Origin of the sequence: Aliirhizobium wenxiniae (assembly GCF_019511445.1) — a bacterium.
Taxonomy (GTDB): domain Bacteria; phylum Pseudomonadota; class Alphaproteobacteria; order Rhizobiales; family Rhizobiaceae; genus Neorhizobium; species Neorhizobium wenxiniae_A.
Genome location: NZ_JAEUAN010000001.1, coordinates 335,638 through 392,089, shown reverse-complemented (window position 1 = coordinate 392,089; position 56,452 = coordinate 335,638). Strand labels below are relative to the sequence as shown.

59 protein-coding genes (2 of these 59 running past the window's edge) are annotated in these 56,452 nt (G+C 58.0%); 35 read left to right on the top strand and 24 right to left on the bottom strand.

Translation table 11 applies throughout. The features are described from left to right. Together greA and JNB91_RS02005 are read left to right on the top strand one after the other, a co-directional pair. A protein-coding gene (gene greA / locus JNB91_RS02010; protein WP_220323829.1) for a transcription elongation factor GreA crosses the window boundary here: on the top strand, positions 1-328 show its 3' portion. Its footprint begins 149 nt before the window's first position; the window shows 328 of its 477 coding nt (coding positions 150-477); its start codon lies off the left edge, out of view; the stop codon is at positions 326-328. 5 nt (positions 329-333) lie between these two features. Beyond that, the gene (locus JNB91_RS02005) at positions 334-1,440 is read left to right on the top strand and encodes a glycosyltransferase family 4 protein (RefSeq protein WP_346269243.1); all 1,107 of its coding nucleotides are present in this window, start codon (positions 334-336) and stop codon (positions 1,438-1,440) included. A gap of 34 nt (positions 1,441-1,474) precedes the next feature. Here JNB91_RS02005 and JNB91_RS02000 read toward each other — a convergent pair whose 3' ends face one another. Together JNB91_RS02000 and JNB91_RS01995 are read right to left on the bottom strand one after the other, a co-directional pair. After that, on the bottom strand, positions 1,475-2,395 hold the full coding sequence (locus JNB91_RS02000) for a glycosyl transferase (protein ID WP_222857418.1): 921 nt from the start codon (positions 2,393-2,395) through the stop codon (positions 1,475-1,477). A 3-nt stretch (positions 2,396-2,398) separates the two neighbouring features. Beyond that, entirely contained in the window at positions 2,399-2,617 is a 219-nt protein-coding gene (locus JNB91_RS01995; protein WP_220323828.1) for a hypothetical protein, read from the bottom strand. An 18-nt stretch (positions 2,618-2,635) separates the two neighbouring features. Between JNB91_RS01995 and JNB91_RS01990 the strand changes: the two genes are divergently transcribed. Further along, complete coding sequence (locus tag JNB91_RS01990; RefSeq protein WP_220323827.1) at positions 2,636-3,595, top strand: polysaccharide pyruvyl transferase family protein; 960 nt, start codon at positions 2,636-2,638, stop codon at positions 3,593-3,595. A 57-nt stretch (positions 3,596-3,652) separates the two neighbouring features. On the opposite strand, the gene JNB91_RS01985 is transcribed toward JNB91_RS01990, so the two are convergent. From JNB91_RS01985 to JNB91_RS01970, 4 genes are all read right to left on the bottom strand, one after another. Beyond that, entirely contained in the window at positions 3,653-3,946 is a 294-nt protein-coding gene (locus tag JNB91_RS01985) for an FkbM family methyltransferase (protein WP_220323826.1), read from the bottom strand. Positions 3,947-4,316: 370 nt separating this feature from the next. Continuing rightward, on the bottom strand, positions 4,317-4,982 hold the full coding sequence (locus JNB91_RS01980) for a glycosyltransferase family 29 protein (RefSeq protein WP_220323825.1): 666 nt from the start codon (positions 4,980-4,982) through the stop codon (positions 4,317-4,319). 20 nt (positions 4,983-5,002) lie between these two features. After that, positions 5,003-5,854 carry a hypothetical protein gene (locus JNB91_RS01975; protein ID WP_220323824.1) on the bottom strand — a complete coding sequence of 284 codons (852 nt, stop codon included), beginning with the start codon at positions 5,852-5,854 and terminating at the stop codon, positions 5,003-5,005. A gap of 53 nt (positions 5,855-5,907) precedes the next feature. Then, entirely contained in the window at positions 5,908-6,375 is a 468-nt protein-coding gene (locus JNB91_RS01970; protein ID WP_220323823.1) for an Lrp/AsnC family transcriptional regulator, read from the bottom strand. A gap of 317 nt (positions 6,376-6,692) precedes the next feature. Between JNB91_RS01970 and trxB the strand changes: the two genes are divergently transcribed. The 4 genes from trxB to JNB91_RS01950 all read left to right on the top strand — a co-directional run bounded on the left by trxB (position 6,693) and on the right by JNB91_RS01950 (position 10,594). Beyond that, the gene (gene trxB, locus JNB91_RS01965; protein ID WP_220323822.1) at positions 6,693-7,667 is read left to right on the top strand and encodes a thioredoxin-disulfide reductase; all 975 of its coding nucleotides are present in this window, start codon (positions 6,693-6,695) and stop codon (positions 7,665-7,667) included. 2 nt (positions 7,668-7,669) lie between these two features. Next, positions 7,670-8,572, top strand: a complete 903-nt coding sequence (locus JNB91_RS01960) for a LysR family transcriptional regulator VtlR (protein WP_220323821.1) — start codon at positions 7,670-7,672, stop codon at positions 8,570-8,572. A 556-nt stretch (positions 8,573-9,128) separates the two neighbouring features. Then, complete coding sequence (locus tag JNB91_RS01955) at positions 9,129-9,425, top strand: ArsR/SmtB family transcription factor (RefSeq protein WP_346269247.1); 297 nt, start codon at positions 9,129-9,131, stop codon at positions 9,423-9,425. Positions 9,426-9,472: 47 nt separating this feature from the next. Beyond that, entirely contained in the window at positions 9,473-10,594 is a 1,122-nt protein-coding gene (locus JNB91_RS01950) for an alkene reductase (RefSeq protein WP_220323819.1), read from the top strand. Between the two features lie 79 nt (positions 10,595-10,673). On the opposite strand, the gene JNB91_RS01945 is transcribed toward JNB91_RS01950, so the two are convergent. Next, positions 10,674-10,943 carry a DUF2188 domain-containing protein gene (locus tag JNB91_RS01945; RefSeq protein ID WP_220323818.1) on the bottom strand — a complete coding sequence of 90 codons (270 nt, stop codon included), beginning with the start codon at positions 10,941-10,943 and terminating at the stop codon, positions 10,674-10,676. 224 nt (positions 10,944-11,167) lie between these two features. Here JNB91_RS01945 and JNB91_RS01940 point away from each other — a divergent pair, with 224 nt between their 5' ends. The 5 genes from JNB91_RS01940 (at position 11,168) to JNB91_RS01920 (ending at position 17,971) form a co-directional block, all read left to right on the top strand. Continuing rightward, complete coding sequence (locus JNB91_RS01940) at positions 11,168-12,319, top strand: calcium:cation antiporter (RefSeq protein ID WP_220323817.1); 1,152 nt, start codon at positions 11,168-11,170, stop codon at positions 12,317-12,319. Positions 12,320-12,485: 166 nt separating this feature from the next. Beyond that, positions 12,486-13,715, top strand: coding sequence for a PQQ-dependent sugar dehydrogenase (locus JNB91_RS01935; RefSeq protein ID WP_220323816.1), 1,230 nt, complete (start codon positions 12,486-12,488; stop codon positions 13,713-13,715). Positions 13,716-13,882: 167 nt separating this feature from the next. After that, positions 13,883-14,443: an RNA polymerase sigma factor gene (locus JNB91_RS01930; protein WP_220323815.1), complete on the top strand. Its 561-nt coding sequence runs from the start codon at positions 13,883-13,885 to the stop codon at positions 14,441-14,443. A gap of 2 nt (positions 14,444-14,445) precedes the next feature. After that, positions 14,446-15,399 carry a FecR family protein gene (locus JNB91_RS01925; protein WP_220323814.1) on the top strand — a complete coding sequence of 318 codons (954 nt, stop codon included), beginning with the start codon at positions 14,446-14,448 and terminating at the stop codon, positions 15,397-15,399. A gap of 109 nt (positions 15,400-15,508) precedes the next feature. Beyond that, positions 15,509-17,971 (top strand): TonB-dependent receptor, encoded by a 2,463-nt coding sequence (locus JNB91_RS01920; protein WP_223218007.1) that lies wholly within the window; start codon positions 15,509-15,511, stop codon positions 17,969-17,971. A 73-nt stretch (positions 17,972-18,044) separates the two neighbouring features. Here the strand turns inward: JNB91_RS01920 and JNB91_RS01915 are convergent, their stop codons facing one another. Then, complete coding sequence (locus JNB91_RS01915) at positions 18,045-19,247, bottom strand: pyridoxal phosphate-dependent aminotransferase (RefSeq protein ID WP_220323812.1); 1,203 nt, start codon at positions 19,245-19,247, stop codon at positions 18,045-18,047. A gap of 733 nt (positions 19,248-19,980) precedes the next feature. On the opposite strand from JNB91_RS01915, the gene JNB91_RS01910 reads away from it, so the two are divergent. Next, on the top strand, positions 19,981-20,196 hold the full coding sequence (locus JNB91_RS01910; protein ID WP_112456660.1) for a cold-shock protein: 216 nt from the start codon (positions 19,981-19,983) through the stop codon (positions 20,194-20,196). Between the two features lie 125 nt (positions 20,197-20,321). Here JNB91_RS01910 and JNB91_RS01905 read toward each other — a convergent pair whose 3' ends face one another. Beyond that, on the bottom strand, positions 20,322-21,014 hold the full coding sequence (locus JNB91_RS01905; protein ID WP_220323811.1) for an MBL fold metallo-hydrolase: 693 nt from the start codon (positions 21,012-21,014) through the stop codon (positions 20,322-20,324). A gap of 66 nt (positions 21,015-21,080) precedes the next feature. Further along, complete coding sequence (locus JNB91_RS01900) at positions 21,081-21,263, bottom strand: hypothetical protein (protein WP_220323810.1); 183 nt, start codon at positions 21,261-21,263, stop codon at positions 21,081-21,083. Between the two features lie 355 nt (positions 21,264-21,618). Between JNB91_RS01900 and JNB91_RS01895 the strand changes: the two genes are divergently transcribed. From JNB91_RS01895 to JNB91_RS01880, 4 genes are all read left to right on the top strand, one after another. Continuing rightward, entirely contained in the window at positions 21,619-22,083 is a 465-nt protein-coding gene (locus JNB91_RS01895; protein WP_220323809.1) for a MarR family winged helix-turn-helix transcriptional regulator, read from the top strand. 9 nt (positions 22,084-22,092) lie between these two features. Further along, positions 22,093-22,788 carry a response regulator gene (locus JNB91_RS01890; protein WP_220323808.1) on the top strand — a complete coding sequence of 232 codons (696 nt, stop codon included), beginning with the start codon at positions 22,093-22,095 and terminating at the stop codon, positions 22,786-22,788. Between the two features lie 131 nt (positions 22,789-22,919). Next, complete coding sequence (locus tag JNB91_RS01885) at positions 22,920-24,299, top strand: ATP-binding protein (protein WP_220323807.1); 1,380 nt, start codon at positions 22,920-22,922, stop codon at positions 24,297-24,299. 69 nt (positions 24,300-24,368) lie between these two features. Then, positions 24,369-24,734, top strand: coding sequence for a hypothetical protein (locus JNB91_RS01880; RefSeq protein ID WP_220323806.1), 366 nt, complete (start codon positions 24,369-24,371; stop codon positions 24,732-24,734). Positions 24,735-24,797: 63 nt separating this feature from the next. Here JNB91_RS01880 and JNB91_RS01875 read toward each other — a convergent pair whose 3' ends face one another. From JNB91_RS01875 to JNB91_RS01860, 4 genes are all read right to left on the bottom strand, one after another. After that, complete coding sequence (locus tag JNB91_RS01875) at positions 24,798-25,139, bottom strand: tRNA-binding protein (protein WP_220323805.1); 342 nt, start codon at positions 25,137-25,139, stop codon at positions 24,798-24,800. Positions 25,140-25,159: 20 nt separating this feature from the next. Next, entirely contained in the window at positions 25,160-25,975 is an 816-nt protein-coding gene (proC, locus tag JNB91_RS01870) for a pyrroline-5-carboxylate reductase (RefSeq protein WP_220323908.1), read from the bottom strand. 2 nt (positions 25,976-25,977) lie between these two features. After that, positions 25,978-26,478, bottom strand: coding sequence for a type III secretion system chaperone family protein (locus tag JNB91_RS01865; protein WP_220323804.1), 501 nt, complete (start codon positions 26,476-26,478; stop codon positions 25,978-25,980). Positions 26,479-26,922: 444 nt separating this feature from the next. Beyond that, the gene (locus tag JNB91_RS01860; protein WP_220323803.1) at positions 26,923-27,183 is read right to left on the bottom strand and encodes an accessory factor UbiK family protein; all 261 of its coding nucleotides are present in this window, start codon (positions 27,181-27,183) and stop codon (positions 26,923-26,925) included. A 188-nt stretch (positions 27,184-27,371) separates the two neighbouring features. Here JNB91_RS01860 and lgt point away from each other — a divergent pair, with 188 nt between their 5' ends. The 8 genes from lgt to JNB91_RS01820 all read left to right on the top strand — a co-directional run bounded on the left by lgt (position 27,372) and on the right by JNB91_RS01820 (position 34,279). Continuing rightward, positions 27,372-28,223, top strand: a complete 852-nt coding sequence (gene lgt / locus JNB91_RS01855; RefSeq protein WP_220323802.1) for a prolipoprotein diacylglyceryl transferase — start codon at positions 27,372-27,374, stop codon at positions 28,221-28,223. Between the two features lie 21 nt (positions 28,224-28,244). Further along, entirely contained in the window at positions 28,245-29,351 is a 1,107-nt protein-coding gene (locus JNB91_RS01850; RefSeq protein WP_220323907.1) for a class I SAM-dependent methyltransferase, read from the top strand. A gap of 108 nt (positions 29,352-29,459) precedes the next feature. Further along, a complete protein-coding gene (gene pgeF, locus JNB91_RS01845; RefSeq protein WP_220323801.1) occupies positions 29,460-30,257 on the top strand; it encodes a peptidoglycan editing factor PgeF in 798 nt (265 codons plus the stop codon). Position 30,258: 1 nt separating this feature from the next. Further along, positions 30,259-31,410 (top strand): M24 family metallopeptidase, encoded by a 1,152-nt coding sequence (locus JNB91_RS01840; RefSeq protein ID WP_220323800.1) that lies wholly within the window; start codon positions 30,259-30,261, stop codon positions 31,408-31,410. 79 nt (positions 31,411-31,489) lie between these two features. Next, positions 31,490-32,227: a hypothetical protein gene (locus JNB91_RS01835; protein WP_223218006.1), complete on the top strand. Its 738-nt coding sequence runs from the start codon at positions 31,490-31,492 to the stop codon at positions 32,225-32,227. A gap of 129 nt (positions 32,228-32,356) precedes the next feature. Beyond that, entirely contained in the window at positions 32,357-33,289 is a 933-nt protein-coding gene (locus tag JNB91_RS01830) for a ribose-phosphate pyrophosphokinase (RefSeq protein ID WP_112505055.1), read from the top strand. Positions 33,290-33,400: 111 nt separating this feature from the next. Continuing rightward, on the top strand, positions 33,401-33,922 hold the full coding sequence (locus JNB91_RS01825) for a Kazal-type serine protease inhibitor family protein (protein ID WP_220323799.1): 522 nt from the start codon (positions 33,401-33,403) through the stop codon (positions 33,920-33,922). A gap of 99 nt (positions 33,923-34,021) precedes the next feature. After that, positions 34,022-34,279, top strand: coding sequence for a hypothetical protein (locus JNB91_RS01820; protein WP_220323798.1), 258 nt, complete (start codon positions 34,022-34,024; stop codon positions 34,277-34,279). A gap of 75 nt (positions 34,280-34,354) precedes the next feature. On the opposite strand, the gene JNB91_RS01815 is transcribed toward JNB91_RS01820, so the two are convergent. After that, positions 34,355-37,132, bottom strand: coding sequence for a bifunctional diguanylate cyclase/phosphodiesterase (locus JNB91_RS01815; protein WP_220323797.1), 2,778 nt, complete (start codon positions 37,130-37,132; stop codon positions 34,355-34,357). A gap of 350 nt (positions 37,133-37,482) precedes the next feature. Here JNB91_RS01815 and JNB91_RS01810 point away from each other — a divergent pair, with 350 nt between their 5' ends. From JNB91_RS01810 to pth, 4 genes are all read left to right on the top strand, one after another. Beyond that, the gene (locus JNB91_RS01810; RefSeq protein WP_220323796.1) at positions 37,483-38,091 is read left to right on the top strand and encodes a 50S ribosomal protein L25/general stress protein Ctc; all 609 of its coding nucleotides are present in this window, start codon (positions 37,483-37,485) and stop codon (positions 38,089-38,091) included. A gap of 191 nt (positions 38,092-38,282) precedes the next feature. Further along, entirely contained in the window at positions 38,283-40,658 is a 2,376-nt protein-coding gene (locus JNB91_RS01805; protein WP_220323795.1) for a putative bifunctional diguanylate cyclase/phosphodiesterase, read from the top strand. Positions 40,659-40,714: 56 nt separating this feature from the next. Continuing rightward, positions 40,715-41,452 (top strand): substrate-binding periplasmic protein, encoded by a 738-nt coding sequence (locus JNB91_RS01800; protein WP_223218005.1) that lies wholly within the window; start codon positions 40,715-40,717, stop codon positions 41,450-41,452. Positions 41,453-41,519: 67 nt separating this feature from the next. Next, on the top strand, positions 41,520-42,245 hold the full coding sequence (gene pth, locus JNB91_RS01795; protein ID WP_220323794.1) for an aminoacyl-tRNA hydrolase: 726 nt from the start codon (positions 41,520-41,522) through the stop codon (positions 42,243-42,245). 8 nt (positions 42,246-42,253) lie between these two features. On the opposite strand, the gene clpS is transcribed toward pth, so the two are convergent. Beyond that, positions 42,254-42,577 (bottom strand): ATP-dependent Clp protease adapter ClpS, encoded by a 324-nt coding sequence (gene clpS / locus JNB91_RS01790; RefSeq protein ID WP_430736230.1) that lies wholly within the window; start codon positions 42,575-42,577, stop codon positions 42,254-42,256. A gap of 166 nt (positions 42,578-42,743) precedes the next feature. On the opposite strand from clpS, the gene ychF reads away from it, so the two are divergent. The 3 genes from ychF (at position 42,744) to JNB91_RS01775 (ending at position 44,954) form a co-directional block, all read left to right on the top strand. Then, positions 42,744-43,847, top strand: a complete 1,104-nt coding sequence (gene ychF / locus JNB91_RS01785) for a redox-regulated ATPase YchF (protein ID WP_220323793.1) — start codon at positions 42,744-42,746, stop codon at positions 43,845-43,847. Between the two features lie 169 nt (positions 43,848-44,016). Next, positions 44,017-44,490: a MaoC family dehydratase gene (locus JNB91_RS01780; protein WP_220323792.1), complete on the top strand. Its 474-nt coding sequence runs from the start codon at positions 44,017-44,019 to the stop codon at positions 44,488-44,490. Further along, complete coding sequence (locus JNB91_RS01775; protein ID WP_220323791.1) at positions 44,487-44,954, top strand: MaoC family dehydratase; 468 nt, start codon at positions 44,487-44,489, stop codon at positions 44,952-44,954. Before JNB91_RS01780 ends, JNB91_RS01775 begins: the two co-directional genes overlap by 4 nt. Positions 44,955-44,961: 7 nt before the next feature. Here JNB91_RS01775 and JNB91_RS01770 read toward each other — a convergent pair whose 3' ends face one another. Continuing rightward, complete coding sequence (locus tag JNB91_RS01770) at positions 44,962-45,573, bottom strand: LysE family translocator (RefSeq protein WP_220323790.1); 612 nt, start codon at positions 45,571-45,573, stop codon at positions 44,962-44,964. Between the two features lie 207 nt (positions 45,574-45,780). On the opposite strand from JNB91_RS01770, the gene JNB91_RS01765 reads away from it, so the two are divergent. Further along, the gene (locus JNB91_RS01765) at positions 45,781-46,602 is read left to right on the top strand and encodes an arginase family protein (protein ID WP_220323789.1); all 822 of its coding nucleotides are present in this window, start codon (positions 45,781-45,783) and stop codon (positions 46,600-46,602) included. Beyond that, positions 46,599-47,012, top strand: coding sequence for an NUDIX hydrolase (locus tag JNB91_RS01760; protein WP_220323788.1), 414 nt, complete (start codon positions 46,599-46,601; stop codon positions 47,010-47,012). Before JNB91_RS01765 ends, JNB91_RS01760 begins: the two co-directional genes overlap by 4 nt. Positions 47,013-47,068: 56 nt before the next feature. Here JNB91_RS01760 and JNB91_RS01755 read toward each other — a convergent pair whose 3' ends face one another. From JNB91_RS01755 to petA, 4 genes are all read right to left on the bottom strand, one after another. Next, a complete protein-coding gene (locus tag JNB91_RS01755; RefSeq protein ID WP_220323787.1) occupies positions 47,069-47,614 on the bottom strand; it encodes an adenine phosphoribosyltransferase in 546 nt (181 codons plus the stop codon). Positions 47,615-47,737: 123 nt separating this feature from the next. Beyond that, positions 47,738-48,619 carry a cytochrome c1 gene (locus tag JNB91_RS01750; RefSeq protein ID WP_220323786.1) on the bottom strand — a complete coding sequence of 294 codons (882 nt, stop codon included), beginning with the start codon at positions 48,617-48,619 and terminating at the stop codon, positions 47,738-47,740. A 22-nt stretch (positions 48,620-48,641) separates the two neighbouring features. Then, a complete protein-coding gene (locus tag JNB91_RS01745; RefSeq protein WP_220323785.1) occupies positions 48,642-49,976 on the bottom strand; it encodes a cytochrome b in 1,335 nt (444 codons plus the stop codon). Between the two features lie 11 nt (positions 49,977-49,987). Further along, positions 49,988-50,566 (bottom strand): ubiquinol-cytochrome c reductase iron-sulfur subunit, encoded by a 579-nt coding sequence (gene petA, locus JNB91_RS01740; RefSeq protein ID WP_220323784.1) that lies wholly within the window; start codon positions 50,564-50,566, stop codon positions 49,988-49,990. 378 nt (positions 50,567-50,944) lie between these two features. On the opposite strand from petA, the gene JNB91_RS01735 reads away from it, so the two are divergent. Next, on the top strand, positions 50,945-51,889 hold the full coding sequence (locus JNB91_RS01735; RefSeq protein WP_220323783.1) for an endonuclease/exonuclease/phosphatase family protein: 945 nt from the start codon (positions 50,945-50,947) through the stop codon (positions 51,887-51,889). 5 nt (positions 51,890-51,894) lie between these two features. Here JNB91_RS01735 and JNB91_RS01730 read toward each other — a convergent pair whose 3' ends face one another. The 3 genes from JNB91_RS01730 to JNB91_RS01720 all read right to left on the bottom strand — a co-directional run. After that, the gene (locus tag JNB91_RS01730; RefSeq protein WP_220323782.1) at positions 51,895-53,760 is read right to left on the bottom strand and encodes an ABC transporter ATP-binding protein; all 1,866 of its coding nucleotides are present in this window, start codon (positions 53,758-53,760) and stop codon (positions 51,895-51,897) included. A gap of 132 nt (positions 53,761-53,892) precedes the next feature. Continuing rightward, positions 53,893-55,821, bottom strand: a complete 1,929-nt coding sequence (locus JNB91_RS01725; RefSeq protein WP_220323781.1) for a methyl-accepting chemotaxis protein — start codon at positions 55,819-55,821, stop codon at positions 53,893-53,895. A 204-nt stretch (positions 55,822-56,025) separates the two neighbouring features. Next, positions 56,026-56,452 carry the end of an ABC transporter ATP-binding protein gene (locus tag JNB91_RS01720; protein ID WP_220323780.1) on the bottom strand. 1,427 nt of this gene lie beyond the right edge of the window, so only the last 427 of its 1,854 coding nucleotides appear in the window; its start codon lies off the right edge, out of view; the stop codon is at positions 56,026-56,028.

The following is a 56,452-nucleotide window of genomic DNA, read 5'->3' as shown; positions in this document are numbered from 1 at the left end:
TGCTGCCAAGGAAGCACAGAGCCATAACGAAGGCCGCATCACCGAACTGGAAGATCTGACCGCCCGCGCGGAAGTCATCGACCTTTCCAAGATGTCCGGTTCCAAGGTCAAATTCGGCGCCACGGTGAAGCTGGTCGACGAAGATACCGACGAGGAAAAGACCTACCAGATCGTCGGCGACCAGGAAGCCGATGTGAAGGCCGGCCGTATCTCGATCTCTTCCCCGATCGCCCGCGCGATGATCGGCAAGGAAGCCGGCGAATCGATCGAAGTCGTCGCTCCAGGCGGCTCCAAGGCCTACGAAATCCTTTCCGTTTCCTGGGGCTGATAGCCGTGGCCGAGGGCCAAGAGAATAGCATTCACATTCCGGCAGTCGTCGACATCAGCGAAGTGGAGGTCATCGCACCGAACTTCAAACGGCGGCTGTCCGGCGTGACGAGCACGATCATCCAGCTGGTTCCAGTCCAACGCGCCCTTGGATACAAGGTCGCAGCACTTGGGCCTGGCCTGCCGGAAACCATCGCGCATATCCGCTTTCGCGATCTGATTTGCCTGTGGCGCCGCCCGCGCAGTGGAAAAACACGTGTCTGGCACGCCCGCCGCAATGTCGAAATGCTGCCGGCAATTTTCATGCGCGATATTCTGCGCATGCCGTTGAAGATCGTCTTCACCTCGGCCTCACAACGCCGCCATACCGGCTGGACGAAATGGCTGGTCTCCAGGATGGATGCAGTCGTCGCCACCAGCGGACGCACGGCGACCTATCTCAACGTGCCAAACACCGTCGTCATGCACGGCATCGACACGAAGCGCTTTTCGCCACCACAGGACAAGGCCGCCGCCCGCGCGGCGCTAGGCCTCGATCCCGCCCAAAAATTCGTCGGCTGTTTCGGCCGGGTGCGCCATCAGAAAGGCACGGACCTCTTCGTCGACACGATGTTGGCGCTTCTGCCCACGCGTCCGGACTGGACCGCCATTATCGCCGGTCGCGCCACCGGTCCGCATGTCGACTATGAAAAGCAGTTGATCGAGAAAATCGCCAAGGCCGGCCTTGCCGACCGCATCCTGTTTGTCGGCGAACACACCAATATCAACGACTGGTACCGCACGCTCGATCTCTTCGTTGCCCCGCAACGCTGGGAAGGTTTTGGCCTCACCCCACTCGAAGCCATGGCAACCGCCGTTCCCGTCGTCGCCACCGATGTCGGCGCTTTTCCGGAACTGATCATCACAGGTGAAGCAGAAACCGGCACAGTCATCACGGCAACCCTCGACGCCATGGTATCGGCAACGGCGGCATTCATGGACGATGACGCACGCCGCGAGGCGGCCAGCGCCCACGCTCTGGATCACGTGGCGGCGAACTTCAGTATCGAGGGCGAAGTGCGGCGGCTGGGAGAGGTTTATGAGAGTGCCTCCCGCCCACCAGCCATCAGATAAGTAATGGCCGCCCACATTGAATGCGGTCGCAACATCAGTCGCGGCGCGCAAAGCGGTCGTCATAGACAAGCCCACACTGTCGGAGAGCCGATATTTTCGAGAAATTCGAAAGCCTGATGTTTTCCTCTCGGCAAACTGTCTTGGCGAGCACGATATGATCGAGGATACGTTTTTGCCCCTCGACAAGGCCGCTCTTCGCCATGTCTCCAGCCTTTTCGTAAAATCTAGGATCCCCAGCATTCGAAATATCAATGCCGAAAAAGCCGATTTCTTCCGGCCTGCAATATATTGCGAACTGAAGCGCACTGATCACGACTGAGCCTCCCTGGAACACGCCTCGTAGCGGATCCATAGAAATACCCACTGAACTGGCCTCGTCCAGACGGACAAAATCAAAACCGGCGATCTCTACTTCATCTCGGCGCCTTGCGCGGTAGGGTTTACGAATATCGTCGATCAGGATGACTCGCCGCTCGATTAGCCAGCTTTTATCGATTTCGCAAATCGCCCGGATTACACTGGTCGAAAAAAGACATATGTTTTCTTGGGCGATCTTCTCACGCATCAAATCAAAGTGGCGCCATACAAATCGCTCATCTTCGATTGCCACAGCCAAAGGCCGCGATATGGGGCCACCAATCAGTTTGATGGCACCGTTTAGAAGAACGCAGGTCTTTGGCTCAGCAAGACTTAAATCGTTCTCTCCTATGGAGGGGCCTGAGCCGACAACATAAATTATTGAGCTCAAATCCGCCTTCAGCACCGAGGGATGTAGCAATTGTGTAACGACCTTGCCGCGGTAGTGAATTTCACCGGCATCATCCGTCCTTTTGGGAATTTCAATCGATAACCCTGGCAACCAGTCCTGGGCATGCCGCCATGTTTTTCCGCCAAAGACGGCTATGACCAGCTTCGCTATGGATCGCCACAGTGGTCGTTCAGACACGCGTCTCATGCGTCACGCCTTCGTATTTTCATGCTGCCCTTCCGAACAATCCAAAAAATCCAAACGAATTGCCGTGAGAATAAACAGCGCCTTGAGGTGGTCATCGCTTGATACGGCGATAGCACCCGACCTAAATGTCGCCCTGATGAGTCTCGTTAAAACCGTATCGCGAAAGGTATCGTCCATATGCTTAGAGCCGTCATATTGAACGACACTCGCGGTGACAACCATTTTGGCTGCTTCCGGGTGATGCGGATCATTGAGGAAAATCTTGCAAGCCGAGGCATCTCCGTTTGTGCACGTAGCTTGGTCCGCAACGAATGGGAAAAAGACAGAAACTTTCTTTCAACGATGGCAACAAGTGACTTGGTTGTCATCAATGGCGAAGGCACTCTGCATCACGGCGCAAAAGCCGGAGAGAGGCTCCTTAAGGTCGTTAACCACCCGGCTCGTGGCCATAAGCCGGTAGTACTAATCAATGCGCTTTACCAAGAAAATCCGGCGACCTGGAACGAATATCTGGAAAAAATGGCTTTGATTGCAACCCGAGATTCCTGGAGTGCAGAATCCGTTCGTCAGCAAATCGGTGGCCAGGTTGATTTCGTTCCAGACCTGTCGCTTGCGGAGGGCTTGCTTATTGGGCGGCCCGACAAAAGAGATCTGCTGATGATCGGGGATTCCGTTTCTAGAGAAATCTCGAAGGAACTCTTGGCGATTGCCATGAGTCGCCCAGATGCACGCCTTTTACCCATCACAAGGACGATCAAGGCAAGCAAGCCGCACCTTCCTGAGCCGCTAAAGGCAATGCGCGAAGCCTATATTCAAATTCACTCCAGGGGTTTTGCCAGACGTTACAGAAATGTCCTGTTTAACAAGACTGAAAGCGAGTTCATCGAAGATCTGAAGCGGGCTTATCTTCATGTGACCGGCCGCTTTCACTCCATCTGTTTTTGCCTGTTTACACAGACACCATTCGTGGCACTCGACTCGAACTCATGGAAGATCGAAGCGTTATTGAATGATCTCGAGTTGGGAAGAAGCAGGCTTGTAAACTTGTCCGCTCTACGCGAACGACTGTTGGACACCGGTAATCAAGCCTACTCGGATGAAGAAATCCGGAAAATCGAAAAGGGCCTCGCCGATTGCAAGATCAGGGCAAGCCAACTCTTCGACAAGGTTCGGGATATTGCCGAAAAAACGAAGGGATAGTTCGTGGCAACGCCGGTTCAGACCGGCGGACGAAACAAACAGTCGATCTGCTTGGCGTCATTTTTTTTCGACCAATTCATAGCCAACCTTTTTGAGGAACTTCTCTGCTTTTGTTCCTCCAAGAAGCTTTTCGAGATTGGTCTGCTTGTTCTCGATAAGTATCCAGGGCTTACTGCGACGGACGGTCTCTGTCGCACCGACCAGTGCACGATGCCCATAGCTTTCCAGATCAAGCTTCAGGAAGGAGCAGTCACCAAGGTTTAGACTGTCGATGGCGACGCATTCGATTTCCCCCTTGCCTACGACTCGTCCGGTGACCGTCCGAGCACCTTCTTTGGTACCGATAGACACGAACTCATGCTGATCGGACAAGCCTTTGGGATAAGCGATCGCAACATCGCCCCCCGAATTCCTCGACGTTGCGCGCCAGGCAAGCAAAGATATCAGGGTTGGGCTCGAAGCTATGTACAGCTTTGAAAGATTGCGCCATCTTTTTGGTCCAAGAGCCAATATTTGCGCCGCCGTCTACGGCCACCATCCGGCCCGGAACGAATTCCAGCGCGCGCTCTAGATGAGCAATCTGGATCCCGGCTCTCTGCTCGAAACCGCGACGGCTCTTCTCCTAGGTGCTGCGTCGATATCCGGCACCCAAAATTCGCCAATCTTCTGCATGTTTTCCTTCGGACAAGGCGCCTGGGCAATTTGCCTGCTAGCTTAACCATCAGTTCAGAAGGAATCTCGTATCCCTGACGATGAGAGACCGAACGAATTCTTCCTCGGCACCGCCATCATGAGGTATCATGGTCTTAGCCTGTACATTTGAAATCGATGCTGTCTTGAAGAAATCGAAACCAAATAGAAGCACAGAACGGCAGGACGATGCGCTGAGCAAATCGATGACCATCAAACCTGTTGTGGGGCGTACAACTTCGCGAGACAATTTCTGATGACGTTCCTTGGGATAGAGAAAGAAACCTTGGGAACGAACAATCCAATTTTGCAAAGCGTAACGCGGAGGAGACATCCACAGGATATGGCTCGCTCCCTTTTCCACCATTATACCTTCATCGAGTTCGGTGCTTGTCGCAATGAAATCGGTCCGCGTACCATGGGAAACTCCGCTGGGCATCGGCGCACGGTTACAACGAATAACCACATCGCACGCATCGATCATGTGTCCGTAAGATTTCTCGGACAAACTCAGAGCATTGCCCACAAGTGCGACCGATTTTCCGTCTAACAGCGCAAAGAGTTGCGTTTCGTCCACCGGAGAACGATACGTTATACCGAACAACCGCCGTATCCGGCCAACCATCCTTCCGCTTTTTTTGGCGATTTTGCTTTTCACATAACCGCAGATTTCGTTCCAGGAGCTTTTACCGTCCATAGCCGTCTTCTTAATAGCGCTCAGCGTAATGCAGATCCATCTGTTACCAGAGCGTAGACCAAGCGGGCGAACACCATATTCTTGGGCCGCAGATATTTGCGGAAATAAGGTATAGCCTGAACGGGTCGGCTATCCATGGACCTCTGCTCCTCAGATGTCATTTCGTGGAACGAGTATTTTCCACGGTGAAAGAGAAATTTCGCCGGCCTCTTTCTGCCGTTTCTAAAGGTAACCGGAAACGGGACATGGGTTATAACCGGCGAATATGGGAAAAGCCGAACGTAGCCCATTTCGGCGAGCGCCCGTTTGTTTTCCCCTTCGCTCGCGCGGAACGTCCAAGCCAGAGATTTCAAAATCGATAGACGCAATATGCCCACATCGGCATAAGAGCGCCGCAGATCGCCTTCAGCAAATTGGTAGGCCTTCAACTTGTCGAGGATTTCGTATTGTTCGCTTCTGCGCAGAAAACGTGGATCGACTTGCAATACATTTTCACTCGCCTCGAACAACGAGGTGTACTGTTGACAAATGCCCTCATTCATCGGCCGAACGAATTGCATGTCGTCTTGGACAAGAAAGATATATTCATATCCTTCTCTAATCGCCAGATCGCACATAGCCTGGATATTCTCGTAGAGATTGCCGTGCTTTTTCCCTTCTTTCTTTCCTTGCGAAAGGGAAAAAAAGCGGAAGGCGCCTTTATGGCGTTCGAGAACCGATTGTGTTTCGGGATCTTCGCTCTGATCATCGATGATCGCCAGATCGAAGCCTTCACACATTTTCTGCGTCGATTGTATGCACCGCTCGAGCGAGGCGCCCATATTATACGAGAATATACAAATCAGAGTGTTCTTGGGCGTCAGCATTTCCATACCCGCGGACTTTGAACCGCATATCTTTGCGTGATTAGAGAGGCGATGCCGTCTTAAACTTCAACCAGTCCCAGCTGCTTCACCTGCCGGATCGTCAGCATGGTCCTCACGGTATCGACATGCTCATCGGCGGTCAGAACCTCGATGACGAAGTCCTGGAACTGCGTCAGGTTTTCGGCCGAACAGCGCAGTAGGAAGTCGCTGTCTCCGTTGACCATCCAGGCCTCTCGTACCAGCGGCCATTGCTGGACGGTCGATGCGAATCCCTTGAGGTCGGCATCCGACTGGCGCTTCAGGCCCACCATGCAAAAGGCGGTAAGATCATAACCGAGCTTCTGGCCGTTTAGGAGCGCATGATAGCCCTCGATGATACCAGCTTCTTCCAGTTTGCGCACACGCCGCAGACAGGGTGGCGCGGAAATACCGACGCGTTCGGCGAGCTCGACATTGGTCATGCGCCCGTCCTGCTGGAGCTCCTTCAGAATCTTTATATCGATGGCATCGAGATCGGCGCGGAGCACGGTATTCCCCTTTGAATGGGATGGCTTTTAATCGAAACAGCGTTTAACGCAAGGCGTAAGCAAATACAGCCCCGCGGAACCGCGCACCAGAGGCTGCCCACAAGGTTCGCGGGGATATTTTTGGGGTCGCACGATCATCTGCAGGCTAATTCCAGCTTTAAGGTCATCCGTTCGCGACCAACTGTCCTGTTGTTAATGCAAGCCTGCCCTTGCACTGACGCATGGATCGACATTAGATGACAGTCAAAAAGCGGCAGAGCGAAAACGCCCTTCCTATATGGGGTGTCGTTCCGATCCGCACTCGAAAGGAAATATACATGTCCGCTCGTCACACGGAAGTGTTGATCATCGGTTCAGGCCCTGCCGGATACACCGCCGCCATCTACGCCGCCCGCGCCATGCTGAAGCCGGTTCTGATCGCCGGCATGGAACAGGGTGGCCAGTTGATGATCACCACCGATGTCGAGAATTATCCGGGCTTCGGCGATCCGATCCAGGGTCCGTGGCTGATGGAACAGATGCTCAAGCAGGCGACCCATGTAGGCGCAGAGATTGTCAACGACCTCGTCACCGAAGTCGACACGAACGCCCGCCCCTTCACCATCAAGACGGATTCCGGCACGGTCTGGACTGCCGACACGATCATCATCTCAACCGGCGCCAAGGCAAAATGGCTCGGCATCGAAAGCGAACAGCATTTCCAGGGGTTTGGTGTATCGGCCTGCGCCACCTGCGACGGCTTCTTCTATCGCAACAAGGACGTGATCGTCGTTGGCGGCGGAAACTCGGCTGTCGAGGAAGCGCTGTATCTGTCCAATATCGCCAAGTCGGTCACCGTCGTGCATCGCCGTGATGAGTTCCGCTCGGAAAAAATCCTGCGTGAACGGCTCTTCCAGCGCCCGAATGTCAAAGTCCTCTGGAACACCGAGATCCACGAGATCACCGGCAAGCCGGCAAAGCCGCCGCTTCCGCCATCCGTGGAAGGCGTCAAGCTGCGCAACACGCTGACCGGCGCGATCACCGAACAGCCGATCGACGGCGTGTTTGTTGCAATCGGCCATGCTCCGGCGACGGAACTGTTCAAGGACAAGCTCAAGATGAAGGCCGGCGGCTACCTCTGGACCGCGCCCGATTCGACTGCGACTGACGTTCCCGGCATCTTTGCCGCCGGTGACGTGACCGATGACACCTTCCGGCAGGCAATCACCGCTGCCGGAATGGGCTGCATGGCCGCTCTTGAGGCCGAGCGTTACCTGGCAGGCATCCAGCCGGCCGCAATCGCCGCGGAGTAAGCATGGGCGTTCCTTTAGACTGGGATAAATTGCGCATTTTTCATGCGGCAGCCGAAGCCGGTTCATTCACACATGCCGCCGACAAGCTGCATTTGTCCCAGTCGGCGATCAGCCGCCAGGTTAGCGCTCTTGAACAGGATGTGGGCGTAAAACTGTTCCATCGCCACGCCCGCGGCCTGATCCTGACAGAACAGGGCGAACTGCTCTATCGCACCGCCCACGATGTTTTGCTGAAACTGGAAACCGTAAAGGTCCAACTGACCGAGACCACGGATAAGCCATCCGGCAAGCTGCGCGTGACCACCACGGTCGGCTTGGGCCAGGGGTGGCTCACCGACAAGGTGCAGGAATTCCTGCAGCTTTATCCGGAAATGTCGATCCAGCTCATCCTCGACAACGAGGAAGTCGACGTCAACATGCGTCACGCAGACTGCGCCATCCGGCTTCGCCAGCCTCAACAATCGGACCTTATCCAGCGCAAACTCTTCACCGTGCATATGCACGTTTATGCGGCACCGTCCTACATCAATCGCTTCGGCGAACCCCAGACGATCGAAGATCTCGATAATCATCGCATCATCACCTTTGGGGAGCCTGCACCCAATTGGCTCATGGACGTCAACTGGCTGGAATCCGCCGGCCGCTCCTCCGATAACACGCGCACGCCTCACCTGCAGATCAACAGCCAGACGTCGATCAAACGCGCCTGCCTGCTCGGCATCGGCATAGCCGTTATGCCCGATTATATCGTAGGGCGCGATCCTGGCCTGATTCAGCTGGCGATCAACGCAGATATCCCGACCTTCGACACCTACTTCTGCTATCCGGACGAAATGAAGAACGCTGCGAAGCTGAAAGTCTTCCGCGATTTTATCGTCTCGAAAGCTAGAAACTGGAACTTCTGAAGCTCATTACACCAGCTGATTTCGGTGAAATTCACCCCTATCCTTGCATTTATGCAGGTTTTATGACGCATCCATGCGCCTATCGCATAGCAGTGTTGCACAAAATCTGATTGCTTAATGCACAAAAAACCACCATATCGCACTCAGCTGATGCACATGGTGGCTTTCCTCCCAGTTCCACCGCAGCAGCTGTTCCCCTCTGGAGGTTCATTTTTGACCTTCACACTTCAAAGGGCCCTGGAGTAATCCGGTGGCCCTCTTTTTTTGCCTTCTGCCCGTATCATAGGCAGCGCTGCGCCAATCTGCTGCAGCCTTAAACACGCTTTCGCGTTCAATATCTTCACCAAGCCCCTTGTAGACGGCAGCATGAAGACACATATTGAGATCAGTCGATGGCCTGATGGTTTCCCGCCATCCGCCTCGGCTGTTCCCCTCTGGAGGTTGTTTGACCTTCACACTTGACGGGCCGCGGAGAAATCCGTTGGCCCGATTTTTTTGCCTCTTTAAATCGGAAAAATCCGATATACATATCGAACGGAGGCGATATTCGATGACGATAGACAAGACGGAAATTCTGAAAGCGCTGGCGCATCCGGTAAGGGTGTCTTTCCTGGAATGGATGCGAGAACCCGAGCAGCACTTTTGCGATCAGGCGCACCCGCTGGAAATGGGCATCTGCGCCAACCAGTTCGAAAAGAAATGCGGACTGTCCCAATCGACAGTCTCGGCCCATCTGGCAACCCTCGAAAAGGCCGGATTGATCAAGACAAACCGTGTCGGCCAATGGGCATTCTATCGTCGCGACGAAGATAATATCGCGTCCTTCCTGAATGATCTGAAATCCACTCTCTGACCCAGACCTCCTCCCCTTCCCCAGCCAAAGGCAAAAGGACTTCCACAATGACGACACTCTTCGACCCGGTGAAGTTTGGTGACATCGAATTGGCAAACAGGATTGTCATGGCGCCCCTGACGCGCAACCGCTCGCCCAAGGCGATCCCCAATGATCTCAATGCAGCCTATTACGAACAGCGTGCTTCGGCCGGCCTTCTGATCACCGAAGGCACGCCGGTAACGCAGCAAGGCCAGGGTTATGCCGATGTCCCGGGCCTCTACCTTCCCGAAGCCGTCGCAGGCTGGAAGAAGGTAACGGATGACGTTCACAAGAAGGGCGGCAAGATCGTCACCCAGATCTGGCATGTCGGCCGCGTGTCGCATGTCTCGTTGCAGCCGAATGGTGCTGCCCCCGTCGCCCCTTCGGCAATCCCGGCCGGCGGCAAGACCTACATCATCGATGAGAACGGCAATGGCGCTTTCGCCGAAACCTCGGCTCCACGTGCGCTGGAAACGGCCGAAATCGCAGGCATTGTTGCCGACTACGCCAAGGGCGCCCGCGCAGCAATCGACGCCGGCTTCGACGGAGTGGAAATTCATGGCGCAAACGGCTACCTGATCGACCAGTTCCTGAAGGACGGCGCAAACCAGCGTACCGACGAATATGGCGGTTCCATCGAAAACCGCACTCGCTTCGCTCTCGAAGTCGTTGATGCCGTTGCGAGCGAAATCGGCGCAGGTCGTGTCGGTATTCGCCTCTCCCCGGTCACGCCCGCCAACGGCATTTCGGAGAGCCAGCCCCAGGCAGTATTCAACCACCTTGTCGAGAAGCTCGGCTCGCGTGGCCTATCCTTCATCCACGTCATCGAAGGCGCAACCGGTGGAGATCGCAACTTCACCCAGGGCGGCAAGCCGTTCGATTACAAGGAGCTGAAGGACATCTACCGCAAAGCTGGCGGCACGGGCGCGTGGCTGGTCAATAACGGCTATGACAAGGAGACGGCCGAACAGGCTGTTGAGAGCGGTTACGCGGATGCCGTTGCCTTCGGCAAGCTGTTCATCGCCAACGCCGATCTGGTTGCCCGCTTCAAGGCGAATGCGCCGTTGAACGCACCGGATAACACCACCTTCTACGGTGGCGGCGCCAAGGGCTATACCGATTATCCCGTTCTCGACACCGCCGCCTGAAATGATAGGAACTGCCGGGGCCGCATGATGCGGCCCTTGCGCCTAAAGGCAGAATTTTTGCGGCACGTCAGGCTGACATCTACGAACGGGCACCAACTTGCTCGCCGTCGCCGTCCTGCACTTCTGCCTCCGGCCGGTCGCCTCCGTCGCTATGCTCGCTGTGCCAGACGCCCTTGTCGTCCTGCCAGCTTATCTCTTCCGGTTCGCCACCGACTTGCTGTTCCGCCGCCACGATGCGGGCTGCCTGCAGCGCATCCGAGCGGCTCGGAAAAGTCTCGGAGAAAACGTCGCCGAGACGATAGGCCCAACCGCCGTCATGCGGCACGATCTTGTAAACGACCTTGGTCATAGTTCCTCCTTACGCGTGGCCGCATTACAACACACATCGGAAAGTCTCTCCGCTTACGGCACCGTGGTGAAGATGCGAAAGACCGTCGCAGAGTTCCAGGCCACGAAAGAAATAATGGCATTATCGTCCAAATAGCGCAAATGCCCGCCCCCGTGGCAAAGGGCGCTTGATGCCCTGCATCGCAGCGTTAGATCACGTCCATCAACAGGAGCACGGTCGCGATGATGTCACTTTTGAAACAGGAGAGCTTTCTGCTCGTGGCACTCGCGTTCGCGGTCCTGTCCTTCCTGTTCGAGCATACGCTCCTGGAACAGGGACAGTTCGTGTCGATGATCGCAGCCTGTGCCCTGATCGTCGTCATCGTCATGGCATCCACCCGTGTCGCCCATCATGCCGAAATACTGGCCCACAAGGTTGGCGATCCCTATGGCACGATGATCCTCACCCTCTCCGCCGTTGCCGTGGAAGTGCTGATCCTTGCGATCATGATGGGCAGCAGCAGTTCGCCGACGCTGGTGCGCGATACGATCTATTCGGCAGTCATGCTGGATATCAACGGCATCATCGGGCTTGCGGCTCTTCTCGGCGGCCTGAGGCACGGCGAACAACCCTATAACGATGACTCGAGCCGCACTTACAGCGCCATGATCCTGACGGCCATGGGCATATCGATGATCGTCCCGGAATTCATTCCGGAAGCCAAATGGCATTATTATTCCGCCTTCACCATCTTCGCGATGATTGCGCTCTATGCCCTGTTCCTCAAGATGCAGGTCGGCACCCATAGCTATTTCTTCAGCTACAGTTATCGCAGCCAAACCGCCGCTGCGGCCCCAGCCCCAACAGCTTCGGGCACAAGCCCTTCCGCCACAGCGGAAAAGCCACAGTCGAAGCCGCTGGTACAGACGGAAGCGGAACACGAATCTGCCACCGTCTCCATTGCCGTCATTCTCATCGGCGTACTGATCATCGGCTTCCTTGCCGAATTCATGTCCGCCTTCCTCAACGAAGGACTGGAGGGGACCGGCGCTCCACCTGCCCTGATGGCCGTCATCGTCGCGTCGATCTCGGCGGCACCCGAAATTCTGACTGCGCTTCGTGCCGCTTTGAAGAACCGCATGCAATCAGTCGTCAACATCGCCATGGGAGCCTCGCTCTCGACCGTCATCCTGACTGTGCCGGTGATGGAGGCGATCGCGCTTTATACCGGCCAGCCCTTCATCATGGCGATGACACCGGTCCAGACGGTCATGGTGGCGATTACCCTCATCGTCGCGGCGATCAATCTGAATGACGGACAGACCAACGCCATAGAGGGGATGACGCATTTCGTGCTTTTCGCCACCTTCGTCATGCTGACCGTCCTCGGACTATGACAAAAAACAGAACAGTATCAATCTCCTCGAAAGATTTCCGGATTCAATCTCTCAACTGCCCTGCCCCATCGTCCAAAGCCATAAACTAAACTTGATCGACCTGTGTTCGGTTCTTTTGCCTCAGCACCCTATCTGCATTGCGATATCGATTTCGAAGGGAGATAGAATGAAACGCCTAAGCCTCCTGATCGCCTGTTCCGCAATTTCATCCGCACTCATCTCCACTCCCACCTTCGCTCAGGACACGGGCGGGCAACCCGCCGAAACGAAGCGCGCCAACGCCCCAAATCAGAAACCCGTTTTCGAAAATCAGACGCGCGCACCGCAACCGGCATCCATCCCGAAGATCGCCACGGAAGTGATTGCCGAAGATCTGCCGCATATATGGGCGATGGAATTCCTGCCGGACGGTCGCATGCTGGTGACTGCCAAGCAGGGAGCGATGCATATCGTCTCTGAGGAAGGCGATGCCGGCCCGGCAATCACAGGCGTGCCCGAGGTGGCCTTCGGCGGCCAGGGCGGATTGCTCGATGTTGCACTTGCGCCCGACTACGCCACATCCGGCATGATCTTCTTTTCCTTCTCAGAACCCCGCTCCGACGGAAACGGCACATCGGTCGCCTCGGCCAAGCTCGTTCCTGACGATAATGGCGGCGGCCGGCTGGAAAACCTCAGCGTCATCTTCCGCCAGATGCCCACCTATGACGGCAACAAGCATTTCGGCTCACGGCTGGTCTTCGGGCCAAATAACGAACTCTATGTGACTGTCGGCGAGCGGTCGGATCGCCAACCGCGCGTCCAGGCACAGGATCTCGCCAGCGGTCTCGGCAAGGTCTTCCGCATCGATGCTTCAGGCAAAGCGCTGCCCGACAACCCCTTTGTCAGCACCGAAGGCGCCCAGCCCGAAATATGGAGCCTTGGCCATCGCAACATGCAGTCGGCCACGCTTGATGGTCAGGGACGGCTCTGGACTGTCGAGCACGGCCCGCGCGGCGGCGACGAGCTGAACCGCCCGGAGGCGGGCAAGAACTATGGCTGGCCGGAAGTGACCTATGGCGTCGAATATAGCGGCAGCAAGGTCGGCGACGGCATCACGCAAAACGCAGAGACAGAACAGCCGGTCTATTATTGGGATCCGGTGATCGCTCCCTCCGGCATGGCTTTTTATGACAGCGACGCCATCCCCGAATGGAAAGGCGCCTTCCTGGTCGGCGGCCTCGTCAGCCAGGGCATCGTCGTCCTTCACATGGATGGTGACAAGGTCGCTTATGAAGAGCGGGTTCCGCTCGATGCCCGCATCCGTGACGTGAAGGTCGGACCGGACGGCGCCGTCTATGCCGTCACCGAACAACGGGGCGGCGGCGGCTCCACCATTGTCAGGCTCACCAAATCCTGATGCGAACTTCGGCACCGGACGACAGCCTGTTGCCCGGTGCCGACAAAATCGCGGCCATCTCTCGGCCCGCAATAAACATGACAAAATTAATCATATTTGTTGCAATCGTTTTTTCCCTCCTCTAAGAGACAGTCGAACCACCCTTCGGCCCCATATCCGAGACTGTCATGACAGCGCCTTTCAGCGCCTCCCTCGCAAATGAGTATGCTTCTTCGGCCAGCGACAACCCGCTGCTGGATCGGGCTATTCTTGCCTATTATGACGAGCTCTGCGGCAGCGTGCGCCGGCGCGGACATAGCCCTGCAAACGCGCAGGAAATCGTTCACGACATCTACATTCGCCTGCGCCCACGGCATGACGTTCTCGAAAACAAGGCGTCACTGAAGGCCTTCCTGATACGGGCCTGCATCAATCTCGGCATCGACCGTTTTCGCCGGGAACGTTTCGAATCCTGCCTGTTCTCGGGAACGGAGCAGGAAGCGCTGGCCGTCAGTGCGCCGATCGCATCCCCGGATCATGCAATGGATCTGGAACATCGGCTGACCATATTGAAGGCGGCGATCATGGAAATGTCGCTGCAGCGACGGCGCGTCTTCATTGCCAGCCGCGTCGGCAGGCTTTCGGCCGACGAGATTGCCGAACGCATGAAAATCAGCCGCAACATGGTCGACCGCCATTTGCGAAAAGCGTATCTCCATTGCCTGGACCGGCTGGAAGACACGCTCTGAGCATGGAAGACACAAAGGCAAACGACAAGAAACTGCGCGCACAGGCTGTCGACTGGATGCTGCGGCTTCAGGAAGATCCTGAAGATACCGCGCTGCAGGCGCGTTTTCAGCATTGGCTGGCTGAAGATCCGGCAAGAGCTGTCGTTTATGACCGGGCGCGCCGCGCAATGGGCGATGCGAGCCACCTCCTCACCAGCGACCTCGACTTCGCCCAGAACGCGGCCCACAAGCCATTGATGCGACGGCGCAACGTCGCCGCACTCCTGCTGCTGCTTTTGGGCGGTTCCATAGCTTTCACCCTGGCCGACGGCCCCATGCGCCTGCGAGCCGATATCATCACCGCAACGGGCGAGCCGCGAACGATAACGCTGGCGGATGGTTCCACCGTCGAAATGAATGCCGAATCCGCAATCGCCATCCACCTGACGCCGGGCGAGCGACGGATAAAACTGCTGCGTGGAGAAGCCTTTTTCCAGGTTGCGGCGGATGCGACACGCCCCTTCGTCGTGGAGGCAAACAAAGGCACGACAACCGCTCTCGGCACCGCCTTCGACATCAACCTCACAGAGCAGGATACGAAAGTGGTTGTCACGGAGCATGCCGTCATGGTGGCTTCCGAAGATGGCGGTCGCGCGCACCGCCTCTTTGAAGGCCAGCAGATTTCCTACGATCCGGACGGCCGCCTTCACGCGCCGGAGGTGGCGGATATCGAAGCGGCAACGGCCTGGCGGCAGGGCCGCATCATCTTCGAAGACAGACCGCTATCGTCGGTGGTGGAACAGATCGATCGTTACGTTCCCGGCCGGATCATCATCCCCCAGTCAGATCTCGCCAACAGAAAAATCTCGGGAAGCCTCGATCTCAAGCAACCGGACGCGGCACTGGACGCCTTTGCAAATGCGATCGGCATCAGGATTACCCGCCTCAGTCCGTATCTGACGATACTGCGCCAATAATTTTTTTTCGCCAGCCTGTCCCAAAATCGGGTCTCCGTCCGTCAACCCGGCAGAACCACATTTTAACGGACAGGTCCGGGGGCAAATGACACATTCAGCAAGACCTCGCATGCGCAGACAAACCCAGCTATTTGCCGTTCTGTTAAGCGGCGCCGCATTGTTTTCGACGATCGAAGTCGCTCGCGCCCAGCAGGCCACTACCATTTCGCTCAACGTTCCGGCTGGCACATTGACCAGAGCGCTCAACGCCTTGGCGGGACAAGCCGGGCTGCAGATCGCCTTCGACGCATCGATAACGCAGGGTGTTCCGACACGGGGCGTTTCTGGAGATCTGACGGTAGACGAAGCGCTGTCTCGCCTTCTCGCGGGCACCGGCATCTCATATCGCTATTCCGGCACATCCATGGTCACCCTCAGCAAGGCAAATGGTGCAGACGCCGCATCGGGCGACCAGAGTTCACTGGAACCCATCGTGCTCACCGGCGGCAGTTATTATGGCGGCGGCGACCCGAGCAAGGCCGTGATCGGCAAGGAAACAATGGCGAGAATGCAGGCGGCAAGCATTCCCGAACTTGTCAACTACACGCCGGGCGTCTCCATGGGTGGCGGCGTGCGGTTGCAGGGCCAGACCATTGCCATTCGCGGCTTCGCCCGCCAGTCCGATACCCGCATCCTGCTCGACGGCGCTCCGAAGAATTTCGAGAAATACGACCAGGGCACCATTTTCGTCGAGCCGGAATTGCTCAAACGCGTCGAGATCGAGAAGGGCGCGACATCGGTGCGTTATGGCAATGGCGGCTTCGGCGGCACCATTCGCATGGACAGCAAGGATGCCGCCGACATGCTGAAGCCCGGCCAGACCTGGGGTTTTTACGGCAAGACGTCCTATCAGACGGCCAACAAGCAATTCCTCGAAACCGGCGCGCTCTACGGCCGCTCGGATTTCGGAACACCGGTCACCTATGACGGCCTCCTCTCGCTGACATGGCGCAAAAGCGACGACATGCGCATCGGCGGCGGCGAGATCTTTCAAGCTTCGGACGAGAAGCTGACATCCGGCATGGGCAAGTTCGGCGCGGAGTTTGATGGCCACGAGATCAAGGCCTCGGTACTTTACGGAGAGAGCAACAACTGGGGACCGGTCGCAGCGATCCGCGGACAGGTCGACCCCATTGCCAGTGACATCACCAAATACGGCTACAGGGAAGCGTTGCGACGCCGGTTGGCATGGCGCGAACTGAAGGATCTGACCACCACATTTGATTACAAATACGACGGGGACAGCGACCTTTGGAATCCGCATCTCATGGTGAGCTATTCCTCGACGAGCCAGCATGCGACCCGGCCCGGCGATCAAAAACCAGCGGCATCCGTAGGCGGCTTGGAGAATGAGGCAGCCTATTCCGACATCCACGTCGAATTGGAAAACACCTCGGATTTCGATCTTGGCGGCTTTGGCCATTCGCTGAACTATGGCCTGCAATACAACGCGCACAAGCGCGATATCTCCATGTTCGACATCGCCAATGTTGCGAAGCCTGAATACAACTACGGCCACTACGCCCCCAATTACATGCCGGAAGGCACGCAGGACACCGTATCGGCCTTCGTCCGCGACACGATCAGCCTGACAGACAGCCTGACGCTGACACCGGGGCTGCGCTTCGACTGGATCCGCTCCGAAGGTGTGCCGAACGCAGCACCACGCTACAACAATCCGGCACTCGGCCACGATTACTCGGCAGTCGATCATTCCGGCTTCACACCGGCCGTAAGCCTCGCCTGGGCGGCAACATCCAACATTCGCCTGTTTGCTGATTGGGCTTACGCCATGCGCGCGCCCAATATCGACGAACTCTATTCCACTCAAGGCACAGATACAGCACCGGCCACCAGTCGCGAACTTGATATCGAACGCAACAACACGATCAATCTCGGCGCCGATTTCATTTTCGATGACGTACTGACGTCCGGCGACACCTGGTCCACACGCGTCGCAGTCTTCAACAACCACGTCACCAATCCGGTAGCGCGGCGCTTTGGCGGCAGGAACCTGTCAGGCTTGGGCGCAAGTGGCGTGGATTGGTACTGGAATGTTCCCGCCTATTATACGTCCGGCCTCGAAATCCAGACGCATTACGAGAACGACCGGATGTTTGCCGATCTCGGCTTCTCGATGATGACAGGCACGCGACATGGCGCGGTAAACGACATTCGTGGACCGAAGAGCTACATCAACGATCTGGCACCGACCACGGCCAATGTGATGCTCGGGGCAAAGATACCCGATTGGGATCTGTCCTTCGGCTGGAAGGGTACCTTCGTCAAGGCACAGGACAAGACACCATACCGGCAGTATCTGGGTTCGACCTATGCACGACCGGAAAGCCCGGGCTATGCCGTGCACGGCATTTTCCTCGACTGGACGCCCAAGGAAGGCTTCATGAAGGATACCGAGTTGCACGCAGGCATCGACAATATCTTCGACAAGAAATACGAGCCTTATCTCAGCGATGGCATTGCCGCCATGCCGGGCCGCAATTTCAAGATCTCGCTGAGCCGCCGCTTCTGAACCATCCACAAGTCAAACAAAAGAGCCCGCCGTTTCCGGCGGGCTCTTTTGTTTTCATTAGAATAATCCGTTCTTACCGGCAGGCGGCGCAGAAGCGCTGGATGCGCTTGCAGGCTTCCTCGAGAAGCTCTTCCGAGGTTGCGTAGGAAATACGGAAGTTCGGGCCAAGGCCGAATGCCGAACCATGAACGACGGCGACGCCTTCGGCTTCGAGCAGTTCGGAAACGAAATCCTCATCCGTCTCGATAAGCTTGCCCGAAGGTGCCGTCTTGCCGATCAGGCCGGCGCAGGACGGGTAGACGTAGAAGGCGCCTTCCGGCTTCGGGCAAACGATGCCGGAAGCCTGGTTCAGCATCGACACGACGAGATCGCGGCGGCCTTCGAAGATCGCCTTGTTCTTGGCAACGAAATCCTGCGGACCGTTGAGAGCCTCGACGGCAGCCCACTGAGCGATCGACGATGCGCCCGAGGTCTGCTGCCCCTGGATCATGTCCATGGCCTTGATGAGCGAGAGCGGGCCGGCTGCATAACCGATACGCCAGCCGGTCATCGCATAGGCCTTCGACACGCCGTTCATCGTCAGCGTGCGATCATAGAGCTTCGGCTCGACTTCGACCGGGGTCGCGAACTTGAAGTCACCGAAGGTCAGGTGCTCGTACATGTCGTCGGTCAGGACCCAAACCTGCGGATGCTTGAGCAGGACATCGGTCAGCGCCTTCAGCTCAGCAGCGCTATAGGCGGCGCCCGTCGGGTTGGACGGCGAGTTGAAGATGAACCACTTGGTCTTCGGCGTAATAACGCTTTCGAGCTCTTCCGCGGTCAGCTTGAAATCGTTTTCCTGTTTGGTGGAAACGGCAACCGGCGTGCCGCCGCAAAGCGCCACCATTTCCGGATAGGAAACCCAATAGGGAGCCGGGATGACGACTTCATCACCCGGGTTAAGCGTCGCCATGAAGGCATTGAAAAGAATCTGCTTGCCACCGGTGCCGACGATCGTCTGCTGCCAGTCGTAGTCGAGGCCGTTCTCGCGCTTGAACTTTGCGGCGATTGCCTTGCGCAGTTCCGGAATGCCGGAAACCGGCGTGTACTTCGTCTCACCGCGGTTGATCGCGTCGATCGCCGCCTGCTTCACATTGTCGGGCGTATCGAAATCCGGCTCGCCGGCGCCAAGACCGATGACGTCCCGGCCTTTCGCTTTCAATTCGCGCGCTTTCTGCGAAACGGCGATGGTGGCGGATGGCTTTACACGGGAGAGGGCATCGGCAAGAAAGGCCATAATCGAGGTCCTGAGAGCTGTTGCATCGCGGCGAAGGTCAAAAAAATCGCCCAAAGCTGTATGTCGAATGCGGCTCGCGGTTTCAAGCGCAAAGCTTGAATGCGATCCATCAAAGTCCGTGAACACAGTGATCCCGCCGCCAGCAGAGCCGTTACAGCCCACTTGAGCCTCAGAAGACCAGGTTTTCCTCCAGCTGCCGCGAACCGCAAATTTTACGCGGCACAACCCCGAATACGGCGAAATTACGAGCAGAAAACCGCTCGACAGGATGGATTGACAAACGGCAAACACCCTCGTCCGCCCCATTGGGGCTCAATCATGCTATCCGTGTCAAATCGACACATTACCTAATACAATCAATGATAGTTGTTCGATTTTTGTATCGCCAAAGCTGTCCATGAGGCAAAAACGCCTGCCCGACAAAGGCTTTCGGGGTCTAGGATTTTCAACTTCACGGCGCAGTTTCGCAAAACTTTTTCTTGCCAATTCCCTATAAACACAGCAATCTGCTCGCGTTCGGGCAATTTACGAGCATGGGAAGACCTATAATAATGCGATCCGAAGGCGCCAAAACTTCGGGCGGGGAACTGGGGGCAATTTGAAAAAATCTATTCCTGCCATTCGCCGCGGTAACACAGGGACCCTTTCTTAAAACTGCCTGCCGCCGCCCTTTGGGGCAATAGTGTTGTGCTGTCCGCCGCTGAACACGGACAGAGAGAAAAGGACCTGCTGCATGGCCGAAACTGGCACTGTAAAATTCTTCAATACCGACAAAGGCTTCGGCTTTATCAAGCCAGATAATGGCGGCGCCGATATCTTCGTCCACATTTCTGCCGTCCAGGCGTCTGGCCTGTCCGGTCTTTCTGAAAACCAGAAAGTAAGCTTCGACACGGAGCCGGATCGCCGCGGTAAAGGCCCGAAGGCCGTTAACCTGCAGATCGACGGCTAAGCCTGCGAGGCTTTCACCAAAGTTGAGGCCCGGCAGGATTGCCGGGTTTTTTTATGCCACAGTTTCAGAAGCGACGCCTCACACTCCTTGTGAAACGCCGTAATCTCTTCGTGATGAGCATTCCCTCACGATGCAGGCGATGTGCCGTCTAGGCTATCCCCATGCGCAGAATATAGCCCCTGCAGATACGGATTGTTTCTCCGCTCCTCGCCAATGCGACCGCCCGGACCGTGACCGCAGAGAAAACCGACATCGTCGCCAAGCGGCAGAACTTTGTCCCGGATAGAGGAAAGCAGGGTCTGGTGATCGCCGCCGGGCAGATCCGTGCGCCCGACGGAACCGTTGAACAGGACATCGCCCAGATGGGCGAAACGCTGTGAACGATTGAAGAAAATCACATGTCCCGGCGCATGCCCCGGGCAATGAAAAACCTCGAAGACATGTTCACCAAAGGATACGGTGTCACCGTCGGCAAGCCAGCGATCCGGTACAAGGTTGCGTGCTTCCATTCTGACACCGAAGGACTGGGCCTGCGTCTCAAGCCTTTCGAGCAGCGGCAGGTCTGCCTCATGCGGGCCGACCACTTTCACGTTCAAAATTTCGCGGAGTTCGTCGGCACCGCCGGCGTGGTCGATATGGCCATGCGTGATCCAGATCTCCTTGATCGACAGCCCGTTCTCGCGAACCGTCTCCTGGATCAGAGCCACGTCACCGCCGGGATCGACGATGACACCTTCCCGGGTCTCGTCATCGAAAAAGATGGTGCAATTCTGCTGAAATGGCGTGACGGGAATGATCCCGGCTTGAAGTTTTCCCATGATCTCCGACCTAGGTTTGCGACCAGCCGGATATAGCGACTGCGGAAACAGAAAGCAGCCTAAAACTCACTCGCTTTCAGCAACCATATATCGCGCATCGGCGGCTACCGGAGGAGCGAGCGAAGCATTGGCGAGAAGAAAAGCACAAACGACGAGCTTGAGCGTGATGACCGTGACGAAAACCGCCCGTAGCGGATGTGGCTTCGGCTTATCCATCGTGATCGGCGGCAAGGCTGCATATGTCTGCATGAAAACTCTCCAAAGTCTGTGGCAGATTAATGAGCGGCGCGTCATTAGGTTCCGCGACGCTTATCGGACGCGGTGCCGTCAGGATTGAAAAAGCCGACCTATCTGGGACATTCCAACGGCGAAGTAGAAGACCTAACACTTGCCCTCCCCGAGGCCGGACGCCGCTTTTCAGCGCACGGCAGCCATGGAAATCATACAAATCCTGTTGATTGTTCAAGCCGTTCGCGCTTTATCGGGTGCAACGCATTACAATCGCAGAGGTATCCGGCGCAGCCTTGCGCGCCAGACCGAAGAAAGGAACAGTGCTGTGTCTCGATCAATGGCGGCCAAGCCCGTCAGGAAAGACCAACTGCCCATGCCGGCAGTCGATGAAAGCCGGATCGACTTCGAGACCATCGAACTGTTCTTTTTCGCGTATCGGGATTTCGTCTCCGATCCAGATGCGATTCTGGCAAGGATAGGCATGGGACGCGCCCATCACCGCGTCGTATACTTCGTAAGCCGCCAGCCGGGATTGATGGTCAGCGACCTTCTGGAAACGCTGCAGATTACCAAGCAAAGCCTGTCACGCGTATTGAAGCACCTCATCGAGGCCGGCTATATCCGCCAGATGGCAGGCGCGAAAGACAGGCGAGAGAGACGCCTCTACCCGACTTTGGCCGGCCGTGAACTGGCGCTTGCCCTATCGGAGCCGCAATCATCGCGCATCGCCCGTGCCATGGAGGACCTGACACCGGGCAATCGCGAGGCGGTCAGGGAATTCCTCAAGAAAATGCTGGGGCGCGACGAAAGCCTGCCTCCTGCCGATGACGATATTTAGGATGCCTCGATGACGAAAACGCCACCTTCGGACGATGCGCCTCACCTCTTGATCGTTGATGACGACAAGCGCATTCGTGACCTGCTCAACCGCTACCTGACAGAACAGGGCTTTCGCGTCACCATCGCCGGCGATGCCGCCGAGGCGCGGCGCAAGCTCGAAGGCCTGCATTTCGACCTCATCATTCTCGACGTGATGATGCCAGGCGAATCCGGCCTGTCGCTGACGAAATCGCTTTATGAGAAAAAGACGATCCCGGTGATATTGCTGACCGCTCGCGTCGAGGCGGATGCCCGCATCGAGGGGCTGGAAGCCGGTGCCGACGACTATCTGGCAAAACCTTTCGACCCGCGCGAACTTGTCCTGCGTATCAACAACATCCTGCGCCGCAGTGCGTCGGAAACGCCGAAGATCGAGCAGGTCATCTTCGGACCGTTCACCTTCTCCATCTCCCGCAAGGAACTGAGACGCGCAGCCGAGATCATCCGACTGACAGATCGGGAGCAGGAGATCATGCTCCTCTTCGCAATGCGCGCCGGCGACACCATTCCCCGCCACGAACTGATCGGTGACGACAGCGATGTCGGGGAGCGCACGATCGACGTGCAGATCAACCGCCTGCGCCGCAAGATTGAAGACGACCCGGCCAATCCGGTCTATCTTCAGACGGTTCGCGGCATCGGCTATCGGCTGAGCATTGACTAGAGCATGTCTCCCGAAAGTGGTCACCGGTTTCGGGATAAAGACATGCGCAAACACAAAGAGCTAAAGCACGGCAAGCGAATCTGAAAGATCGCGACGTGCTTTAGTCGCTGCGGTCGGCACGAGGAGCGGCAATGGCCTTTTTCGACACGTTGAGACAGAACGTGGCAGCGCTCAGCCTTCCCGGCTGGCGTCCGTTTACGCGCTGGCTACGCCGTCGGCTGCCGACCGGTCTCTATACCCGCTCCCTGCTTATCGTCATCCTGCCGATGCTCTTGCTGCAGACCGCTGTGGCAGCTGTCTTCATGGAACGTCACTGGCGCATGGTCACCGAGCGCCTGTCTGACGGCACTGTCCGCGACATAGCCGCCATCATCGAGATCATTCGCAGCTATCCGCAGGACAGCAACTATGACGAAGTCACCCGGATCGCCGACCAGACGCTCAACCTGACGATCGCCGTGGAAGAGAATGGGCAATTGCCGCCGCCAAGGCCCCGCCCCTTCTTTTCGATACTGGACGGCATATTGACCGACCAGATCACCCAGCAGATCAAGTTGCCCTTCTGGCTGGACACGGTCGGCGACAGCAAACTTGTCGAGATCCGCATCAAGTTCGATCAGCGGGTGCTCAGGGTCTTCGTCCGCCGCGGCTCCACCTATGCTTCCAACACCCACATCTTCCTGGTCTGGATGGTCAGCATCGCGCTGGTTCTGGTCCTGATCTCCATTCTTTTCCTGCGCGGCCAGATCCGCCCTATCCTCTCGCTTGCGAATGCAGCGGAAAGCTTTGGCAAGGGCCAGAAAACCGAAGGGTTCATGCCGAAGGGCGCCGACGAAGTCCGTCGCGCCGGTCTTGCCTTCATCCAGATGCGCGAGCGGATCGAACGACAACTCGAACAACGCACCGCAATGCTTGCCGGCATCAGCCACGACCTGCGCACCATCCTCACCCGCTTCAAACTGCAATTGGCGCTTGCCGGCGACAAGCCGGAACTGTCGGGCATGACCGAAGACGTCAACGACATGCAGTCCATGCTGGAAGGATATCTCGCCTTCGCCAAGGGCGAGGCGGAAGAGGATTTTGGCACGCTGAAGCTCAGCGACCTGCTGGAGCGCTTCCGCATCGATTTTGAGCTTCGCGGACGTCTGCTGACCTATGAGATCGAAGGCGAGGATGAGATTGCGGTCAGGCCGAACGCCTTCACCCGGCTCGCAAGCAATCTGGTCTCCAACGCCGAACGCTACGCGAAGACACTGCACATCCACGCAAAACACAGCGCCAAATGGCTGACCCTGACACTCGACGACGACGGCCCTGGCATCCCGGCGGAAGCACGCGAGGAAGTCTTCAAGCCCTTCTACCGCCTCGACGAAGCCCGCAATCTCGACTCATCCGGCACCGGCCTCGGCCTAGCGATTGCCCGCGACATCGCCCGTGCGCATGGGGGAAATGTGACGCTCGCGGAAAGCCCGAGCGGCGGATTGAGGGCGATCGTACGGATACCGGCGTGAGGGAGAAACGAGACTGCTTTCGGCGCGTTGCGGACTTGCGGCCTTTGGTGCCACGATTATAGTCTGATTATGCCTGACACTATCATCCCTGTTTTTGTGTTCCGAAGCGGCGGGTTCTCGCGGTCACCCGATACGGTCGTGGCTGTTGCGCCTATGGAGGCCGTCATCTTAGTCTACGGCTCTGGCGGCCTAGCGGGTGAAGGAGGACTTTCAGATGCGTTCGGTGGTGCGGCTGTATACAAGAACGATGAAACTGGGACGTGCTTCTTTGGTGTCTGGGGCGCACGAAATGCTGCAAAATTCAAGTCTGATTTAGAGTCGAAGCTCAATATTGAGGTGATCAAGGAGACGCCGCCAGCGAGGCTCAATAACTGGGGCAAGACAAAGGCGCGGCCAAAGCCAACAGGGCTAGCTGGCAAACGTTCCCGAAGCTAAGCGAGGCTGTGTACGCACTACCACTTAAGGCGCAAATCCGCCGTCAGTTCAGCTTGAAAAGCCTCACATCATCTTCCGACCGTTCGGCACGCCCTGTGTGACAGCCGCCAGCACAATCGCGCCATTCTCATCCTCAAAGCCCAAAGTGAGCACTTCGGACCTCACCGGACCGATCTGGCGCGGAGGAAAGTTCACGACGCCGAGGACCTGTCGGCCGATCAAGTCGTCAAGCGTGTAATGCACGGTGATCTGCGCCGACGATTTTTTCACCCCGATCTCGGGGCCGAAATCGATCTTCAGCTTGTAGGCAGGCTTGCGGGCTTCCGGAAAGGGCTCGGCCTCGACGATGGTTCCAACCCGTATATCAACCTTTTCGAAATCGCCGTAGCTAATCTCGTCCGCCATGCCTTCTACCTTTTATATATTCAGCTACCCAGCTCTTCAGCCCGTGTGCGGGCTGCGGCGATCGCCTTGTCGAAAATCGGCTGGATGCCGTCATCCGCCATCAGCACGGAAAGCGCTGCAGCCGTCGTGCCGCCCGGCGAAGTCACATTCTTGCGAAGCTGTGCCGCGTCCTCCGGGGACTGGTTCAACAACTCACCAGCCCCCGACACGGTTTCCCGCGCGAGCCGCATGGCGAGGTCCGCCGGCAGGCCCAACTTGCGACCTGCCTCTGCCATGCACTCGACGAGATAGAACACATAGGCGGGGCCACTGCCCGATACTGCCGTTACGGCGTCGATATCGGCTTCGGTTGCGACCCATTCGACGGGGCCGCTGACCCTCAGCAATTCATGAACGGCTTCGCGCTGCTGATCGCTGACGCGCGCATTGGCAAAAGCGCCGGTTACGCCGCGACCGATCATCGCCGGCGTGTTGGGCATGGCGCGCACCATGGCGGCATCGCCAAGGTGGCTGTTGAGATAATTGAGAGTCTTGCCCGCAGCGACCGAGACGACCACCGTCTTCTCGCCTACAGCCGGCTTCAATGGGGGCAGAACCACATCCATCATCTGCGGCTTCACGGCGAGAAACAGGATATCGGCAAACATACCTTCCGGCACGGCGGTGACATGCCTTGCCCCCGCAGCCGTAATCCTGGCCTGCATCTTTTCCGATGGTGACGGGTCGACGACGGTGATCCGGTTTCCCGCAACGCCCTTGTCCAGCCAGCCGGACAGCATCGCACCGCCCATATTGCCGGCGCCAACAAGGATGATCGATCCGCTGCCAGCCACCATGTTCAGCACTCGCCGACGGTTTCGAATAGTACGGCGTCCATGGCCGCCTTGGCTTCCATGCCGGACCAGACGACGAACTGGAATGCCTGATAATAGCTCTCGCAGGCGTCGAGCGCGCTGGAAAGCAGCACTTCCACCTGCTGGTTGGTCGGTTCGGCGCCGCCGGCCAGAAGCAGCGACTGGCGGAAGATGATGACATCCTCCTGACGCCACAGGTCGAAATGGCCCATCAACGTCTGACCGTTCACATGCGACAGCAGGCGGAGGATTTCGTTGACGCGGATTTCGGGAATTTTCAGATCGAAGGCGCAGGCCAGATGCAGCGCCTCAAAATCCTCCATCCAGGAGAAGGATACGTGATAATCAGTCCAGCGACCTTCCACGGTCATGGCGATTTCGTCTTCGCCGGAGCGCTCGAACGTCCAGTCGTTGGACGCAGCGACGAATTCGATCATGTCGACCGGATTCGATTGACGTTCAATTTCCAATTCCATGAGGCTCATGCGGCACCTTTTAGACCGGAATGAATGCGAAGTTGCGAGAAACGCCAACACGCGAAACAATTAACCGGAAACAACATTTCCGATGATCTTACGGCGCCGCCAGATTAACGCTCTAACCCTGCCTGGAGCTTACCAGTCCGTTTCGAATCATCATTTAAAATCAGTGTAGCTAGACCACTTCGAGCTTCCACCCCCTCCCCCCATTATTTCGGTGGGTTAAGCTCCCTATGGTTCGTATCGGAGATCAGCGGAGATGGGTAAATGACTCTGCCGCTTACACTTTTCGACAGTGTCCACAGGCGGGAGTTTTCTGAGGATACACCCATCTCACCATGAAGGGACATCGTCCCGACGCGGCACGAAAAAGTTAATGACGAATACGAATCGGCCTCCCATGCGAACATGGAAGGCCGAATGATTCTTTCAGAATGAAGCGAGCGTTGATCAGCCCTGCTGGGAGCCGAGCTTGGCTTCGAGCGCTTCGATACGCGCCTTCAGCGCATCGTTCTCGTCACGTGCGCGCGCAGCCATCTCGCGCACCGCTTCGAATTCCTCGCGCTTCACCACATCCATGCTGTTGAGAAACCGGTCGGCCTGCGCATGGAAGGCAGTCTCCATCTCCTTGCGCACGCCCTGGGCAGCGCCGGCTGCGTCAGTCATGATCTTGGCGAAGTCGTCAAAAATGCGGTTGGTTCCGGTCGACATGTCGTCATCTCCTTGAAGCCGGCGGAAATGCCCCGGCATATCATCAATCCATGACAAGGAAGTAGGGCCACCGGCGATCCGTTGCAAGCTCCATCCACTACTGTGGTAACCGGTTGCGCGATTCCGGCTTGACCGCCACTTTTGGTAAGGCCATGTTCCGCCGACGTCGGTTACACCGGGAACAAACATTGTACGAAGCTCTTAATCTTCTTGCCATTCTGCCGTTTCCTAACATCGATCCGGTGGCATTTTCCATCGGGCCTCTTTCCGTACACTGGTACGGACTGGCCTATGTCGCCGGCATCATGATCGGCTGGTTTTACGCCCGCAAACTGATCGCCAGGCCGACGCTCTGGAAGGGCGACACGGCCCCGATGACCAAGACGCATCTGGATGACTTTCTGGTCTGGATCGCCGTCGGCATCGTCGTCGGTGGCCGCACCGGCTATATTCTGTTTTATGATCTGGCGCCGATGCTGGAAGACCCGGTCCGCATTATCCAGATCTGGAATGGCGGGATGTCCTTCCACGGCGGCCTTATGGGCGCGATCGTTGCGATGATCCTGTTTGCGCGCAAGAACGCGATCCCTGTCTGGAGCATGTTCGACATTATCGCCGCCGTCGTTCCGATCGGCCTGTTCTTTGGCCGTATCGCCAACTTCATCAATGGTGAACTTTGGGGAAGGCTGAGCTCTGCGCCCTGGGCGATCGTGTTCCCGACCGGCGGGCCGTTCGCCCGCCATCCGAGCCAGCTTTATGAAGCGGGGCTGGAAGGAATTGTGCTTCTCCTCGTGCTCGCTGCGCTGATCTTCGGCATCAAGGCCTTCAAGACGCCTGGCCTGATCGCCGGGATATTCGTCATGGGCTACGGTTTGTCGCGTATTTTCGTCGAATTTTTCCGCGAACCTGATGCGCAGCTCGGTTATCTTCTCGGAACGAGCTGGCTGACCATGGGCATGGTGCTTTCGCTTCCGATGGTGCTGATCGGTCTTTGGGCTGCTCTGCGGGCGCTGGTCGCAGCCCGCACTGCCAAGGCATGAAGGATCAGGTCCGCCATGAGCATGTCCGAAACCACTCCGCTCGCCGACAAGATCAAGAATCTCATCCGCACCAACGGCCCGATCACCGTTACCGATTATTTCGCTCTTTGCCTCGCTGATCCGGAATACGGCTATTATCGCACCCGTGAACCGTTCGGCCGTCACGGCGACTTCATCACCGCACCGGAAATCAGCCAACTCTTCGGCGAGATGATCGGCATTTTCATGGTCCATGCCTGGCAACAGCACGGAACACCGGAAAATGTTCGCCTCGTCGAGATCGGGCCTGGCCGCGGCACGATGATGGCCGACATGCTGCGCGTCATCAAACGCATCTCGCCTTCGTTGTTCGAGCGGATGTCTGTCCATCTGGTGGAAACCAGCGAGCGCCTTCGCGGCGTGCAGCGCATCACGCTCGAAGCCTATTCGACACTGATAAACTGGCACGACAGTTTTGAAGACGTGCCTGAAGGTTTCTGCCTGATCGCCGCCAACGAACTGTTCGATGCCATCCCGATCCGCCAGTTCATCAAGACGCCAACAGGTTTTCGCGAGCGGCTGATCAGCCTCGATATCGATGACGAACTCGCATTCGCGGCAGGTATCGCGACCGTTGATCCGGCCCTCCTTCCCGATCATACAGGCACGGTTCCGGACGGCACCATCTTCGAAGTCGCCCCGGCCAGACAGGCTGTCATGCAGACGCTGTGCGAACGCCTGCGCCAGCATGGCGGTACCGCTCTGATCATCGACTACGGCCACATGGTCACCGGTTTCGGCGATACGCTGCAGGCCGTGATGAACCATGAATTCGACCCGCCATTTGCCCATCCCGGCGAAGCGGATCTCACCAGCCATGTGGATTTCGAAGATCTCGCCAAGGTGGCGCTCGCAAGCGGCGTCCATCTGAATGGCGGGCTGCGTCAGGGCGAATTCCTCTACGGCCTCGGCCTCGCCGAACGCGCCACCGCCCTTGCCCGTGACAAGGATCCTTCGGAACAACGCCTCATCGGCGCAGCCGTCGATCGTCTGGCAGGAGAAGGTGCGGGCAAGATGGGCGAACTCTTTAAGGTCATCGCCGTTTCGAGCCCCGCCGTAAAGCTCATGCCATTCCGCTCGATCGACTGATCCTTGGCCGAACCGCATTGACAGATTGGCGTATCTTGCGCCAATCTCGCTCGCGAAAGCAGCGGCATTCGCGCGCATTACCTTGTAAAATCAACAGGATGGACGCACATGCCGAATAACGACCTGCCTCTGCCGATCGAAAGCGAATTGCTGCGCGAACGAGCAGGTGCACGCATCCGGCACGGCTTTTTTACCCGCAAAGGCGGCGTTTCCGAAGGGATTTACGCAGGATTGAATGTCGGCATAGGCTCCGATGACGACCGCGACAGGGTGATCGAGAATCGCGCCCGCGTTGCCGCATGGTTCGATCTGCCGCTGGAGCGGCTGGCAACGGTGCATCAGGTCCATTCACCCGATGTCGTGATCGTCGACGAACAATCCGCAGCAAGCGAACGCCCGAAGGCCGACGCGATGGTGACGAACGTACCGGGCATCGTGCTCGGCGTCCTTTCCGCCGATTGCGGTCCGATCCTGTTTGCGGATGCCGAGGCCGGCGTCATCGGGGCGGCCCATGCTGGATGGAAAGGCGCGCTCCACGGCGTCCTTGAAAACACGATCGAGGCCATGGTCTCTCTGGGTGCGGATCGCGCCCGCATCACCGCCGTACTTGGCCCGTCCATCGGCCCGAAAAGTTATGAAGTGGGGCCGGAATTCGTCTCCAACTTCCAAGCGATGGATCCGGCCAATGGGATCTTCTTCACACCGTCGGTCAATCAGCATCATGCCATGTTCGACCTGCCGTCGCTGACCATCAAGCGCCTGACCGATGCCGGCGTGCGCGCCGAAAATCTGAACCTCGACACCTATCCCGATACCGAACGTTTCTTTTCCTATCGACGTACCACGCACGCAAAAGAGCCGGATTACGGCCGCCAGATTTCAGCAATTGCGATCCGGGAGGATTGAAATGGCCTTGCACTTCGAACGCGATGAATACTCCGCCCGCCTGAACCGCCTTCTGGCCGAAATGCAGGAGCAGAAACTCGATGCCATGCTGCTCTTCGCCCAGGAAAGCATGTATTGGCTGACCGGCTACGATACGTTCGGCTACTGCTTTTTTCAGACGCTGATCGTCAAGGCAGACGGCTCGATGACCTTGCTGACCCGCTCTGCGGACCTGCGGCAGGCACGCCAGACCTCGATCATAGAGAATATCGTCGTCTGGGTGGATCGGGTGAATGCCGATCCGACGCTCGACCTGAAAAACCTTCTGAGCGACATGGACTTGCTCGGCGCAAGGATTGGTATCGAATACGATACCCATGGCATGACGGGCCGCGCCGCACGCCTGCTCGACCACCAACTCACCACGTTCGGTCAGTTGATCGATGCTTCCTATCTTGTCGGCGGCCTTCGCCTGATCAAGAGACCGGCCGAAATCGCCTATGCAAGGCATGCCGCCGAACTGGCGGACGACGCGCTGGATGCTGCCCTTCCGCTGATCAAAGCGGGCGGTGATGAAGCAGACATTCTTGCAGCCATGCAGGGGGCCGTATTTTCCGGCGGCGGCGATTACCCGGCCAATGAATTCATCATCGGTTCCGGTGAGGACGCGCTTTTGTGCCGATACAAGGCCGGCCGCCGCAAGCTGGACGCCAATGACCAGCTGACGCTCGAATGGGCCGGCGCTTCCGCCCATTATCATGCCGCGATGATGCGCACCGTGGTGATCGGAGAACCGTCACTGCGCCATCGCGAGCTTTACAAGGCCTGCCTGGAAACCATTCAGGCAATCGAGGAGGTCCTCCGCCCCGGGCACACTTTCGGCGACGTGTTCGACACCCATGCCCGCATCCTCGATGAACGCGGCCTGTCGCGTCACCGATTGAATGCCTGCGGCTATTCGCTGGGCGCACGCTTCTCGCCGTCCTGGATGGAGCAGCAGATGTTCCATGTCGGCAATCCGCAGGAAATCCTGCCCAACATGACGCTCTTCGTCCACATGATCATCATGGATTCCGACAGCGGCACGGCGATGACCCTCGGCCATACGTATCTGACCACGGACGCTGCGCCCGAACCGCTCTCCCGCCGCGGTCTTGACCTCATCGTCTGCTGACCGCGTCAGATCCCGCAATTGACACGCGCGAAAGCCCGCCACTAAGTTGACCGGAGGCGGGTGTCAGAGAGGTAACTGGGTGAGGCGATCGGGATCTTGGAGTATCGCTGCGCTTTTTGCCATCACGAATGGACTTTCCGCCTGCAACACCACCGACGCCCTGACGCCTCAGGTCGATGTCGGCGGCGGCACTGAACGCTCGTCATCGCTCGTAACCCAGGACGATACCGACCGCATGGCCGGCACTTACTCTGAACCCATCCGGTCTGAGCCGCTCGGCCCGACGGCAAGTGCCAACCCGCCGCGCAACACGCTGGAGGCCCAGGCAGATGCGCTGGAAAGCGGCAGCACAGTCTCCCCGTCTTCCTCCGGGCCACCACCGGACTGGCAGGGGCAGGACGCGTCACAAGTCCCCTCCACTCAGGCATCGCCATCGCCCGTAGCCGGTGGAGACACCATCCGCTTTCTGCCGATCATCGGCGCACCGGTCGAGGCGGTCACGCCGCTCTCCCGTCAGCTGGCGGTCGCGGCACGGTCGAGCGGCCTGACGATCCGCCCCTCGGGAGACGCGAGCACCCCACATATTCTAAAAGGTTATTTTTCCGCCCTCAGCGACGACAGCAAGGTGACGATCGTCTATGTCTGGGATGTGCTCGACAATGCCGGCGAGCGCCTTCACCGCATGCAGGGACAGGAGACTTTGCCGGCCAAGGGTGACGATCCATGGGCGGCAATTCCACCTTCTGTCATGCAGGCGGTTGCGGACAAGACGATAAGCGGGTATCTCGCGTGGCGAGAGCAGGCTCCAAGGCTGTGAATGGTGGCTATTTCGGCCCTCCAGTCACAGTTCGTTCATAAAATTGCGTGTGCATTTGGAAAACGCTCTTGCATTCAAAGGCAGCGGCGGTAAAAGGCCCACATCCAGCTTCAATACAGGCGGACCGAAATGAAGGTTTTCGCAGGCAATTCGAACCGGCATCTCGCCGATGCGATCTGCAGCTATCTCAATGTCCCAGTCGGAAAAGCCAGCGTAAGGCGTTTTGCAGACCAGGAAATCTTCGTAGAAATACAGGAAAATGTGCGCGGTGAGGATGTCTTCGTCATCCAGTCCACGTCGTTCCCGACCAACGATCATTTGATGGAATTGCTCATCATGATCGATGCGTTCCGGCGAGCGTCCGCACGGCGCATCACCGCGGTGCTTCCCTATTTCGGTTATGCCAGACAGGACCGCAAGGCCGGCCCCCGTACGCCGATCTCGGCCAAGCTCGTGGCCAACCTGATCACCGAGGCAGGTGCCGACCGCGTTCTGACGCTCGACCTGCATGCCGGCCAGATTCAGGGTTTCTTCGATATCCCGACCGACAACCTCTACGCCGTGCCGATCCTGGCCCGCGACGTGAAGGAAAACTACGATCTGAACAACGTCATGGTCGTCTCCCCCGACGTCGGCGGCGTGGTGCGCGCCCGTTCGCTGGCCAAGCGTCTCGATTGCCAGCTCGCCATCGTCGACAAGCGTCGCGAACGCGCCGGTGAATCGGAAGTCATGAACGTCATCGGCGACGTGACCGGCAAGGACTGTCTCTTGATCGACGACATCGTCGATTCGGGCGGCACGCTCTGCAATGCGGCCGAGGCCCTGCTGAAGAACGGCGCGACCAGCGTCACGGCCTATATCACTCATGGCGTTCTCTCCGGCGGCGCGGTCACCCGTATCTCGTCTTCGAAGCTGAAGGAACTGGTCATCACCGACAGTATCCAGCCGACGACGGCGGTACAGTCCGCACCGAACATCCGCGTCATCTCGACCGCGAACCTGCTCGGCGAAGCGATCAACCGCACGGCGATGGAATCCTCCGTCTCCAGCCTGTTCGACTGATCCGTATCCATTAGACAGACAATTTCGAATATTTCAGCCGGGCCGAAAGTCGATATCGATTTTCGGCCCGATGCTTTAGATTGACCTCAATTCAACGGGGAGGAATCACCAATGTCTTTTATGTCCAGGCACGCCGCCAAGCTGCCGCTTCTCATTTTACTGCCGCTTCTCTCTGCCTGCGTGGAAGGCGGGCCACCATCCGGTCCGGGAGGTTATTATCCGCCTCCCCGTCCCGATCGTGGACCACAAATGTGCACCATGGACTACCGCCCGGTCTGCGGCGAACGTGGCGGACGCCTGGAGACTTTCGGCAACTCCTGCCAGGCCAGCGCCCGCGGCTTCCGCGTTGTCAGTTCTGGCGAATGCAGAGGCCCAGGCAGGCCGGATCGTCCGGACTGGGACCGTCCCGGGCGGCCTGACAGACCGGATTGGGACCGTCCCGGCAGACCGGATCGCCCGGATTGGGACAGACCGGGCAATCCCGGCCGCCCGCAACCCGGCGGCATCTGCACCCGCGAATACAGACCGGTCTGCGGTCAGAACGGACGCAGGCAACAGACATTCCCGAATGCCTGCGAGGCCAACAATGCCGGCGCCAGCATCATCTCCTCTGGCGAATGCCGCCGGGGCTGAGCGTGAAAGACCAGATAAGAAACGCCGGGACACCAATCCCGGCGTTTTGCATTCGCACAAACCGTTGACTATGTAGGGCCATATACGAAGGAGATTCGAATGGCCTCACGCGACCGCTATTCCCGAAAACTTGAATGTTCACAGTGCGGCAATACCGGTTTCGCCGAAGTCTCCGAAACGGACGACAAACGTGCGGGCAACAGGGACTTCCGCATCGACGAACTGCCGAAGAGCTTTCGCACCGAATTCGCCTCGACCGACCCGAAGAAATACATGGTCCGCTGCGGCGATTGCGGCTTCAAGTTCCGCTTTGAGCAGAAGACCGTCTATGCACCGGGCGGCGAATCCCGGCGATAGAAGGATCGCGGTAAAGGAAGGGATCAGCTTGCCTCCCAAAGCGAGGCGAGGCTTTCATGGGCGCTTCAGGGCGCCTTAAGCCGCGTCAACCAGCAACTGCTTGTCGATCGCCATCGGCCGCCCCAAAAGATAGCCCTGCGCCTCGTGGCAACCTTCTTCTCTCAAGATATCCAGTTGCCTTGAGGTCTCCACCCCTTCGGCAAGCACGGGGATGCGCAGGCCCTGACCGAGTGCGAGGATAGCGCGAACCATCGCTTTCGCTTCTTCGCTACGCTCGACATCGGCAAGGAAGCTGCGGTCGAGCTTGATCTTGTCGAACGGGAAGGACTGCAGCGTTTCAAGCGACGAATAGCCGGTGCCGAAATCGTCGATGGCAATCGACACACCGAGTGCCTTGATCGCCCGAAGCGCATGAAGCGCACGTTGCTTGTCACTGAAGATCGAGCTTTCGGTGATTTCCAGTTCCAGGCGGCTCGCCGCCAGGCCTGTTTCTATAAGCACCGCGTGAACAAGCGCCGGCATGTCCGTATGCGCGATCTGGACCGGCGAAAGGTTGACGGCCACCTTATGTCCGACAGGCCAGCGCGCCGCCTCCTTGCAGGCTTCGCGCAACACCCATTCGCCGATCGGCAGAATGGCGCCGCACTCTTCAGCGACAGGGATGAATTCAGCCGGTGAAACAAGCCCGCGCTCCGGGTGGTTCCAGCGCAGCAGCACCTCGTAACCGGTAATCTCTCCCGTCGAGACCGATTTCTGCACCTGGTAATTCAGATAGAGCTGTTTGGCATCGATGGCCGCCCACAATTCCTTCGCCATCTTTGTGCGATCACGCGCAGCCTCGTCCATCTCGACGTCATAGAAGCAGACCTCACCGGTCAGCGACGCCTTTGCCCGGTACATGGCAAGGTCGGCATTGGCGATCAGCACTTCCGGCGACCTGCCGTCGTTCGGGTAGAGCGCCACGCCCATGCTGGCGCCCGTGCTCAACCTGTGCCCTCCGATATCCATAGGGCGATTGAACTCGCCCATCATCTGATCGAGGAAAGCATTGACCTCGGCAATATCGTTATACCGGATCGCCGCCACAAATTCGTCGCCGCCAAAGCGGGCGAAAACCTGGTTCGGGCCGATGACCTGAAGCATGCGGCGGGCAATTTCCTTCAGCACGGAATCACCGACGGCATGTCCAAGCTGGTCGTTGATCTGCTTGAACCTGTTGAGATCGATACCGACAACCGCCATATGGTCGCCACTGCGCTGCGCATGCAGCACCTCGCTCTCCATGTGGCTGAGGAAGGCGACCCGGTTGGGCAATCGCGTCAGGCTGTCATGCCTTGCCATGAAGGCGATCTGCTCCTCCGATCGAACCTGCTCGGTAATGTCTTCGAAAGTTGCGACCCATCCACCATCAGCAAGCGGACTGATCGCAGCACGGATTGTCCGCCCGTCCTGAGTCTTGTGCAGCATGATGCGCTGCCCGGATCTCATCGTATTGATATAGAGGTTATATTGCTGTTCGGCTCGTGCGCGAACGCTCGGATCATCCCCGGCGGCAATCTCGAAACCTCTGTGGCACAGCTCCCTGCAGGAAATGCCCGGCGTGACGAAACCTTCCGGGAAACCGAACATGTCGCGATAACGCCGGTTGGACAGGATCAGGCGTTCATTCCTGTCGAACAGGCAAATCCCCTGGCTCATGTTCTCGAGCGCAAGGTCGAGATTCTGGGTCACGGCAGCGATCCGGTCGCTATCCGCCTTCTGCCGTGTAATATCACGGGTGATCTTGGCATATCCGACAAGCTGGCCGTCATCATCGAGCACGGGTTGGATCACCACATGCGCCCAGAACCAGGTCCCATCCTTGCGGTAGCGCTTGCCCTCGGCCTCGAACCGGCCGGTCTCCCGCGCCGTCGTCAACGCCTGCTCCGGCATGCCACTCGCCTGGTCCTCGCGCGAATAGAAACGAGCGAAATTCTGGCCGACGATTTCCGTCTCCGTGTAGCCCTTGGCGCGCTGAGCGCCGGCATTCCAGTTGGTCACCACACCGTCAGGATCGAGCATATAGATCGCGTAATCCGTGACGCCGCGGACGAGAAACTGGAAATTGCGCTCGCTGGCGCGCGAAGACCGCGCCGCCCGTCCCGATGCCAGTGCCGCCGCACTGCCCGAACCGATCAGCGACAGCGAAACGATGATGATCGTCGACAACATCAGCGGCTTCGACAAGGAGCCGACCTCAATCGTCGAGGCAAGATCGGGAACAAGGCTCGCAGCGCCCATCGCGATGAAGTGCATGGACACGATTGCAAGCGACAGGACGCCGGCGGCCATGACCACCGCCTTGATGCCCCGCCCCCTGGCAAGCACGAAAGCAATGGGAGCCATCACCATCGCCGCTGCTATCGCCGTGATCACCAGAGGCCGCGCCCAGACGATGGTCCCGGCGAATTCGATCGCCGACATGCCGGTGAAATGCATGCATGAGACCCCTGCCCCGAATACGACACCCGCAGCAGTCGCACCCCAGCGCGTCGGGATAACGAGAACGATGGATGCTGCGGCAAATGTCGCGATGAAGGCAAGCCCGAGCGACATGAGCGTCAGGGTCAGGTCGAAGCGAAAGACATGCCCAGGATCATAGGCCAGCATTGCGACAAAATGCGTCGACCATATACCGAATCCGCCGGCACCGGCTGCAACAGCCGCCCATGTGAGCCGTGCCACTCGATGCGTCTCGCGCGCTCGCCCGATGAAGGACACCGTGGCGAGATTGGACAGGAAGCAAAGCACACCCGCCACGAGAACAAGAACCAGATCATGTTCAAGGACGAGGCAGTTGGCGACAGCATACATGGTGGAATTCCCTAAGACTGAACCAGCTTCTGACAATTCGCCACTTAACAAATCCAGTAAATCTTATTGAGCTGCGTCTTTTTTAGACTGCGGACGACAAACGTCCTTAACAACCCGGCAAGGACCGCCTACCCTGGGTGATCAGGGAGTTTCGCTACCGCGTAAGGTAGAACAAAACACCTTGTCATCTTCAGGAAAGCCTTGCCTTGCAGGGGCTACCGTATTATAGGGGCGCGTCCGCGTAGACACCCTTGGAGGCAACGCGGATGGAATGCGTTTTTAGCGCCTTCCAGTTTCGACTGCTCAACCCTGATCGGCGAAACTCTCCAATAACCTCGAAAGGAAATGCCATGAGCGAAAGCTACGAGCTCAAGGCCGAGGCGCGCGAACGGGTCGGTAAGGGGTCCTCCCGTGAACTTCGCCGCAACGGTTTTATCCCTGCAGTCATCTACGGTGACAAGCAGGCTCCGATTTCTATCGTCCTCAACACCAATGAAGTCACCAAGCGCATTCACGCCGGCGGTTTCATGACGACGGTTGCCACCATCGATCTCGATGGCAAGAAGATCACCGTTCTGCCGAAGGACTACCAGCTGGATCCGGTGCGTGACTTCACCATGCACGTCGACTTCCTGCGCGTCTCCGGCAACACCGAAGTCACCGTCGACGTTCCGGTTCACTTCGTCAACGAAGACAAGTCCGCGATCAAGCAGGGCGGCGTCCTGAACATCGTCCGTCACACGGTCGAGTTCCTCTGCCCGGCCAACGCCATCCCGGAATTCATCACCGTTGACCTCAACGGCGCCAAGATCGGCGACAGCATCCACATCTCTGCTGTCAAGCTGCCGAAGGGCGTTCGCCCGGTCATCACCGATCGCGACTTCACGATCGCAACTCTCGTTGCTCCGGCAGCCGGCGTTGCTGAGGAAGAAATCGCAGACGCCCCGACCGAAGAATAAGATTCGTTCTTCATCGAAAACTATCGAAGCCCGCCCTCACGGCGGGCTTTTTGTCGTTTGCCAAGTCAATTACTCTTGCGCCTATAATATTTCGACGCATGCGTCAGGGAAGTTTAAACATTTGAGTGGAAGAATAGCCGGGAATACGGGGTGAGATTTTATAAAGAGCAATATTGAGCCGGGGAAAACAAATGACTCATTCGGTTGAGAGTCGTTTCATTGCCATAATATCTGGCGCGCTTCTTGTTGTCGTTGCCCCACTTTTTACGCTCTTCCTCGCTCTCTCGTCCCAGCAGGCCTCCCAGAGCATCGGCGAACATGTCGATGTCGTGATGAACAGCAACACTCAGGCGCTCGGAAAGCCGCTCTGGGACCTGGATCTCGACAGCATCCGCCAGGTCGCTCAGATGATCCTGCTGGATCAGATGGTCCACGCCGTCCAGATCAGTGACACGACAGGCAAGCTCAACGTCTTCGAAACAAAACCTGGCGCACCGGACCTGAATACGCTTGAGCCACGCACCCAGACTGTGACTTACCGATCTCTGCAAGGACCGCGTGAAGTCGGGGCACTAACGATCTACGTCCCGGCTGCCGGCTGGTTTTCCGGTCTTCATCAAATCGAGTTCGCCTTCATCTCCATCTTCATCATTGCGATTCTGACGGTTTTCGGAGCAGCCGTATTCGGCAATCGGATCATGGTGGTTCGCCCCCTCACACGACTGACCGCTGCGATCGAAGCAACCCGCAGGCTTGGCTCGCGCCACCACGTCGACTGGCGTTCCACCGATGAGATGGGCAGACTGGCCAAGAGTTTCAACGAAATGCAGCTTCTGCTGGAACGTGAAGAGCGGGAGTTGAAACGGGCGCATCAGCAGACAATAGAAATCTACAACCTTACCCCGGCGATGCTGTTTTCCCTGACGGCAAGCGACACTGTCGCCGCCGTGAGTGACTATTGGCTGCTGGCGACGGGTTACCAGCGTGACGAGGTCATCGGCCACCATTTTTCGGACTTTCTGTTCGCCGCCGACAGAGCGGCATTTGAAAACCGGAGACGGCACGCCCAAGCCCAATGCGTCACCATTGAAATCACGGTTCGCTTCCTGTGCAAGAACGGTCGCATTCTCGATGTGCTGATCGCCGAAGCGGATCTTGGCGCAACCACGACCCATCTCGCCGGCTCGCTCAGCGTCATGACCGACGTGACGGAATTGAAGCAGTCGGAGTTCCGCAACCATCAGCAGGCGATATCGGATCACCTGACGGGTCTGTTGAACAGACAAGGGTTCGAGGCGGCTCTAGATCGACATATCGTTGAGGCGGATAAGACGGCCACGCAGCTGGCCTGCCTTTTCGTTGACCTCGATCGCTTCAAGGCGATCAACGACAATCACGGCCATGCGACGGGCGACCTGGTTCTGCAGGAGTTCGTCACAAGGCTGCAGCCTATGCTGAACGAAACGGACACCGTCTCCAGGCTTGGCGGAGACGAATTCGCAATCGTGGTTGCAGGCCAGGATGCCGAAAGCCGTAGCGCCGAACTCTGCCAGCAGATCATCGACATGTTCGAGGCTCCTTTCCGCATTGAAGGAACGAGCATAAGGCTGAGCGCCAGCGTCGGCGTCGCCTTCTACCCGCAGCACGCAGCAACCGCCGCCGAATTGCTGCAAAAGTCGGATCTTGCCATGTATGCCCGCAAACGCGACGGCAAGAATGGCGCAAAGGTCTATGATCCTGCCATCCTGACCAGAACGAGGGAAAAGGCGGAGATTGAAAGCGACATCGAAGTCGGCATAGCGGCCAACTGGTTCGAGGCACATTTCCAGCCGATCGTGGGCATGGCAACCGGCTTGCCCGTTGGCTTCGAGGCGCTCATGCGCCTGCGCCACCCACGCAAGGGCCTTCTCCCTCCAGGCCCGCTTGTCAGCGTGGCGGAGGAAAACGGATCGATCGCAGCGATCGGCAATCTCATCCTCGAGGATGCTCTTGCCAATCTCAATCGCGTGTCCCGCCTTCCCTGCCTGGGCAACACCTATGTCGCCGTAAACTTCTCGCCTCTGCAGTTCGAGCGTGGCCTTTCGTCTCGCCTAACCGGCCTCCTCGCTGATAGCGGCATCACGCCTGCGCGCCTGGTGGTGGAAATCACCGAAGCCGTGCTCATGCATGACGACCCGGAGATCCGTAGAACCCTTTCCGAACTCCACGATCTCGGTTGCCGCATCGCGCTAGACGATTTCGGCACAGGTTATTCATCCCTGAGTTATCTGAACCGGTTCCCGGTCGATATCGTCAAGATCGACCAATCCTTCGTACAGTCGCTGCTCGGCGGCGAAACTGACGTGGAAAGGAAAAGCCGGATGCTGATCGAAGGCATCACCACCATCTCTCACAAGATGAAGTGCAAGGTCGTGGCCGAAGGTGTGGAGACGGCACAGCAACGGCATCAACTGATACAGATCGGCGTAGATTACGCTCAGGGATATCATTTCTCCCGGCCACGCGAGATCAATGATCTGCTGGCGGATTTCTCCGGACACCCCAGCAAGGCGTCTCTCGCCGGTTGACCGGCGGGACGACATGGTTGGACACGAAGCTTCCTGCAACATTTCGGAGGCCCGCGATGAAGGCGATGATTGCACTGTTCAGCGTGTTGGGAGCCGCCACATCGGCCTTGGCGCAGAGTATGGTCACCCTGTCGACAGAATCCTATCCTCCATTCGCCTATCGCAATGCGGATGGGACCTATCATGGTTCCAGCATCGAGCAGGTCGAGATGCTGATGCAAAAGGCCGATATCCCTTTCACGATGGAAATCATGCCATGGGCGCGAGCTATCACCCTGGCCGAAATACAACCTATGCATTGCGTTTTCTCCGCGGCTCGCATTCCGGAAAGAGAGAACCGCTTCAAATGGGTGACCCCTATCAGCATCAACCGCTATGTCCTGGTTAGACTGGCCGGCTCACCGGTAAAACCTCGCACGATCGAAGAAGCCAGGCGCTATACGATCGGCACACATCGAGCCGACTTCACCGAGACGCTTCTGCGTGAGCAAGCTTTCCCGGCCATCGACCTGAGCGCGGATTTCGGGATCACCCTGAACAAGCTCCTTGAACGTAGGATCGACATGGCGCCGATGTCGGAGAACATCTATGAAAAGCTGAAATCGGAGGGCAAACCGGTAGAAATCGCGCTGCCGTTCTCAGAAAACCACCTCGGTCTGGCGTGTAACAAGCAGATGCCCGATACCCTCATCACCCGCATGCAGGAGGCTTTAGATGCACTTATCCGCGAAAAGAGCCAGGATGAGATCCTCACGCGTTACGGACTGAAGCCTCTCCGTTTATGGGCAAAATAGACATATAGACGTTGACAGTGCCGTCATTTCGCGGTGGTGAACAGGCGCAGAAAGACGGAGAGTTTCAATGTTGATCATTGCTGGCCTCGGCAATCCCGGAGCGCAATACGCAGGCAATCGCCACAATGTCGGTTTCATGGCCGTCGACGCCATTCAGCGCCGGGCGAGCTTTTCGCCATGGTCGAAGAAATTCAAGGCGTTGATCTCGGAAGGCGAGATCGACGGCGAGAAGGTTCTGCTGATCAAGCCACAGACCTACATGAACCTGTCGGGCGAAGCCGTTGGCGAGGCGATGCGCTTTTACAAGCTGACGCCCGCAAATATCGTCGCCATCTATGACGAACTCGATCTTGCGCCCGGCCGGACACGCCTAAAGACCGGCGGCGGCCATGGTGGCCATAATGGCATCAAGTCGCTCGACGCCCATTGCGGCAAGGACTATCGCCGCCTGCGCATCGGCATCGGCCATCCGGGGAACAAGGAACTCGTTCACGGGCATGTGCTGGGCGATTTCGCCAAATCGGACAAGGTCTGGCTGGAGCCGCTGATGGACGCGATCGCCGACAATGCCGGAATGCTGGTCAAGGGCGAGGACTCGCAGTTGATGAACAAGCTGACGCTTGCGGTCGGCGGCAAGCCGGAGCCGGAGAAAGCGACAGCCAAACAGCCTCAGCCCCCGAAGCCTGCCGGCCAGTCGCATATCCGCCAGGCTCGCAACGCCGGAAAACCCAACCTGCCGACGTCGGGCCCGATGGCCGATATGCTGAAGAAGATGTTCGGACCGAAGGAGTAAGGGAGGCCTTATTCCTCCGGCTCCGTGGTGAACATCAGCGGATAGCCCGCCTCCTTGGCAAGGTCCACGGCCTCCTTCGCTTTCGTTTCCGCAATATCCTTGGCGCAGACGACGACCACGCAGGAGCCGAGCCGATGCGCCGTCATCATCACGCGAAGACCAGTCTCCTCGCTCATCCGGAAGACAGCCTTCAGCACCATCGTCACGAACCCGCGCGGCGTATAATCGTCGTTGAGCAGGATCACCTTGTAGAGCTTTGGCCGCTCCAGCTTGGGTTTCAATTTTGTCTTTGGGGCAAGAACCGTGTCTTCGGCCATCAGCTTGACCTCCATGTGAGGAAAGTCTCAACGGGCATGAAGGGTATTTTGCGCCGCAGCAGGAAGATTTCAAGTCATCGCGACTTCAGGGAGGATCTCCGGATAGCTCCAAGCCTTGACCCGCAGGGCACTTTCCCCCATAGCCACTGCAAACTCAGTTAAACGATAGGTTTCATCCCCGATGGGCTTCAAATGCGGTATCGTCGGACTGCCCAATGTCGGCAAGTCCACCCTCTTCAACGCACTGACCAAGACGGCTGCAGCACAGGCTGCGAACTATCCGTTCTGCACGATCGAGCCGAACACCGGTGAAGTTGCAGTGCCGGATGCGCGCATGCAGAAGCTCGCAACGATCGCCGGCTCGAAGGAAATCATCCCGACCCGCATCTCCTTCGTCGACATCGCCGGCCTCGTGCGCGGCGCATCGAAGGGCGAAGGTCTGGGCAACAAGTTCCTCGCCAATATCCGCGAAGTCGATGCCGTCGTACACGTCCTGCGCTGCTTCGAAGACGACGACATCACCCATGTCGAAGGCCGCATCAATCCGGTTGGCGATGCAGAGACGATCGAAACCGAGCTGATGCTCGCCGACCTCGAAAGCCTTGAGCGCCGCGTCGAACAGACCCGCAAGCGCGCCACCGGCAAGGACAAGGATTCCGTCGCCCAGCTTCCGGTCATGGAAGCCGTGATCAAGCTTCTACAGGACGGCAAGCCCGCCCGCCTTCTTCTCCAGACGCTGTCGCCGGAAGAAATCGAGATCCTCAAGAGCCTCAACCTCCTGACCTCGCATCCGGTCCTCTACGTCTGCAACGTCGCCGAAGGCGATGCGGTGGACGGTAACGAGCACACCAAGGCTGTCGCCGAAATGGCAAAGGCGCAAGGTGCCGAATGCGTCATCATCTCTGCCGCGATCGAATCCGAAGTCGCCCAGCTTCCTGATGAAGAAGCCAAGGAGTTCCTCGGCGCGCTCGGCCTTGAAGAAGCCGGCCTCGACCGCCTGATCCGCGCAGGCTACCACCTGCTCGACCTGATCACCTATTTCACCGTCGGCCCGAAGGAATGCCGTGCCTGGACGATCCGTCGCGGCACCAAGGCACCGCAGGCCGCCGGCGTCATCCATACCGATTTCGAACGCGGCTTCATTCGCGCCTTCACCATCTCCTATGACGATTACATCGCCTACAAGGGTGAAGTTGGTGCCAAGGAAGCCGGCAAGGGCCGCGACGAAGGTAAGGAATACATCGTCAACGACGGCGACGTGATCCACTTCCGCTTCAACACGTAACATAGAAAACAAAGCGCTACGGCAGAGCCTCTCTGCCGTAGCCTGATCCTCAAGAGCAATCCCAGCAAAAGTGGGAACCGGTTTTACGTCCGGAATTGCGTAAAACAAAAAGATAGAGCGATTTCGCGTTTCGAAGAAAAGCGGAAACTCTCTATTACCGAGGCGCCATATGCTTTACCTTGAGGACTTCACACCCGGCCGCGTTTTGCCCCTTGCCTCATGCACCCTCGACGCAGCGGCAATTATCGAATTCGCCAGTGAATTCGATCCCCAGCCGATGCACCTTGACGAAGAAGCCGGCAAGGCCAGCATTCTCGGCGGGCTGGCAGCATCGGGCTGGCACACGGCAAGCCTCTTCATGCGCATGATGTATGACGGCTGGCTGGCGAATTCTTCGTCGGAAGGATCGCCCGGCATTGAATTCATGAAATGGAAGAAACCGGTTATCGCCGGCGACACGCTCTGCGGCCAGTCGACTGTTATCGAAGCACGTCCGCTTCGCTCGCGTCCCGGCATCGGCCTCGTCAAATTCCTTCACGAAGTCACCAATCAGAATGGCGATGTCGTCATGCGTGGCGAAAATCCTATCATGTTCCGCGCGCGATCTGTTGAAAACGCGACGATGGCGGGAGATCCGGCATGAAGCTCAGTGAACTTTTGCCGTCCGGCACTGCCGTCGTCACCGGCTCGCTGCTCTTCACCGCAGATGACATCATCACCTTCGCCAGGAAATTCGATCCGCAACCGTTCCATACCGATGCGGAAGCGGCGAAGGACTATGTATTCGGCGCTCTGTGCGCTTCCGGCTGGCATACCTGCGCGGGTTGGATGAAAACCTATGTGGCCTATATCGTCAAGGAAACCGGCCGGCTGGAGGCGGAAGGCCATGAGCCGCCGAAACTCGGCCCCTCGCCCGGCTTCAAGAAGCTGCAATGGCTGAAGCCCGTCTATGCCGGCGACACGATAACCTATTCGATGACACTTCTGGAAAGCCGGCCGCTGGTATCGCGGCCCGGAACATGGATCAATACCAGCGCGAATGCCGGCGTGAACCAGAAGGGCGAGACTGTGTTGCGTTTTGAAGGCAGCATTCTGGAATTTTCCTGACGCCGCGTTACCGCGCAGCAACCACGGCAGCCCCTGCGCCGATCATCACCGTCCCCGCAGCACGGTTGGCCCGCCGCACGACAACGGGATTGCGAAGCGCGTGCCGTGCGCGGCTGGCAAGCAATACATGCCCGCCCACAACGATGACCTCCACCGCGAGGATAACCAGAGCCAGCATAAAGCCGTCTCGGACGCTCAACTGCGTCCCGACCACATTCGGCAGCAGAGCGATATAGAACAACGGCATCTTTGGATTGCCGAGATTGAGAACGACACCCGTTACATAAGCGCCGAGCACACTTCCGCCCGGCTGCGGCACCAGCGCGGGAACGATCGGCTCTGCCGTCCACAGTTTGATTCCCGTCCAGATCAGGTAAAGCGCGCCACCGTAACGCAGCACGGTCATCACGAAGCCCATCTCGCTGGCAATGACCGACAGGCCGAAGACGGCAAGCGCCAGAAACAGAAGGATGCCGGTACAGGTACCTGCGCCATAGGCGATGCCGGATGAAGCGCCCTGGGCGATGGTGCGGGCAACGATCGTCAGATTATCAGGACCGGGACTGGCGGCAAAAAACAGGAAAGCAGCGGCAAAGGCAAAAAGCGCGGCGACGTCCATCGGATTCTCCATCGGAATGACGAAAGAGTATCAGCACGACAACACCTCTCAATCCCTGAAAACTGGGGGGTCAAAAGCGCCGATGCCGCGACAAGATTGGAGTTTGTCACGCGGGCAACTATCGTTATATCTGCAAATATATCACGAGATCTTTTCCTCGCGGAAAACGCCCCGGTTTCCGCCAAGCATCATCATCCTGGCTTCATCATGACATTTGAACTCATCGTCTCCCAGGGACGCATTGCCGACCGGACTTCGGGAGCCATTCCCGGAGCCGCATTGACGGCCAAGCTGGTTTCCAGCCTCACCGGACTTGAACCACTCGAAATCGGCCAAATCTCACCAGCACGGAACGATCATTGGTCTACAGCGCTTGTCGAGGCCAAGGTCACAGTGGCTGAATTGCAGCAGGCCATCTCGCAGGCCATCGATCGCGGCAACCGCCCGCTCATGGTTGCCAACACCTGCGCCGCAAGCCTTGCCTCGCTGCCAGTAGCGTCACGGGCGCATCCGGAGGCGATCCTCCTGTGGATCGACGCCCACGGCGATTTCAACACGCCTTTCACGACGGAAAGTGGTTATCTCGGCGGCATGGTCCTGGCAGCAGCCTGCGGCATGTGGGAGAGCGGCCACGGTAGCGGCATCGATCCGAAAAATGTCATCGTCATCGGCGGTAGGGACATAGATCCTGCCGAAGCCGACCTGATGTCAGATGCGGGCGTCCGCATCATCCCTCCATCGCAGGCAACGCCAGAGGCTATCCTGTCCGAGATAGGCGACCGGGATATCTGGATCCATGTCGACTGGGATGTCCTTGAGCCCAACAACATACCCGCAGCCTATGCGATCGCTGATGGCCTGTTACCCGAGACGCTGCACCGTATCTTCGCAGCACTTCCCGGACAAAGAATCGTCGGCCTCGAACTCGCCGAGTTCGAAGCTTCCGGCAACTGGCTGGAAGACGAAAAAGCCCTCAAGATCATCGCCGACATCATCGCGCCGATCGTTTGTGAAAGCATCCCCGTATGAAACCGACAATTCGCATTGCCGCTGCCGTCATCATCCGTGCCGATGGAAAAGCGCTTTTGGTGCGCAAACGCGGAACCAAAGCCTTCATGCAGCCCGGCGGCAAGATCGAACCCGGCGAGAGCCCGGCATCGGCTCTTCTGCGGGAACTCATCGAAGAAATCGGATTGCATGTGTCGGTCGAAGACCTGCGCCTACTGGGCTATTTCGAAGCCCCAGCGGCCAACGAACCGGGCCACACGGTTTCAGCAGATGTGTTTCTGATCGAATGCGGCAACGCCCAGATCAGCAGCTCAGCCGAAATCGAGGAACTGTGCTGGATAGATCCCGAGAAGCCGGGCGATATCGCCATGGCAGAACTCACCGAGCACCACATCCTGCCCGCCTATCTGCAAAAACGCGCCGGGGGTTAGCCCGACGCGCTTGAACGATTGCTGCTTACCGAAGCCGTGCCCCGGCTTGAACAAGGTCAGTGGCCGGAGAATTCAGCCAGTGTGCGAACTTCGACACCAAGCGCTTCGAGGTTCTTGCGACCGCCAAGATCCGGCAGGTCGATCACGAAGCAGGCGGAGACGACTTCGGCACCGATCTGGCGCAGCAGTTTGACGGCGCCGACGGCGGTACCGCCGGTCGCGATCAGGTCGTCACAAAGGATCACCTTCTCGCCCGGCTTCACCGCATCGACATGGATTTCCATCTCGTCGGTACCGTATTCCAGCGCATAGGCCATGCTGACTGTGCGATAGGGTAGCTTGCCCTTCTTGCGGATCGGCACGAAACCGGCCGAAAGCTGATGCGCCATCGCGCCGCCCAGAATGAAGCCGCGTGCTTCCATGCCGGCGATCTTGTCGACGCCCAATCCCTCATAGGGTTTCACCAGCTCATCCACCGCCAGACGGAAAGCCGCCGCATCACCGAGCAGCGTGGTGATATCGCGAAAGATGATGCCGGGCTTGGGATAATCCGCAATGGAACGGATCGCAGCAGCGAGGATGTCTTTGGTCGAGGTAGTCATGATAATCCTGTTAGTCGTCTTACGGCAGCATCTCTCTCGCCAATAGAACGAGTGGCCAACTGGAGGTGCGCACATGAAAAAGGCGGCCGAAGCCGCCTTCTCTATCTTTGACCCGGCTTCGGATCAATGTTCCTTATTGGCATAGACCGACTTCTTCGTCAGGTAAATGAGCCCGCTGAAGATCACCAGGAAAACCATGACCATGAAGCCGGTGCGCTTGCGGTCTTCCAGATGCGGCTCGGCGGCCCACATCAGGAATGCCGAAACATCCTTGGCATACTGGTCCACCGTCTGAGGCGAGCCATCGTCGTAAGTCACCTGATCATCGGCGATCGGCGGTGCCATTGCGAGTGAGGAGGCTGCGACAAAATAAGGGTTGTAGTGGGTCCCTTCGGGAACCTCCACGCCCTCTGGCGGCTCATGATATCCGGTGATCAGCGAGTAGATGTAATCCGGCCCGCCTTCCTGATACTGGGTGAAGATGTCGAAGATGAACTGCGGGAAGCCGCGTGTCACGCCGCGCGCCTTGGCGATCAGCGAGAAATCGGGCGGCGCGGCGCCATTATTGGCAGCCGCAGCAGCCTGCGTGTTTGGGAATGGCGACGGAAAATGGTCGGACGGGACGGCTGCCCGCTCGAACATCTCGCCGTCATCGTTCGGCCCGTCCTGAACCTGATAGTTGGCGGCGAAGGCTTTCACCTGCGCGTCCGAATATCCCAGGTCCTCCAGCGTCCGGAAAGGCACCAGCTGCATCGAATGGCAGGCGGAACAGACTTCCGTAAACACCTTCAGGCCACGCTGCAGCTGCTGCTTGTCATAGTGACCGAAAGGCCCGGCAAAGCTCCATTTCACATTTTTCGGATGATGGATCGGATAATGCGGCGTGGCGCCTTCGGCGTGGGCTTCTGCCCCCGCCGCATCGTGATTTTCCTGGGCATTTGCCTGAGCAAAGCCGAGTGCAGCCAGAAGCGCCAGAGAGACGAGGCTTGTAGCAAGCTTTTTCATGTGTCTATCCCTCTCCCGCCGCTCACGCTGTGGCCTTGGCCGGTTCGGTCGTAGCCGAGCCTGCCTTCTTGCTCTGTTGCTCCAGCACCGCTTCGGTGATCGAGTTCGGAATGCGCCGCGGCGTCTCGAACAGGCCGAGAAGCGGCATGATCACCAGGAAGAAACCGAAGTAGTAGAGCGTACCGAGCTGCGAATAGCCGACATAATTACCCTTCAGGTCGCCACCGAAGATCAGGGCAATCAGACCGCCGCCTTCTGCCGGCATGGCACCGAGCCAGCCGAGGAAGATCGCGTTGGCCACGAAAATCCAGAAGAACAGCTTGTACCAGGGACGATAGACGGCCGAACGAACCTTCGACGTATCCAGCCAGGGCAGGAAGAACAGGATGATGATCGATCCGAACATCACAAGCACGCCGCCGAGCTTCGAATCGATCGGTCCGACATTGAAGGTGATCGCACGCAACATCGCGTAGAACGGCAGATAGTACCATTCAGGCACGATATGCGCCGGTGTCTTCAGCGCATCGGCCGGGATATAGTTGTCCGGGTGACCGAGATAGTTCGGCATGTAGAAGATGAACCAGGCATAGACGATCAGGAAGATCGACACACCGAAAGCGTCCTTCAGGGTCGCATAGGGCGTGAAAGGCACCGTATCCGTCTTCGACTTCACCTCGACGCCGGTCGGGTTCGTCTGGCCGGTCACATGCAGCGCCCATACGTGCAGGACGACGACGCCGGCGATCATGAACGGCAGAAGATAGTGAAGCGAGAAGAAGCGGTTGAGCGTCGGCTGGTCGACGGCAAAGCCGCCAAGCAGGAACTGCTGGATCCACTCACCCACCAGCGGAAAGGCGGTGAAGAAGCCGGTAATGACCGTTGCGCCCCAGAAGGACATCTGCCCCCAGGGAAGCACATAGCCCATGAAGCCCGTTGCCATCATCAGCAGATAGATGACCACGCCGAGGATCCAGAGGATTTCGCGCGGGGCCTTGTAGGAACCGTAATAGAGACCGCGAGCGATATGCAGATAGACCGCGATGAAGAAGAAGGAAGCACCGTTGGCATGCATGTAACGCAACAGCCAACCATGATTGACGTCGCGCATGATCTTTTCGACCGAGACAAACGCCTCAGCGGTCGATGCCGTATAATGCATGGCAAGCACAACGCCGGTGAGGATCTGTACGATCAGCATGACCGACAGCATCGCACCGAATGTATAGGCGTAATTCAGGTTTCTCGGCACCGGATAGGCAACGAAACTGTCATACACCATGCGCGGCAAAGGTAGCCGCTGGTCGATCCACCGTTCGATCCCCGTCGACGGTTGATAAGACGAATGTCCACTCATAAGTCAGCCCCTCACCCGATCCTGATCACGGTATCGCTTGCGAATGCGAATGTCGGAATTGCAAGATTCTGCGGTGCAGGACCTTTTCGGATGCGGCCCGCCGTATCGTAGTGCGAGCCATGGCAGGGACAGAACCACCCATTGAAATCACCGGACTGGCCGAGCGGAACACAACCGAGATGAGTGCAGGAACCGATCATCACGATCCAGTTCTCCTTGCCTTCGCCGGCAGAGCGGTCGAGGCCGGTCGCCTCTGCATCTGCCGCGATATTGGCATTGCGGGCGACGGGATCCTTCAGGTCGGACAGTGCGACTGCATTGGCTTCTTCTACTTCCTTTGGCGTGCGATTACGGATGAACACGGGCTTGCCGCGCCATTTGACCGTCAGGGACATGCCGGGTTCCACGGCTGCCACATTCACCTCGATCGAGGCGAGCGCCAGTGTCGATGCATCCGGCCGCATCTGGTCGATAAAAGGCCAGGCAACGGCCGCAGCACCCACCGCCCCGGCCACGCCGGTCGTCAAATAGAGGAAATCGCGGCGCGTGGGCTCGCTCAACGTTCCTTCGTTCGGATTATGCTCACTCACGGTTCAACCATCCTCTCATGCAATGTCCCTGTCATACGCATGCCTCCTCCTGGCTGTGGTCAACCTCCCTAACCATAGATCGAACACCGATTCCCCAGCAAGCCAGCGCGATCACTGTTTTGATCGCAGATAAGCTTGCCGCTTGGCAAGGCCTTAGACCAGATGAAGGAACATGATTTCTATTTAGGCATGTAGTCGACAGGGCACTGCAACAATGTCTTGCGACACTATGCAGCGGGCATGATTTAGCCTGCGATATCAGAGAGGAAGTTGATTTGGATCAAGCGAGATCTACGGCTGCGGCATGCAAACATGCTGCGTTGCAAGAGACATTTGCGCGTGCTAATTCACCGATGAAGAAAAGCTTCGGACCCGATCATGACGCCAAGAAAGATCCTTTCCGTCGCAATCTGCGTCATCGTGTCGCTTGTAATGCTGGCAATCGGCTCGCGATACCTGCATCCGCACTGGCTTTTGGCCACGCTTCATAGCCTGCAATTGCACGCCGCCGCCGCCTGTATCGCGGCCATGGTTTTCGCCTTTATTCTTTACCGGAACGTCATCGCCCTCCTGTTGCTCGCAGGCTCCATCGGGCTTGCCGGACACGGCGTGATGATGGGGCAGCAATACACGGCGATGGCAACGGAGAGTGACGCCGATGCCCCAAGCATCCGGCTGCTCTCGTTCAATATCCTGAAGGAGAACCGGGCAAATGGTGAAACGATCGCCCGGATGATCGAAGCCTCGGGCGCCGACATCGTCAGCATCATGGAGGCCGAGCCGCTTGAGCCTCACCTTTCACAGCTAGGCGAGACGTACCCCTACCGTATCGGCTGCGGTATCCTGGCGTCCAATTGCGATCAGCTGATGTTCTCCAAGACGCCGCTCGAACGAGCAACCGTCAGAAGCCTGAGCCCGATCTTCGCCAACCGCTTCATTCTCGCCGAGACGGAAATCAGGGGCCAAAAGGTCAATGTCGCCGGCATTCACACGACAAAACCCTATTTCGATAATTTCCAGACCTTCGAACTGGTTAAAGCCACGCTCGCCATGGAAGAAATGCAGGGGCCGCTCGTGCTTGCGGGCGATTTCAACGCCTCGTCGCTTGCCCCCAATATCCGCAGTTTCTTCACCTGGACGGGACTACGGACGGCATCCTATGAACCTCCCACATGGCCAGTCAAACTCGGCATCTTCGGCCTGCCGATCGATCATGTCTATGTGAGGCCGCCGATGAAGATCAGATCGGTTTCCGCCTTGCCCAGCGCCTACGGGTCAAATCATGCCGGACTGATGGCCGAACTCGTCATCAGCGGTCAGTGACAAAGCTATTGTGCAGCGTCGGCCGCGAGAAAACCGCCCGTCTGACGTGACCACAATTCGGCATAAAGGCCGCCGGCGGAAATCAGCTCGCCATGCGTCCCCTCCTCCACGATCCGCCCCTTGTCCATCACGATCAGCCGATCGAGCATGGCAATGGTCGACAGGCGGTGCGCGATAGCCAGCACCGTCTTGCCCTGCATCAGACCATCGAGACTGGCCTGGATCGCCGCCTCGACCTCGGAATCCAGCGCCGATGTCGCTTCATCGAGAATGAGGATCGGCGCATCCTTGAGCATCACACGGGCAATTGCGATCCGTTGCCGCTGCCCGCCCGAAAGCTTGACGCCGCGTTCTCCCACATGCGCATCGAACCCTTTGCGCCCGCGCTGGTCCACCAGACTGCCGATAAATCCGTCAGCCTGCGCCTTCTGCGCTGCGGAAAGCAGTTGCGCATCGGATGCATCCGGGCGACCGAACAGGATGTTGTCACGGATAGAGCGATGCAGAAGCGACGTATCCTGCGTGACCATGCCGATCTGCGCTCTCAGCGTCTCTTGGGCGACCTTTGAAATATCCTGCCCGTCGATTTCGATCCGGCCGCCTTCAAGGTCGTAGAAACGCAGCAGCAGATTGACGAGCGTCGATTTTCCGGCGCCGGACCGGCCGATGATCCCCACCTTTTCGCCAGCTCGGACCGTCAGGTTCAGGTGATCGATGACGCCGGACTGTCGGCCATAGTGAAAACTGACATCGTTGAAGCGTATCTCCGGCTGCTTCACTTCGAGCGCCGGTGCATCGGGCACATCGTTCAATTGCACCGGCTGCGAGATCAGCTCGGCCGCATTCTGCACGGTCCCGAAATTGCGCATGATCCCGTTGAACTGCGTCATCAGCCGGCCAAGCAGGAAATTCAGCCGAAGCACCAGTGCCAGGGTGAAGGCGACAGCGCCGGAACTGATCTTGCCCTGCAGCCAAAGGTGAATGCAGAGCGCCGCCATCGACGTGATCATCACGCCTGAAAGCAGCGCCATCGAAGCACGAACACCGGTGATAAACCGGGTGAACATCAGGGTCGTCGACTGAAACGTATCGAACCCCTCCCGCATGTAGCGGTCGTTCGCCTCGTCGCGACCGAAGAGCCGCAGCGTCTGGATATTGCTATAGGCATCGACCATCCGCCCCGAAAGCATCGAGGCCGCTTCCGCCGTCTCCTTCGAATGATAGCGGATACGCGGAACGAAATAGCGGGCAAGCGCCGAAAAAATCCCGACCCATGCCAAGACCAGCACCGCCAGCCGCCAGTCCAACCCGCCGACCAGCATCAGCATCGATACCGAATAGATGCAGACGAACCAGACGCTTTCCATCAGCGAGGTCACGAGGTCGCCAGCCGCCTGCCCGCCCGACCAGACCTTCGTGACGATCCGTCCGGCGAAATCATTCTGGAAGAAGGACAGCGATTGGCGCGCAACATGCTGGTAGGACTGCCAGCGGACCAGATTGTAGAAGCCCGGCGTGATCATCTGCTGGTCGACAAGCGCCGTCGCAAGCGTCACCAGAAAGCGGACGACGCCGATAAGAACCAGCATGCCGCCCAGTTCCCAGCCATGCGCCGCCAGAAGTCCAGCCCAGCCCTGCGCTCGGTCGATACTGGCGAGAATATCGACGAGCCGACCGACGAACCAGAACAACGCCGCCTCGATTGCAGCCGTCAGCCCGCCGAGAACCAACATGGCCAGAAAAGGCGCCTTGGCCTGGCGTACATAGAACCAGATGAACGCGATCGTTCCTTCCGGCGGCCGGAGATCTCCCTTTTCTGCAAAGGGGCGAATGCGCGTTTCGAAAAAGCGGAAGAACTGGGTGATGGCCATGGCAACGGATATATGCCGGTTCCGCAATGCGGCAAAGGGCGGCGGGATTACATTTCGGCAAGGATATCCAAGGGCCGGAAATGCAAACGGCGGCCGAAGCCGCCGTCCATTCCAGATCTGATCAGGAACTACTCAGAATTCTGCCCATTCCTGCTTCACGGCTGCCGCGGAAGAACCGCCGCCAAAGGCCGAAGCAATCCGGTTGCCGAGAGCACGGGCCGGCGATGCTGCCGGACGCGATGCAGGGCTTGCTGCGCGAGGCGCGGTTCCTGCCGCCCGAGTGCCTTCACCGAGATTGAACTGGGAAAGCAGCTCGATAAGCGCTGCGGCCTGGGTCGCAAGGCTGTGGCTTGCAGCCGTCGTTTGCTCCACCATCGCAGCATTCTGCTGCGTGCCCTGGTCCATATGATGAACCGAGGTGCTGATCTCGGAAAGACCGGTCGACTGTTCGCGCGCCGAAACGACGATCGAGCCGACATTGGTGTTGATCCGCTGCACGTCGGAGACGATCGCCTCCAGCGCCTTGCCGGTTTCGCCGACCAGCGTCACGCCATCGCGCACCTGTTCGCCGGACTTGGTGATCAGCGCCTTGATCTCGCGTGCGGCATTGGCCGAACGCTGGGCAAGCTCGCGAACTTCCTGCGCCACGACGGCAAAGCCCTTGCCCGCTTCACCGGCGCGCGCCGCTTCGACACCTGCGTTGAGAGCAAGCAGGTTCGTCTGGAAGGCAATATCGTCGATCACGCCGATAATATTGCCGATCTCGGACGAGGACTGCTCGATCGCTTCCATGGCCGCGACCGCCTCGCGAACGACGTCGCCGGAGCGCTCGGCACCGACGCGCGTCTGATCGACCAGCTTGCCGGCCTCTCCGGCGCGCACAGCCGAATCCTTGACCGCAGTCGTAACTTCTTCCAGAGCGGCGGCCGTCTGTTCGACGGAAGCTGCCTGCTGTTCAGTGCGCTTCGAAAGATCGTCTGCTGCCGAACGGATCTCGTTGGCGCCTGCATCGATCATCCGCGCATTATCGCCGACGGAGCGCAGCGTAGTCTGCAGCTTGCCGACGGATTCGTTGAAATTGACGCGCAACTGATCGAGCTGACCTGCGAACTGCTGATCCAGCCGAACAGTCATGTCGCCGTTGGACAGGCCCGTCAGGCCCCTTTCCAGCGCATTGACCGCGAAGGCTACGTCAGCGGCTTCGCGTGCCTTCTGCTCCTCGTGAGCGATGCGCTCCCGCTCGCTCATCGAGCGATTGGCTTCGGTTTCCTGCTCCAGGCGAACGCGTTCAAGAGCGTTGTCGCGGAAGACGGCGACGGCCGCAGCCATGTCACCGATTTCATCCTTGCGACCGGCATAGGGAATGGCGATCTGATTGTTGCCGGCGGCAAGCGTCTGCATCGAGTTGGTGATATCGGTGATCGGACGCGTCACGCGCAGCAGGCTGAGCAAAGCTGCGCCAAGTGCGATTATCACGGCAAAGATGACCCCGCCAATGGTCGAGACATAGACGAACTGCGCGATTTCATCGGTAACCTTCGCATCGTCCTTGCTGCGGGTGGCGTTGTCGTCAATCAACCCCTGCAAAACCTTGCCGGCCTCGGCGCTCTTGGGGATCATCTGACCGATGACCTCTCTGGCCTCATAGACCCGCGAGCTGCTGACCAGCTGAAGGAACTTCGCCCCCAGCGCGTCATAGTCCGCAACGAGCTGCTTCAGCTGGTCGAATTTTTCCTTGGCGACAGGGATGGTGATGCCCTGCGCATAATAGTCGAAGGCGTCGGCGCGCGTCTTGGTCGCAACCTGTACCTGCTCGATCAGCTGCTTCTTCTCGGCTGCATTCGCGGCCGTCATCGTCATCAGATAGAGGCGATGAGCATCCGACTGCTTGCGATCCATGTCGGCGATCAACAAAGAACGCTCCATTCGCCGGCCGATCGTTTCAGCCTGTCCCTCGATCTGCGCGACCGACCGCATGCCCAACGCGCCCTGAACGATAAGGATGAGAACAGTTATTCCGAAGAGAGCGGGGAGAAGAAATTTGATTTTTATCGTGTTCATCGTCTCTACCATCAAGAATTTGCAACGGTGCCATGCACCTTATGCAATCCACTGACAGCTTCAGATAAACAAAGGCTTACCAGCCCATGCTAATTGATGTGATCAAAAAAAGTGCGACAACGAATACCCCTAAAAATAGCAGGGGCATTTCTCCGCATGTCTCATTTCGTCGCAGATCTTATGCCTGAATTGAAAAGCGGCGGATTACTCCGCCGCCTCCTCTTCGGTCGATTGATCACCGAGAAAGCCACCTGACTGGCGGTGCCAGAGATCGCCATAGATGCCACCTGCGGAGGCCAACTGCTCATGGGTTCCGGTCTCCACGATCCGGCCCTTGTCGAGCACGATCAGGCGATCCATTTCGGTGAGCGTCGACAGACGGTGCGCGATTGCAATCACTGTCTTGCCCTGCATCAGCGCAAACAGGTTTTCCTGGATCGCAGCCTCGACTTCCGAATCGAGCGCCGATGTCGCCTCATCGAGCACCAGGATTGGCGCATCCTTGAGGAAGACGCGGGCGATCGCGATCCGCTGACGCTGGCCGCCGGAAAGCTTCACGCCCCGCTCGCCCACATGGGCATCGAGACCGGTACGACCCTGCAGGTCGGAAAGTCCCTCGATGAACTCGAAG

Bases quoted from the DNA above. Each gene is read 5' to 3' on its own strand.
- JNB91_RS02000 (WP_222857418.1), bottom strand. From the start codon at position 2,395: ATGAGACGCGTGTCTGAACGACCACTGTGGCGATCCATAGCGAAGCTG.
- JNB91_RS01995 (WP_220323828.1), bottom strand. From the start codon at position 2,617: ATGGTTGTCACCGCGAGTGTCGTTCAATATGACGGCTCTAAGCATATG.
- JNB91_RS01990 (WP_220323827.1), top strand. From the start codon at position 2,636: ATGCGGATCATTGAGGAAAATCTTGCAAGCCGAGGCATCTCCGTTTGT.
- JNB91_RS01980 (WP_220323825.1), bottom strand. From the start codon at position 4,982: ATGGACGGTAAAAGCTCCTGGAACGAAATCTGCGGTTATGTGAAAAGC.
- JNB91_RS01975 (WP_220323824.1), bottom strand. From the start codon at position 5,854: ATGGAAATGCTGACGCCCAAGAACACTCTGATTTGTATATTCTCGTAT.
- trxB (WP_220323822.1), top strand. From the start codon at position 6,693: ATGTCCGCTCGTCACACGGAAGTGTTGATCATCGGTTCAGGCCCTGCC.
- JNB91_RS01960 (WP_220323821.1), top strand. From the start codon at position 7,670: ATGGGCGTTCCTTTAGACTGGGATAAATTGCGCATTTTTCATGCGGCA.
- JNB91_RS01950 (WP_220323819.1), top strand. From the start codon at position 9,473: ATGACGACACTCTTCGACCCGGTGAAGTTTGGTGACATCGAATTGGCA.
- JNB91_RS01945 (WP_220323818.1), bottom strand. From the start codon at position 10,943: ATGACCAAGGTCGTTTACAAGATCGTGCCGCATGACGGCGGTTGGGCC.
- JNB91_RS01940 (WP_220323817.1), top strand. From the start codon at position 11,168: ATGTCACTTTTGAAACAGGAGAGCTTTCTGCTCGTGGCACTCGCGTTC.
- JNB91_RS01935 (WP_220323816.1), top strand. From the start codon at position 12,486: ATGAAACGCCTAAGCCTCCTGATCGCCTGTTCCGCAATTTCATCCGCA.
- JNB91_RS01930 (WP_220323815.1), top strand. From the start codon at position 13,883: ATGACAGCGCCTTTCAGCGCCTCCCTCGCAAATGAGTATGCTTCTTCG.
- JNB91_RS01925 (WP_220323814.1), top strand. From the start codon at position 14,446: ATGGAAGACACAAAGGCAAACGACAAGAAACTGCGCGCACAGGCTGTC.
- JNB91_RS01920 (WP_223218007.1), top strand. From the start codon at position 15,509: ATGCGCAGACAAACCCAGCTATTTGCCGTTCTGTTAAGCGGCGCCGCA.
- JNB91_RS01915 (WP_220323812.1), bottom strand. From the start codon at position 19,247: ATGGCCTTTCTTGCCGATGCCCTCTCCCGTGTAAAGCCATCCGCCACC.
- JNB91_RS01910 (WP_112456660.1), top strand. From the start codon at position 19,981: ATGGCCGAAACTGGCACTGTAAAATTCTTCAATACCGACAAAGGCTTC.
- JNB91_RS01905 (WP_220323811.1), bottom strand. From the start codon at position 21,014: ATGGGAAAACTTCAAGCCGGGATCATTCCCGTCACGCCATTTCAGCAG.
- JNB91_RS01900 (WP_220323810.1), bottom strand. From the start codon at position 21,263: ATGCAGACATATGCAGCCTTGCCGCCGATCACGATGGATAAGCCGAAG.
- JNB91_RS01895 (WP_220323809.1), top strand. From the start codon at position 21,619: ATGCCGGCAGTCGATGAAAGCCGGATCGACTTCGAGACCATCGAACTG.
- JNB91_RS01890 (WP_220323808.1), top strand. From the start codon at position 22,093: ATGACGAAAACGCCACCTTCGGACGATGCGCCTCACCTCTTGATCGTT.
- JNB91_RS01885 (WP_220323807.1), top strand. From the start codon at position 22,920: ATGGCCTTTTTCGACACGTTGAGACAGAACGTGGCAGCGCTCAGCCTT.
- JNB91_RS01880 (WP_220323806.1), top strand. From the start codon at position 24,369: ATGCCTGACACTATCATCCCTGTTTTTGTGTTCCGAAGCGGCGGGTTC.
- JNB91_RS01875 (WP_220323805.1), bottom strand. From the start codon at position 25,139: ATGGCGGACGAGATTAGCTACGGCGATTTCGAAAAGGTTGATATACGG.
- proC (WP_220323908.1), bottom strand. From the start codon at position 25,975: ATGGTGGCTGGCAGCGGATCGATCATCCTTGTTGGCGCCGGCAATATG.
- JNB91_RS01865 (WP_220323804.1), bottom strand. From the start codon at position 26,478: ATGAGCCTCATGGAATTGGAAATTGAACGTCAATCGAATCCGGTCGAC.
- JNB91_RS01860 (WP_220323803.1), bottom strand. From the start codon at position 27,183: ATGTCGACCGGAACCAACCGCATTTTTGACGACTTCGCCAAGATCATG.
- JNB91_RS01850 (WP_220323907.1), top strand. From the start codon at position 28,245: ATGTCCGAAACCACTCCGCTCGCCGACAAGATCAAGAATCTCATCCGC.
- pgeF (WP_220323801.1), top strand. From the start codon at position 29,460: ATGCCGAATAACGACCTGCCTCTGCCGATCGAAAGCGAATTGCTGCGC.
- JNB91_RS01840 (WP_220323800.1), top strand. From the start codon at position 30,259: ATGGCCTTGCACTTCGAACGCGATGAATACTCCGCCCGCCTGAACCGC.
- JNB91_RS01830 (WP_112505055.1), top strand. From the start codon at position 32,357: ATGAAGGTTTTCGCAGGCAATTCGAACCGGCATCTCGCCGATGCGATC.
- JNB91_RS01825 (WP_220323799.1), top strand. From the start codon at position 33,401: ATGTCTTTTATGTCCAGGCACGCCGCCAAGCTGCCGCTTCTCATTTTA.
- JNB91_RS01820 (WP_220323798.1), top strand. From the start codon at position 34,022: ATGGCCTCACGCGACCGCTATTCCCGAAAACTTGAATGTTCACAGTGC.
- JNB91_RS01815 (WP_220323797.1), bottom strand. From the start codon at position 37,132: ATGTATGCTGTCGCCAACTGCCTCGTCCTTGAACATGATCTGGTTCTT.
- JNB91_RS01810 (WP_220323796.1), top strand. From the start codon at position 37,483: ATGAGCGAAAGCTACGAGCTCAAGGCCGAGGCGCGCGAACGGGTCGGT.
- JNB91_RS01805 (WP_220323795.1), top strand. From the start codon at position 38,283: ATGACTCATTCGGTTGAGAGTCGTTTCATTGCCATAATATCTGGCGCG.
- JNB91_RS01800 (WP_223218005.1), top strand. From the start codon at position 40,715: ATGAAGGCGATGATTGCACTGTTCAGCGTGTTGGGAGCCGCCACATCG.
- pth (WP_220323794.1), top strand. From the start codon at position 41,520: ATGTTGATCATTGCTGGCCTCGGCAATCCCGGAGCGCAATACGCAGGC.
- clpS (WP_430736230.1), bottom strand. From the start codon at position 42,577: ATGGAGGTCAAGCTGATGGCCGAAGACACGGTTCTTGCCCCAAAGACA.
- ychF (WP_220323793.1), top strand. From the start codon at position 42,744: ATGGGCTTCAAATGCGGTATCGTCGGACTGCCCAATGTCGGCAAGTCC.
- JNB91_RS01780 (WP_220323792.1), top strand. From the start codon at position 44,017: ATGCTTTACCTTGAGGACTTCACACCCGGCCGCGTTTTGCCCCTTGCC.
- JNB91_RS01775 (WP_220323791.1), top strand. From the start codon at position 44,487: ATGAAGCTCAGTGAACTTTTGCCGTCCGGCACTGCCGTCGTCACCGGC.
- JNB91_RS01770 (WP_220323790.1), bottom strand. From the start codon at position 45,573: ATGGACGTCGCCGCGCTTTTTGCCTTTGCCGCTGCTTTCCTGTTTTTT.
- JNB91_RS01765 (WP_220323789.1), top strand. From the start codon at position 45,781: ATGACATTTGAACTCATCGTCTCCCAGGGACGCATTGCCGACCGGACT.
- JNB91_RS01760 (WP_220323788.1), top strand. From the start codon at position 46,599: ATGAAACCGACAATTCGCATTGCCGCTGCCGTCATCATCCGTGCCGAT.
- JNB91_RS01755 (WP_220323787.1), bottom strand. From the start codon at position 47,614: ATGACTACCTCGACCAAAGACATCCTCGCTGCTGCGATCCGTTCCATT.
- JNB91_RS01750 (WP_220323786.1), bottom strand. From the start codon at position 48,619: ATGAAAAAGCTTGCTACAAGCCTCGTCTCTCTGGCGCTTCTGGCTGCA.
- JNB91_RS01745 (WP_220323785.1), bottom strand. From the start codon at position 49,976: ATGAGTGGACATTCGTCTTATCAACCGTCGACGGGGATCGAACGGTGG.
- JNB91_RS01735 (WP_220323783.1), top strand. From the start codon at position 50,945: ATGACGCCAAGAAAGATCCTTTCCGTCGCAATCTGCGTCATCGTGTCG.
- JNB91_RS01730 (WP_220323782.1), bottom strand. From the start codon at position 53,760: ATGGCCATCACCCAGTTCTTCCGCTTTTTCGAAACGCGCATTCGCCCC.
- JNB91_RS01725 (WP_220323781.1), bottom strand. From the start codon at position 55,821: ATGAACACGATAAAAATCAAATTTCTTCTCCCCGCTCTCTTCGGAATA.